The sequence below is a fragment of the Parerythrobacter lacustris genome, assembly GCF_024626475.1.
Lineage (GTDB): Bacteria > Pseudomonadota > Alphaproteobacteria > Sphingomonadales > Sphingomonadaceae > Parerythrobacter_A > Parerythrobacter_A lacustris.
On the sequence record NZ_JANKHH010000008.1, the window covers coordinates 1 to 56288 of the forward strand.

Here is a 56288-nt window from a genome sequence, read left to right on the forward strand (position 1 = left end):
CCCGATACGAAAGCATGTAAGGAACGGGATGCTGTCGCCCGTCGAGTTCGAACGGCAGCAAAACATGAGCACCGAAGGCGTCTAGAAAACTCGGGGCTATTCACTCGAAAGGATTTTCGTGTCAACAGCGAATGGCAACTCGGTCCCGTTGAATGCAATCGCCGATCCACAATTGAAAAGCACACCTCCAGAAATCACGCGGTACGGCTTGAGGCGCACAGTAACTGTCGTAGGCTATAACGAGCCCGGTGTGCTCGCATCGGATCTCAATGCAGAGGTGCAGGAGAAATTGAAGTCGATTGCGTTGCCGAAAGGATATCGCTTTTCCCAAGGCGGCGAAGCGGAAGCTGCGTCCCGCAGCTTCTCGGGTCTGGGCCCAGTTGTGTTGCTCGCCATATTCGGAATCTTCGGCGTTTTGGTGCTCGAATTCGGGCGCTTCAAGGAAACGGCGGTGGTGGCCGGTGTTATCCCGCTAGGAGTACTGGGCGGGCTTATCGCATTGTTCCTGACAGGAAACTCATTGTCCTTCCTTGCCTTGATTGGTTTCGTTGCGCTGGTCGGGATTGAAATAAAGAACTCAATCTTGCTTGTGGATTTCACTACGCAGCTCCGCAAACAAGGGATGGGTTTGCGCGAAGCGATCGAAAAAGCAGGCGAGGTCCGTTTCTTGCCAATCTTGCTTACCAGCTTGACCGCGATCGGTGGCCTGATGCCCTTGGCCCTGAGCGGCTCATCACTCTATTCACCCTTGGCTTGGGTAATTATCGGCGGGTTGGTCAGTTCAACGTTCCTCAGCCGTCTTGTCATTCCGGCCATGTACCTCTTGGTGATCCGAGGTGAGGAAGCAGAAGCAGTTGAAGTCTGACGCGAGAAGATGCGTTCACGCGTATCCATCTTGCGCAGCGATGGAAGCGAAGCGGAGGGATGCGTTCTTGAGCTTACCGCGCCACCGCCAGCGCGCCCCCATCGCGGCGGATGACCGGGATCAGCCAGTGGAACCATGCCAGTGCCAGCAGGTAGGAACTCGAGGCAAAGACAAACAGCGGGACGAAACCGAACCCGGCATCGAGTACGCGGCCAGCAACGAGGCTGATCAGCACCCCGCCCATATTGCCCATGAAAGCCCCGAATGCGGTTACCCGGGCGACCTGACGATTGGGGACGACATCGGTGATGGTGGAGAAGATCGAGAGCGAAAAGCCCTGGTGCCCGGCCATTACCACGCCCATCATCACCGCTACCGGCCAGAACGAATCGAGCTGCAGCACCAGCGGTAGCGGTGCAACCACCAGCGCTGAGACGAGCATCACGGTCTTGCGTACACGGTTGACGCTCCACCCGCGCTCCAGCAGCCAGGTCGAGGCCCAGCCCGCCAGCAGCGCGCCCAGCCCGGAGCCGGCGAAGGCGATAGCAAGCGGGACCGCGAGCTCCAGCGTCGTCAGCCCGAATTCCTTGCGGTAGTAATCGGCCAGCCAGAAATTGATGAACCACCAGGTCATGTCCGACAACGCCTTGGCGACGACGATGCCCCAAGTCTGGCGGTTGGTCAGGATGCTGCCGTAGGCATCATGCTCGATGCCTTCGGAGGTTGCGCTATCGCCGAATACGGCGTCGGCCCGCATTTCATCTTCCGATGGAATCGCAAACCTCACGCCGCGCGCAAGAACCATCCACAGCACCAGCGATATCAGCCCGCCGATCCCGCCCACCACCAGCGCCCCGCGCCAGCCGAAAGCAAGCGCAAGGCCGGGGATGACAAACGGCATGGCGATCGTGCCTGCCCCGGCCAGCAATGTCGCGAATCCGAGGGCGAGCGAGCGCCGGTCCGGCTCGAACAGGGTGGCGACGGTCTTGATGGTCAAGGGCGTCTGCACCGCTTCGGTCACGCCCAGCCCGACCCGCGCGGCGACCACCTGCCAGGTGGTGATGGCCCAGCCGTGCGCCATCGCGGCGAAGCTCCAAGCCGTTGCGCCGAGCTGCATCGAGCGGTGTACGCCCAGCCGGTCGACCAGCCAGCCGGTGAACAGGAAGGCGAAGGCGGCCGAGAACTGGGTGACCGCCGCCAAATCGCCGAAATCGCTGTCGCTCCAGCCGAAATCCGCCATCATGTCGGGCTTGAGAATGGCGATGATCGGGCGGTCCATCGCATTGAACACCCCGGCGATGCACAGCACGGTGAACAGAGACCAGCGCAACCGGCTCGACAGGGGCGGGGAACTTTCGGCCATCGCGGCTTCCTAATCGACGGGGGGTAAACCGGGCAAGCAGCGCCCGAAACACGAAGGGCCGCCGGATCGCTCCGGCGGCCCCAAGTGTCATGCGATCGTCAGGGGATGCCTCAACGCACCCGGGCCCGCAGGCTCACCCCGAAGAAGCGGTCGGCATCGCGCGGGATCTGCAGGCGCTGCCCGTTGCTGACGTTGAGCAGCGCGTAGCTCTCGTCAGTGATGTTCCGCACGTGGAAGGTGAGGCGATAAAGATCGTCCGGATCGGAGAAGCCGAGCGAGGCGTTCCAGATGCCGTAGGGATCGATCGGCCCACTTTCCCCGAGGTCGGAGAATTGCCGGCTGACATGGCGGAAATCGGTGTCGAGATAGAGCTTGAACCCGCCGAGGTCGGTCTCGTAATTCGCCCCCAGAGTGTAGACGAACTTGGGCGCCAGCGGCAGCTGGGTGCCGTTGCGCGCGTCGGGGGCATTGGTCAGCGGATTGGGGTTGAACTCCTTCACCCGGGCATCGGCATAGGCACCGCTCGCCCGCAAGGTCAGCCCGTCGGTCGGCACCGCCGTCAGGTCGATCTCGAAGCCTTCGCTCTTGACCGTCCCGGCGTTGGTGAGGTTGGTGATCAGCGTCTGCGGATTGCCGATCAGGATGAAATTGTTCGCCTGGAAGTTGTCATACTCGACCGAGAAGGCGGAGACGTTGAGCTGGACACGGTTGTCGAGGAATTGTGACTTCAATCCGATTTCGAACGCGTCGGAAGTTTCCTCGTCGATCGGAACAGAGTTGGTCGGCGCGGTGTGGTTGAAGAACACGTTGAACGCCGGTCCCTTGTAACCCCGCGTATAGCTGCCGTAGAGCAGCACGTCGTCCGACGGGGTGAACTGCAGCACCGCCTTGCCTGAAAGGTTGCCGTTGCTGCTGCTGCCGGCCGAAGTGTTGGTTCCGTTCCCGCCGTTCGCGATGAGCCCCCCCGCCGGATTGGCAACGACGCCCGGGCCGGTTGCGGGAAGTCCGGTGGCCGCATTCACGCCGGGCGCGCGGACATGGACGTAGTCGAGATCGTCCCAGGTGTAGCGCAAGCCCCCGGTCAGCGCGAACATATCGCTGAAGCGGTAGGTCGCCTGCCCGAACAGCGCGAGGTTCTTCGAATTGACGTCGCTGTCGGAGGTCGCGGTGGGGAAGAGCGTGTTGACTGTGTCGTTGACATTGCACGGCCGCGCGCCGGTCGCCGGATCGACTGGCAGGGTCGAGGTGGTGCAGGTAATGTCGCGGCGGGTGAACGCCTGCTGGTTGTCCGACCGCCAGTAGAACGCACCGACCTGGTAGAAGAACGGAGCGGCCTGATCCGAGGCGAGCCGCGCTTCGACCGAGAACTGCTGCGTGTCGACGGTACCGTCATCATGCAGCTGGCCTGCGGTGGTGGTTGCGCGGGGCAAGAAGTCGCCTTCGCGGATTTCGCGGTTGGTCCAGTCGCGATAGCCGGCGACCACGCTCAGCGTATGGCTTTCGAACACGTCGAAATCACCCGAAGCGGTCAGGCTCCACTGCTTGTCCCGCGTCTGGGTGACGAGGTTGTGGTTGACCGAACGCTGCTCGAGCCCCTGCGCGACGCCGCCCGGCAGGCCGAGTTCGGCATCGAGGATTGCCCCGCGGCTGACGGTGGTGACATCGGCGCAGCAGTCGTCGTCGGCGCGGAAATAGTCGGCGATGAAGCGCAGGCGGGCCGGGCCGTTGTCGTAGTCGACCAGGCCGCGCGCACCGTAGTGTTCATAGCCATTGACATCGTCGCCGGTCGCGATGTTGCGGATATTGCCGTCATAGCTGCCGTAGAAGCCGGTCACGCGCGCGCTGAGATCGGTCCCCAGCGGGCCGGAGAGCGATCCGCGCAGGCGGTATTCATCGCCTTCGTACCATTCGGCCCGCCCGTCGGCTTCGAAGCTATCGGTTCCGCCCTTGGAGACGATGCTGACGAGGCCGGCACTGGCGTTCTTGCCGAACAGCGTGCCTTGCGGGCCGCGCAGGACTTCGAGCCGCTCGGCATCGACCAGGTCCATGAAGGCCTGTCCCGAGCGGCTGAGGACGACCCCGTCGACCACGGTCGAGACGCTGGGTTCGGCGGCGATCGAGAAGGTGATGGTGCCGACGCCGCGCATCACGATCGCGCTGTTGGCGCTGGTGGTGCCCTTGCGGAAGGTGACCGAGGGAACGATCTGCGTCAGCCCTTCGAGGCTGGTGGTACCGGTCTGCTCGAGCCGGTCGCCGGTGACTGCGGTGATAGAAATCGGAACATCCTGCACATTTTCCGAAACCTTCTGCGCCGTGACGACGATGACATCGACCCCGTTTCCGGTTTCGCCAGCGGCGTCGTCTTGTGCGTGCGCTGTAGTCGCCGCACCCATCCCGATCACGCTGGACGACAAGCACAATGCGCGCAGCGCACGGTTACGCAGTAGTTTCATGATGCTCTCCCTCTTCCCACAGGCGTGACCGGTGCCTCGCATGGGCCCTGAATGCACGATCCTCAGGCTCGAAAATGTCACTCGCGCGTTTTTATGTCAAGCGCTGTCATATGCCTCTTGATCGACATGGGGATGTGATGCAACAATGCCGCACAGGAGAGGGCTTTTGGGCGTAGATCTGCACTTCCGGTGCCGTGAGGACGGGTTCGAACTCGTCATGGGCGCCCGCGTCCTGCTCAATCACACCGATTCCTGTCCTTCGGTAGTCATTGCCCGGGGCGCGCCGCTGGTCGAGATGGTGCGGGGCAACTTCCGTATCGAGGATTCACCCACGGGGCAGATTGCGCCGGGCGCGTTCCGGCGGGCCGGGGACGAGATCGAATTGCTCGATGCCAGACGGCCGGTGGTGCGTCTTTCATGCTCGGGAAACAGCCTGCGGATCACCTGTCTGGAGCCGGGCTACGACCGGATCTGGCTGCACTTGCCCGCGACGCCTGGCGGCGCGGTTTGGGGCGGCGGGGAGCAGATGAGCTATCTCGACCTGACGGGCCGCCGTTACCCGATGTGGACCAGCGAGCCGGGGGTGGGGCGCGACAAGTCGACCGAATTGACCCGGGCGATGGATGCCGAGGGCATGGCCGGGGGCAATTACTGGACGACCAATTACCCCCAGCCGACCTTCCTCACTTCCGACTGGCTGGCGGTGCATTGCGCCGAAAGTGCCTATTCGGTGCTCGATTTCACCGATCCTTCGCGCCACGTGGTCGAGGTGTGGCGGGGCGAGGCCCGCTTCGAATTCCTCGCCGCCGATGGGCCGAAGGAGCTGGTCGGGCGACTCTCAGACCGGTTCGGTCGCCAGCCCGAACTGCCCGAATGGGCGCTCGCCGGGGCGATCGTCGGCCTCAAGTCGGGCGACAGCAGCTTCGACCGGCTTGAGCGGTTTATCGATGCGGGCGCGGCCATCGCGGGGCTGTGGTGCGAGGACTGGGCCGGCATCCGCGAGACGAGCTTCGGACGGCGGCTGTTCTGGGACTGGCATCTCGGAGCGCGCAGCGCCGAGCGCTTCCCCGATCTGGAAACCCGCATCGCCGAGTTTGCCCAACGCGGCATCCGGTTCCTCGCCTATGTGAACCCCTATCTGGCGGTCGACGGCGAACTGTTCGCCGAGGCGGCGGCGGGCGGCCACTTCTGCCTCGCGCCGGGTCGCGACGAACCGCACCTGGTCGATTTCGGCGAGTTCGACTGCGGCGTGCTCGACTTCACCCGCGAGGCAACCCGCGCATGGTTTGCCGAGCGTATCATCGGGCGCGAGATGCTCGACCGCGGTATTGCCGGATGGATGGCCGACTTCGGAGAGTATCTCCCCACCGACCTGCGGCTCGCCGACGGGTCGGACCCGATGGAGGCGCACAACCTCTATCCGGTGCAGTGGGCCGAGGTGAACGCCCGCGCGGTTGCCGGCCGGGGCAAGACCGGAGAGGCGCTGTTTTTAATGCGCGCCGGATTTTCCGGCGTGCAGGCGCATTGCCCCCTGCTTTGGGCGGGCGACCAATGCGTCGATTTCAGCCGCCACGACGGGATCGGCACGGTCATCACCGCGGCGCTTTCTGCGGGGCTGGTGGGCAATGCCTACAGCCATGCCGATTGCGGTGGCTACACCTCGCTCCATGGGCATATCCGGACTGAGGAACTGCTGATGCGCTGGTGCGAGCTTGCAGCCTTCGCTCCGGTGATGCGCAGCCACGAGGGCAACCGGCCCGAGGAGAACCTCCAGTACGACAGCACGCCCGGACTGCTTGCCTGCTTCGCGCGCTGGAGCCGGGTCCACGCGCACCTCGCGCCTTATGTCCGCACGCTATGCCGCGAAGCAGCGCAGACCGGCCTCCCGCTCCAGCGCCCGCTGTTCCTCGAGTATCCCGATCATCCGGAGCTGTTTGCAGTGCAGGACCAGTATCTCTACGGACCGGAGTTGCTGGTTGCGCCCGTGATCGAGGAAGGCGCGGACCGGCGCGAAATTGTGCTTCCCGGCGATGCGCCGTGGCGGCATTGCTGGACAGCTGAGGACTTCGCGCCGGGAACGCACACCATAGCCGCTCCGATCGGCGCGCCGCCGGTGTTCTATCGACCGGGCAGCACCCATGCGGCGCTGTTTGCCGGGCTTGCAGGGGTTTTGGGCAAATGAGCGAGCGATCGAATATCCGCGATGTGGCCGAGCGCGCCGGGGTGGCGGTGAAGACCGTCAGCCGGCTGCTCAACGGGCATCCCTATGTCCGCGCCGAAACCCGCGAAAAGATCGAGCGGGCGATGAAGGAGCTCGATTTCCGCCCCAGCGTCGCCGCGCGCATCCTGTCGGGCGCAAAGTCTAACCAGGTCGCGCTGATCTACGACAATCACAGCCCCTATTACATGTTTCAGATCCAGACCGGCTGCTGGGATGCCTGCAAAGCGCAGGGCATCCGCCTGATCGCCCAGCCGATCGATATCGACGACCCCGATGTCGGCGAACAGGTCCGCGGGCTGGTGATGGAAACCCATGTCGACGGGATCATCCTGTCGAGCCCGGTGACTGATTGCGCACCGGTGCTGAAGATGCTCGATGCGCTCGACACGCCCTTCGTCCGCATTTCTCCCGGCACCAACCATGCGCTGACCAGTTCGGTGTTCATGGATGATGCGCAGGCCGCCGACGACATGACCAGCCTGCTGATCAACAAGGGGCACCGCCGGATCGGGTTCATCAAGGGCCATCCCAACCACATGGCGAGCGACGAGCGCCTGTTCGGCTATCGCCGCGCGCTCGACCGGGCCGGCATCGCCTTCGAACCGGGGCTGGTGCGCGACGGCGAATTCGATGTCGAAAGCGGGATCAGGGCAGGGGGCGAGCTGCTCGACCTGCCCAATCCGCCAACCGCGATCTTCGCCTCCAACGACGATATGGCAGCGGGCGTCCTTGCGGTAGCGCACGAGCGCGACATCGACGTGCCGCACGATTTGTCGGTCGTCGGGTTCGACGACACCCCGCTCGCGCGCACCGTTTATCCGCCGCTGACGACGATCCACCAGCCGATGGCGGAGCTCGCGCGGACCGCGACCGAGATCCTCGTTTCGGGCGGCGATATCAACCACCAGCGCCTGCCGCACCAATTGATCGAACGCGCTTCCGTCGCGCCACCGAAGGGATACGAATGAGCACCTTGCCAGCCCCACCCGAATGGCGCCGCCTCGGCTCCAGCGACATTGCCATCTCGTCGCTCGCCTGGGGAATGTGGCGACTGGCCGAGAACGGCCGGACCGCTGGCGAAGCGGCGCGGCTCGTCCATGCCGCGCTCGATGCCGGGATCACCCTGCTCGATACGGCGGACATCTACGGTTTCGACGGTGAGGGCGGCTTCGGCGATGCCGAGGCGCTGCTCGGCGAAGTGCTGGCGGCGGAACCCGCGTTGCGCGAACGGATGGTGCTGGCGAGCAAGGGCGGGATCATGCCGCCGCTGCCCTACGACCAGTCGGCAGAGTATCTTTCCGGCGTGATCGATGCCTCGCTGCGGCGGATGCGGGTCGAGACGATCGACCTCTACCAGATCCATCGGCCCGATATCCTCGCCCACCCGCAAGAGGTGGCGCGCACGCTCGAAGACGCGGTTGCCGCAGGCAAGATCCGCAGCATCGGCGTATCGAACTTCACCCAGGCGCAGACCGAAGCTCTGGCTCACTTCCTCGCTACCCCGCTGGTGGCGACACAGCCCGAAATCAGTCCGCTGCGGATCGACTGCTTCGAGAATGGCGAACTCGACCAGGCGATGCGGCTGGGCCTTACCCCGCTGGCATGGTCTCCGCTTGGCGGTGGGCGCTTGCTCTCGCCGGAAAGCGCACGGGACAAGGCTGTCGCTGCCGAGCTGGACCGGATCGCCGCAGAGCAAAACGTCAGCCGTTCGGTCGCGGCCTATGGCTGGCTGATGGCGCATCCCGCCGGGATCGTCCCCATCATCGGTTCGCAAAGCGCAGAGCGCATTGCCGAGGGTGCGCAGGCGCTCTCCATGCACTGGACACGGCAGGATTGGTACGCGGTGCTGGTCGCCGCGCGTGGTGAGAGGCTTCCCTGATGACCGACAAACAACAATGCGAAGTCGCGTGGTTTTCCGCGCTGTGCGACGACGACTACGAGTTCCTCGGCGTGCCCGATCCGCAGCTCGCCTCGAGCTGGGAGCATTGCCGCAATATCGTGCTGCGTGCGGAGGAGGGCGGATTCGACAATATCCTGCTCCCCTCGGGTTATCAGCTCGGCGTTGACACCACGATCTTCGCCGCCGCCGTCGCACCTTACCTCAGCCGGATGAAGCTGCTGTGGGCGACCCGCATGGGCGAAGACTGGCCGCCGCAACTCGCGCGCCGCATCGCCACGCTCGACCGCATCCTCGGCTGGAACGCCGACAAGACGGCAGGCCGCCTCAACGTCAACATCATATCTTCCGACATGCCGGGGCAGGCGATGGAGAGTGCCCCGCGCTACCGACGCGGGACCGAGATCATGAAGATCGTCCGTACCCTGCTCAACGGCGAGCATCTCGACTTCGACGGCGAGTTCTACCAGCTGAGGCTCGACCCGGCCCGGATCACAACCCTGAGCGGCAAGTGCCCGCCGTTCTATTTCGGCGGCCTGAGCCACGAAGCGCGCGAATGCGCGGCGGAAGCGGCCGACGTTTACCTGATGTGGCCCGACACCATGGACAAGGTGCGCGAAAACGTCGCCGACCTGAAGGAACGGGCCGCGAAATACGGGCGCACCCTCAAGTTCGGCTACCGCGCCCATGTGATCGTGCGCGAGACCGAGGAAGAGGCCCGCGCCTATGCTGACCGGCTGCTGTCCAAGCTCGACGACGAGGCCGGCAAGGCGATCCGCGAAAAGTCGCTCGATGCCAAGAACTACGGCGTCCAGCGGCAGGCCGAATTGCGCGGCGCGGCGGGCGGTGACGGCTTCGTGGAAGACAATCTGTGGACCGGTATCGGCCGCGCCCGTTCGGGCTGCGGCGCGGCGATCGTCGGCAACCCGGACCAGGTGCTGGCCAAGCTGCGCGCCTACCAGGCCGAAGGGATCGAGGCCTTCATCCTTTCGGGCTATCCGCACACCACCGAGGCGGACCTGTTCGCCCGCCATGTTTTGCCGCATATAGAGCACGGCCCGCTGCAGTTCTGAGACGTCCGGAATGACCACCTCCCCCTTCTACGACGTCGCCGTGATCGGCGGCGGCATCAACGGCTGCGGTATTGCCCGCGATGCCGCCGGGCGCGGGGCGAAGGTGCTGCTGCTGGAGGCAGGCGATCTGGCGCAGGGGACCTCCTCCGCCTCGTCCAAGCTGATCCATGGCGGGCTGCGGTATCTGGAGCATTACGAGTTCGGACTCGTGCGGGAATCGCTATCCGAGCGCGAGCGGCTATGGGCCATCGCTCCGCACATCATCTGGCCGATGCGTTTCGTCTTGCCCTATGTCCATGGGCTGCGGCCGCGCTGGCTGCTGCGCGCGGGGCTGTTCCTCTACGACCATATTGGCGGGCGCAAGGAACTGCGCGCAACCGAAACGGTGGTGCTCGACCGCCATGCCGCCGGTGCGCCGCTGCAGAGCGAATTCACCAAGGGGTTCGTCTATTCCGATTGCTGGGCCGACGACGCGCGGCTGGTGGTGCTCAACGCGCGCGACGCGGCCAATCGCGGGGCGGATATCCGGACCCGCTGCGCAGTTACAGGCTTTCGGCGCGAAGGCGGCGAGTGGCACATCGAAGCGGGAGGCGAGACATTTCGCGCCCGGGCAGTGGTCAACGCAGCAGGGCCGGGCGTACTCGAGGTGCTGGAGGCCGGGCATATCCCCGACGGCCGAAAGATGCGGCTGGTGCGTGGATCGCATATCGTGACCGCAAGGCTGTTCGACCACGATTTCGCTTACTTCTTCCAGCTGCCCGACGGCCGAATCTTCTTCGCGATTCCCTATGAGGAAGACTTCACCCTGATCGGCACCACCGATGCCGACCACCACGGCCCGCTCGACCACGTCGCAGCGAGCGCGGAGGAAATCGCCTATCTGTGCGACGGCGCGAACCGCTTTTTCCAGCAGCAGATAACGCCCGAGGACATCGTCTGGAGCTATGCCGGGGTGCGCCCGCTGATCGACGACGGCTCGGGCAAGCCCGAGGCGGCAACGCGTGGCTACCGGATCGAGCTATCGGACGAAAGCGAGGGCGCACCGCTGCTCAATGTGTTCGGCGGCAAGCTGACGGTCTACCGCCACCTCGCGCAGGAGGCGGTCGATAGGCTGGCCACCCGTTTGCCGCTGACGCCGAACAGCGGCTGGACCGCCGACACGGCCTTGCCCGGCGGCGAGTTCCATTTCGCCGGATTCCCGGCGGTGGCCGAAATGGTTGCCGAACGCTATCCGTTCTTCGATGCGCGAACGGCCCGGCGGCTGGCCCACGCCTATGGCTCGGACGTCTTTGCCATCTTCGGGGATGCATCTTCGCTCGGCGATTGCGGTGAGGATTTCGGACACGGCTTGACCGCGCGTGAGGCCGATCACCTTGTCGCCAACGAGTGGGCCCGAACCGCCGATGACATCCTGTGGCGACGGACCAAGCTGGGCCTTCGCTTCTCTCCCGCCGAGGCGCAGGCGCTCGAAAATTATCTCAACGAAAGGATTGCGGCATGACGCTCCGCATCGTCGCCATCGGCGGCACGGTCTATCCCGGCAGCACGACCGAAATGGCGCTGCGCTATGCCACCAGACCATCGGTCGAGGCGGGCGCGGACGTCGCGGTGTTCGGGGCCGACTATATCGGCGCGCTGCCGCATTATCGCGGACTGGGCCATTCGATCGAGTCCGGCGGGGAACTGGTCGAAGCGGTGCGGCGGGCCGACGGGCTGATCATTGCCGCCCCCGGCTATCACGGGACTATCTCGGGCCTGGTCAAGAACGCGCTCGATTATCTCGAGGATCTGGCCAAGGACGAGCGGCCCTATCTGCACGAGCGCCCGGTGGGCCTGATCGCCACAGCCTATGGCGACCAGGCGGCGATGGGCACGCTGCTGACGATGCGCGGGATCGTCCACGCGCTTCGCGGCTGGCCAACCCCGATGGGGGCGACGGTGCGGACCTATAGCGGTCTGTTCTCGCCCGAGGGCGAATGCCTGGATGACCGCGCGCGGCTGCAATTGCAGCTGGTCGGTGAGCAGGTCATTTCGGCGGCGGACAAGTTCGCCGCGCAGGCGGGCAAGGCCTGATGTCTTCGCTCGACCCAACATTGGACGCGCTGAAACGCGGCGAGATCGTCGTCCTCACCGGCGACCGGCTGCGCGGCGGCGATATCGATTTCTGCACCCCGGCCAGCATGGTCACGCCGGATAAGATCAATTTCATGGCGACGCATGGACGCGGGCTCATCTGCCTCACGCTGACCAGCGAGGCGGCGATGCGGCTGGGCATCTCGCTGATGAACCCGACCTCCGAACGCCAGACCGAGCGGCCGTTCGGGAATTCAATCGAGGCCGCCGAAGGGGTTACCACCGGCATTTCCGCCGCCGACCGGGCGCACACCATCCTCGTCGCGGTGGCTGAAGGTGCGCGGGCCGATCACCTCGTCTCGCCAGGCCACGTCTTCCCGCTCATTGCCCGCAGCGGCGGGGTGGAAGAACGGATGTCGGCGGTCGAAGGCTCGATCGACCTGTGCCGCCGCGCGGGTGTGGGCGAGGCGGCGGTGATCTGCTCGATCATGCGCGACGACGGCGAGATGGCGCGGATCGACGATATCGCCGACCTCATAGACGGGCACGGCCTCGCGGTGTGCGACATCTCCCTCCTGTCTTCGATGGCAGGTTAGGCGGCAACTGGCGGGCTGGTCCCTTGCCCTCGCCCATGCTTTCGGCGATTGAACGCGGTCGAAGCTCATGTTCGACAACCTAACCCTTGCCCGCATCCCTGACGGGGATGATGACCTGCGACAGCTGGCACGTAAGCTGGCGGCGGAAGCGGTCGCCGAGATGCCGCTCGACCGGCGTGCGCGCAGCTGGTCGGGCTTCGATGCCGATTTCTCGCGCAAGCTGGGCGCAGCGGGCCTGCTCGGCCTGACCCTACCGAAGCAATACGGCGGCGGGGAGCGCGGACCCTTTGCACGCTTCGTGGTGGTCGAGGAATTGCTCGCCGCCGGCGCGCCGGTCGCCGCGCACTGGATCGCCGACCGCCAGAGCGCGCCGCTGATCCTCAATTATGGCACCGAGGCGCAGCGCGAATTCTACCTGCCGCGCATCTGCCGGGGCGAGGCGCTGTTCTGCATCGGCATGAGCGAACCCGGGTCGGGTTCGGACCTCGCTTCGGTGCGCACCCGCGCAGAGCGGACCGCAAGCGGCTGGCGGGTCAACGGGCAGAAGATCTGGACCTCCAACTCGCTCGCATCGGACTACATGATCGCGCTCGTGCGCACTTCCGGCACCAGCGAGGACCGGCACAAGGGGCTGTCGCAGCTGATTGTCGATCTCAAGACCCCGGGCGTGACGATCCGGCCGATCGAGGACCTGGCGGGCGATGCGCATTTCTCCGAAGTCTTCTTCGAGGATGTCGAACTGCCGCTCGACGCGCTGATCGGCGAAGAAGGGCAGGGGTGGCAGCAGGTCACCGCCGAGCTCGCCTTCGAACGCAGCGGGCCGGAGCGCATCTATTCGAGCGTGGTGCTGCTCGACGGCTGGCTGGCGCACCTGCGAGCGGTCGGACGGAGCGACGATGCGACCGCCGCGCTGGTCGGCTCGATGATCGCGCGAATGGCCGCCTTGCGCGCGATGTCGATCGCCTGCACCGCGCGGCTTGCCGCGGGCGAGAGCCCGGTGGTCGAGGCCTCGCTGGTCAAGGATCTCGGCACCGCTTTCGAGCAGGACCTGCCGCTGGCCATCGCGGACGATCTCGCCTCGCATCCCGAGGAGCCGGTGTCGGACGAATTGCGGCGAACGCTCGAATATATCACGCTGGTGGCGCCAAGCTTCTCGCTGCGCGGGGGCACGCGCGAGATCCTGCGCGGCATTATCGCTCGCGGGATGGGGCTGCGGTGATGGAAACGAACGAGCTCCTCGAGCCTTTCGAACGCATGCTGGCAAAGCTGTTCCCTCCATCTCGGGTGCGCGAGATCGACAGCAGTGCCGAATGGCAGGACGAGCTGGCCGAAGTCGAAGCCTCGGGCTTTCTCGACATCCTGGCTCCGGAAGCGAACGGAGGGGCTGGTCTGCCGTTTTCGGCCGCCATCGCGCTGTTCGCTGCGCTGGGGCGGCATGCCGCGCCGCTCGGGATCGGCCGTGCGATGTTAGAACGGGCGGGTTACGGCGAAGCCCACTCCGCCAATTCCGAGCTGGTCATGCTGAGCGCAATGATGGCTGGCGCAGGCGACCGCTTGCTGGCGATGACTACCGCCTATGCCAATGAACGAGTCCAGTTCGGCAAGCCGATCGGGCGCCAGCAGGCCGTGCAGCAGAACCTCGCGGTGATGGCGGAACATTGCGTCGCGGTGCGGTTGACGGTCGAACTCGCCGGGGACGGGTCGGGTCCGCCCGACGGTCTGCGCGCGGCATTGGCCAAGTCGGTTGCCTCAACGGCGGTACCCCTGATCGCCAACATCGCCCATTCGGTGCATGGGGCCATCGGGATCAGCGCGGAATACGATCTCCAGCTCTTTACGAGGAGGCTGCACGCTTGGCGGGCCGAGCAGGGTTCCGAGAGCCGACATCACCGGTCGCTGGGCAAATCCCTGCTCGCCGGCGATGCCAAATCGGTCGACTGGTTGCGGGCGGAGATATTCGACGAAATAGCCTGAAGGGCGGCGCTTGGATCGCAGACATTACCTTCCTGTTGCGCACTAAGTCCAACGGTGGACATACCGCATTGCGTTGGGCTAGGATCGGACGCTACAACCGGGCGATCAGTGCCGTATCGCTAACAGTTGGGGAGAGATGGGGCTGAATCCGTTCGAGACCGTGAGGGAAGAGGTCGGCCTGTCGCCCGAGGTTTCGGACGAGGTCAAGACCAGCACCTGCTACATGTGCGCCTGCCGCTGCGGTATCAAGGTTCACCTCAAGAACGGCAAGATCCGCTACATCGAGGGCAATCCCGAGCACCCGGTCAACAAGGGCGTGCTGTGCGCAAAGGGCAGCGCCGGGATCATGCACCAGTATTCTCCCGCCAAGCTGACCAAACCGCTGCTGCGCGTCGGCGAGCGCGGTTCCGGAGAGTTCAAGGAGATCGAGTGGGACGAGGCGCTCGAACTGGCGACCGAATGGCTGGGCGAGGTGCGCCGGAAGGACCCGGCCAAACTCGCCTTCTTCACCGGGCGCGACCAGTCGCAATCGCTCACCGGCTGGTGGGCGACCCAGTTCGGCACCCACAATTTTGCCGCACATGGCGGCTTCTGCTCGGTCAACATGGCGGCCGGCGGGCTTTATACGCTCGGCGGCGCGTTCTGGGAGTTCGGCGAGCCCGATTGGGAGCGCACGCTGTATCACGTCATGTTCGGGGTGGCGGACGATCACGATTCCAACCCGATCAAGCTCGGCCTCGGCAACCTCAAAACACGCCCCGGTACCAAGTTCGTCTCGGTCAACCCGGTGCGCACCGGGTACAGCGCGATCGCCGACGAATGGATCGGTATTCGCCCGGGAACCGACGGGCTGTTCGTCTTCGCGCTGATCCACGAACTGCTGCGTGCCGAGAAAATCGACTGGGCCAGTCTCGCGCGCTATTCGAACGCGCCTTGGCTGGTCATCCGCGAGCCCGGCGCGGCGGACGACGGGATGTTCCTGCGCGCCGGGGATGGCCAGCCGCTCGCCTGGTGCCTCGAACAGGGCGCGGCGATCCGAGCCAATGCCGTGCATATCAAGCCCGCCTTCGCCGGGGAGCGCGTGGTCGGCGGGCGCAAGGTCTTGCCCTCGTTCCAGCTGCTCGCCGAACGCTACCTCGCCGACGAATTCTCACCCGATGCGGTGGCTGAAACGACCGGTGTTCCGGCCGAGGTGACCCGCCGGATCGCCGCCGAACTGGCTGAGGTCGCGTTCGAAAGGGAACTGGTGATCGACGAGCCCTGGGTTGATGCCTGGGGCCGCCATCACGATAGTTTCATCGGCCGCCCAGTCAGCTTCCATGCGATGCGGGGGATTTCGGCGCATTCGAACGGGTTCCACACGTGCCGCGCTATCCACATCCTGCAGGCGCTGCTCGGCTCGGTCGATTGCCCGGGGGGCTGGCGCTACAAGGCACCATTTCCCAAGCCCGCGCCGCCCAACGTCAAACCTGCCTGGCCCAAGGCCGAAGCGGGCGTTCCGCTCAGTGGCCCGCCGCTCGGCTTCCCGCGCTCGCCCGAAGACCTGCTGGTCGATCAGCACGGCGAACCGCTGCGGATCGACAAGGCCTACAGCTGGGAGCATCCGCTCGCGCTCCACGGGCTGATGCACATGGTGCTGCACAATGCGGCGACGCAGGACCCTTATGGCATCGACGTGCTGTTCATGTTCATGGCCAACATGGCGTGGAACAGCGCGATGAATATCCCCGACACGCTCGGCTATTTCACCCGGAAGGACGAGCGCGGCGAGTATGTGATCCCGAAGATCATCTATTCCGACGCGTTCTACAGCGAGACGGTGCCCTATTGCGACCTGATCCTGCCCGACACGACCTACCTCGAGCGGTGGGACTGCATCTCGATGCTCGACCGGCCGATTTCCTCGGCGCATGGCGCGGGGGATTCGATCCGCCAGCCGGTGATCCCGCTCGACCGCGATGTGCGGCCGTTCCAGACCGTGCTGCTCGATCTCGGAGCACGGCTCGGCCTGCCGGGGATGACCAACGCCGACGGCTCGCCCAAATTCCCGGGCGGCTATGCGGACTATATCGTCAACCACGAGCGGTCGCCGGGGATCGGCCCGCTGAGCGGCTGGCGCGGCGAGCAGGGCGAGAAGTCCGGTGTGGGCGCGGTCAATCCGGACCAGCTTGCGCGTTATATCGAGAATGGCTGCTTCTGGCACGAGGAGCTGCCGCTCACCGCGCAGTTCATGAAGCACGGCAATCGGCGCTATCTCGACCACGCGGTGAAGATGGGCTGGCTCGGCCATGCCGATCCGATCATCCACCAGCTGTATAACGAGGAATTGCAGAAATTCCGCAATGCCGCGCGCGGACACGGCAGGGTGCAGCCGCCCGCAGCACATCGCGAACGGATCGAGACCTATTTCGACCCGCTGCCGATCTGGTACCAGCCCTTCCTAGAGGCGAGCGAGGGCGGCGAGGAGTTTCCGGTCCACGCGCTGTCGCAGCGCCCGATGCACATGTATCACAGCTGGGGCAGCCAGAACGCCTGGCTGCGCCAGATCACCAGCGTCAACAAGCTGCATGTGCACCGCGATCTCGCCGCCAAGCACGAGCTTGCGGACGACGACTGGGTGTGGATCGAGAACCCGCGCGGCCGGGTCAAGGCGCAGGTCAAGTTGGTCACCGGGGTCAACCCCAATGTCGTGTGGACCTGGAATGCGATCGGCAAGCGCAAGGGCGCGTGGGGCCTGGACAAGGAGAGCCCTGAGGTCACCAAAGGCTTCCTGCTCAACCACATCATCACCGAGAAGCTGCTGCCCGAGAAGGGCGGCCCGGCCTACTCCAACTCCGATCCGGTGACCGGGCAGGCAGCGTGGTACGATCTGCGGGTACGGCTGCGGAAATGCACCGCCGAGGAAGCGGGCGAGACCTCGCCCATGTTCCAACCGCTTGCGCAGCGGTTCGGAGGGCAGCAGGGCCCGATGGAGTATGGCACAGATCTGCAAGGCGCGGACAGCGGCGGCAAGGCACCCATGCGCGGCTTCATCGGACAGCGCGCCGCCAACCATTCATGGATTGACGGCATCCGCGACGGACGCGGCAACCGGGCGGAGGATGACGCATGACCAGCCTGCCCGAAACCACCGCGAAAAAGCTCGGCCTGGTGGTCGATCTCGATATCTGCGTTGGCTGCCACGCCTGCGCGGTCAATTGCAAGGAATGGAATGCCGCGGGCAAGTCCGCACCGCTGACCGACTACGACCCCTACGGCAAGAAGCCCGACGGGGTATGGTTCAACCGCATCCACACCTTCGAGACGACCGACGATGCGGGGCAGGGCCAGACGGTCCATTTCCCGCGCTCCTGCCTGCACTGCGAGGACGCGCCCTGCGTGACGGTGTGCCCGACCGGCGCCAGCTACAAACGGACCGAAGACGGAATCGTGCTGGTCAACGAAGACATCTGCATCGGCTGCAAGCTGTGTTCTTGGGCCTGCCCTTACGGCGCGCGCGAGTATGACGAGCATGCGGGGGTGATGAAGAAATGCACCCTGTGCGTCGACAAGATCTACAACACCAATCTGCCCGAAGAAAGCCGCGTCCCGGCCTGCGTTTCGACCTGCCCCGCAGGCGCGCGCAGCTTCGGCGATCTGGGCGATCCGCAGAGCGAGGTGTCGAAACTCGTCGCGGCGCGCGGCGGTTATGACCTGATGCCGGAGCAGGGCACCAAGCCGGTCAACAAATACCTGCCGCCGCGCCCCAAAGAACATCACAAGGGCCAGCGCGGCGAGGACGGAAAGGCCCCGCGCATGCTTGCCCATGCCGACGCCAGCACCGACGGTGCCGGGCTGATCGCCCGCTGGGTCGACAAGATCCTCTCGTAAGGCCGAAGCGATGCATCCGGCCCGATCCGTCATCTTCTTCACCACCGCGAGCGGCGCGGGTTACGGCATGATGGTATGGCTGGCTGTGCTCGCCACGCTGGGCCTGCTGCCGACCGATCTGCCTTTCGGACTGGTCGCCTTCGGGCTGGCCTTCGCACTCATCGTGGCGGGTCTGCTTTCCTCCACCTTCCACCTTGGGCATCCCGAGCGCGCGTGGCGGGCCTTGTCGCAATGGCGGTCGAGCTGGCTGTCGCGCGAAGGGGTTGCAGCGATCCTCGCTTTCGTGCCGCTCGGCTTGTTCGCGCTGTGCTGGATGTCGCTGGATCGGCAAGGCGATGTCGCCCTACTGTTCGGCATCGTCGGCGCGGCGATGAGCCTGCTGACGATTTTCACCACCTCGATGATCTATGCCTCGCTGCGCACCATCCCTGCCTGGCGCAATGGCTGGACGGTTGCGGGATACCTTGTGCTGGGGCCGATGAACGGGGCGGTGATCCTGGCGCTGCTTTTCGCGGTGTTCGGCTACGACGGGGTGATGGTCACAATGCAGGCGATTGCCCTGGCGCTCCTGGTCCTCGGCGTGGTGGTCAAGGCTCTCTACTGGCGCCACCTGCGTGTCTCTGCCCCGGTGAGCACCGCCGGAACCGCGACCGGGCTGGGCCATCTCGGCAAGGTCGAACTGACCGCCAGCCCGCACGACAGCGACAATTATCTCCTGCGCGAAATGGGTTTCCGCATCGCGCGCAAGCACGCGCAGAAGCTCCGCCGGATCACGATCCTGCTGGGCTTCGTCGTCCCGATCCTCACTCTCGGTGGAGCTATGCTGATGGCTGGCGGGGCGATGGCCACGATCCTCTCGCTGTTGGCATGGCTCGCGTGCCAGACCGGGATTGCCACCGAACGCTGGCTGTTCTTCGCCGAAGCGAAGCATGTGGTGACGCTCTATTACGGCGAACAGGCGGTCTGACTTGTCCGATGCGGTGACCGATCTTCCGCCCGATCCTCTGGTTGCAATCCTGGCGGGTGGAGCCGGCAAAAGGATAGGCGGAGCGAAGTTCATCCGTGAACTGGCAGGCCGGAGATTGCTCGATCATGCGCTCGTTATTGCAAGCCGCTGGTCCAGCGATCCGCTGGTGGTGGCTGCGGCGGCAGAGGGTCAGGCGGTTTCCGGTCTGCGCGCGGTCGTCGATCGGCAGGGTATCGCCGGGCCGCTCGGCGGCATCGCCGCTGCACTCGACGAAGCCCTGGGCACCGCAGCCGACCGCCTCATGATCCTGCCGGTCGATATGCCCTTTCTGCCCGAAGACCTGATGCCGCAACTCGCCGCAGCGCTCGACCGCGAGCCCGCTGCCGGTTGCGCCATTGCCAGCGTGGGCGGCGACCGTTACCCGGTCTGCTCGCTGTGGCGGGTCGAGCGCTTGGCGGAGGCCTTGCCCGGATATGCCGGTTCGGGCGGAAGGTCGCTGCGCGGTTTGGTGGAACGGCTCGGCGGTGTCGCCGTCGAATGGTCCGGCACGGCAGCGCGCAGCGCCTTTTTCAACATCAACACTGCGGCGGATCTGGCTGCCGCCGAAAGATGGCTTGAACGGGGCATCGACTTGGCCGGGACGCCGGGTTAACCGGAGATTCTGCGATGGGGGCGGGTGCTGCTCTTGGCGAGGGCTTTCCTTGCGCTTCAGCACCGCGTTGCAAGCCGGGAGGGTAAGCTATGAATTTGGAAAGAGTCCTCGGTCTGATTGCGATCATGTCCATGGTCGCAAGCTGCGGCGACGGTGCTGAGGACAGGCTCACGCCACCGGTGAACCCGGATGCCGCCCTTGCGTCAAGCAACGACGACACGGGGATGCGATCGACGCCCGATGGCACAACGGCCGAAAACGCCGGCGGCCCATCCGACGGGGCGGCGCTCGCCGCTCTGAAACCCGATGCCACCCGAGGGGCTTCGGTCTTCGCGCGGTGCCGTGCATGCCATGTGCTCGAACCGGGCACGCACGGCATCGGACCATCGCTTGCCGGAGTTGTTGGCCGTCCTGCCGGCACGCTTGGCGGATATGCCTATTCGACTGCCTTGCAGAACAGCGGCATCAACTGGTCGAAAGAGCAACTGTCCCGTTTCCTCGAGAATCCGCGTCAGATCGCTCCGGGCAACAAGATGATGTTCGTGGGATTGCCCGACGCGCAGGACCGGGCGGATGTCATCGCCTATATCGAATCGGGCGGATAGATATAATCCGATCCTTGCGGGGCACCTTTCGAAGATCCGTCGATCGCTGCGAATCAGTGCCGGATCGCCAGTTGTTCGAACGCGATATCCGGGGTGAGATACCCCGGCTTGACCGGCTCATCGCGCATCAGATCGGTCGAGAGATACTTCATGTGGCTGTCCGCCAGCACGGTTGCGACCCTTGCTCCGTTGCCCAGCAGGGCGGCGGCCTTGACTGCAGCAAGCACATTCCCGCCGCTCGATATCCCGACCCCCAGGCCGAGCTCGCGCCCGAGCCGCTGGGCCATCAGGATCGCATCGCCATCGTCGACCGCGATGATCTCCGACAATTCCTCCAGCCTGACGATCTCGGGAATGAATTCGTCCGAAATGCCCTGCATCCGGTGGTGCCCGACCTTGTGGCCGGTCGACAGGGTGGGGGAGGATGCCGGTTCGACCGGATGCACCGGGATGCGCGGGTCCATCGCGCGCAGGAAGTGCGCGGCGCCCATCACCGTGCCGCCGGTCCCGACCCCGGCCACGAAGGCATCGGGCCGTGCGCCGAGCCGCTCCATCTGCGCCCACAACTCGGGAAGCGTGCCATCCGCGTGCGCCCGGCAATTGTCCTCGTTGCAAAACTGGCGCGGGAGGAAATGGCCTGTCTCCGCCCCGAGCCGCTCGGCGGCGGCGATCGACCCTAGGAAACCGCCCTGCTCGCGCGAGACCAGCCGCACTTCCGCGCCGTAGCTGGCGATCAGCTGGCGGCGTTCCATGCTCATCCAGTCGGGCATATAGATCACCACCGGATGGCCCAGCGCCCCGCCGATGGCCGCGAGCGCGATCCCGGCATTGCCGCTGGTCGCCTCGGCGATCGGCTGGCCCGGGCGGAGCGCGCCGCTGGCATAGGCGCTGCGCAGGATGCCGAGCGCCATGCGGTCCTTGATGCTGCCGGAGAGGTTGTACATCTCGGCCTTGGCGAAGATTTCGACCGGCAGCCCGAGCCATGTGAGGCTGATATGTGCAAGCGGCGTGTTGCCGACTGCCGCCTCGATCCGAGCGAAAGCGCAGCTCGGCGCTGGCGGCGGCGAAGGACGGAGGGGCGGGGACATGAGCATCCGGCGATGATGATCGCAATTGCATAGGAAATCATCGCCATTTTCTATGGCAAACCGCCAAATAAGGTGATATTTTCTCACTAATGAGGCAGAATGGCGAAAATATCGATGAAGCGGACCGCCGGATCCTGCGGGTGTTGCAACGCGATGCGACCCGGTCGCTGGAGGCTTTGGCGGATATGCTGAGCATGTCGACCAACGCCGTGTGGCGGCGGGTCAAGCGGCTCGAGTCGGCCGGGATCATCGCCCGGCGGGTCGCGCTGGTCGATCCCGACAAGGTGGGCCTCGGCATGACGGTGTTTGTCGGTGTGAAAACCAACGATCACAGCGAAGCCTGGCTCGCCAAATTTGCCGAAGCATCGACTGCGCTGCCCGAAGTGGTCGAGATCTATCGCCTGGCGGGCGAGACCGACTATCTGCTCAAGCTGCTGGTGCGCGATGTCGCCGATTACGACCGCGTCTACAAGAAGCTGATCGATGCGGTGAAAATGTCCGATGTGTCGGCCAGCTTCGCGATGGAGAAGCTCAAGTTCGAGACCGCACTCCCGATCTAGCCTATTGGCAGACCGCGATATCGATATCGCGCTGGATCAGATCGGCCTCGTAACCGACCTTCAGGGCAATGGGCTGGTCGGCGCACAGGTTGAGCCGCTGTGACTGTTCCGGGTCGAGCTCGACCGTGTAGCTGCCCGGCAGCACCCGCTCGAAGAAATAATAGCCCTCGATCTCGGTCCGCGCGTAGGCGACGATCTTGCCTTGCGCATTGCGCAGTTGCAGCCGGACACCCGACACACCGCGCGGCTTCCCGTCCTGCCGGAAAGTGACCGTGCCATCGACCTCGCTCAGCGCCACGATCGGGAAATCGGCAGCATGGATGCGACCGGGGCGGGGGACGATCTCGATCCCCTGGGTTACCGGGGCGAGATCGATATCGGGCAGGGTCGAGGTGTCGACCTGCACCGCGACCGGGCGACCTTCGCCCAGCCGGTCGAGCCGGGCGATACCGTCCTCGCCGGTGGTCGCGGTCTGGTTGAACGCAGCGAAATCGACCTCGGGCAGCACGCTGTCGCCGGGCCCGAACGCGCCGTCGCCATCCATATCGCGGAACGCGCGCACCGATGCGCCGCCGGAACCCGCGAGCCCGGGCCGTGCCATGAACAGGTTGCCGCGCAGCGGATCGCGCCCGAAGCTGAAGCCCAGCCGCAGTCCGACAGAGTATGCGTTGTCGCGAAGGCCGTAATTGCCGTCGAGCGCGACGGTGAAGCGATCGAAATCGCGGATTGCCGACAGGCCGACCAGTGGCGACTTGGTGCGGAAGGCGTAGCTGAGCGAACCCCGTATGGCGGTATCCTGGTCGATCGCGTGGTCGACCTCCAGCCCGGCGGTGACGAGGTCGGGGTTGGGCAGCAGCTGGTAACCGAGCGACAGGCGACCGCGGGTCTTCGACCGGCCGGCGGTCGCAAGATCGAAATTGCCGAACAGTTGCGACAGGCGCGCTGCCCCGGTCGAAGAGCTGTGGCTGTATTCGAAGGTGTTCGACAGCAGCAGGCCGGAGGTGCGGGTCGATGCGCGGAGCGCGGCGTTGGTCTGGGTCCTGCCGCTGGCGTTCTCGATCCGCCGCACCCGCGCGGTCAGCGGGATCGATAGCCCGCCGGCCGGGCTGCCCAGATCGAGCGAGGTGTTGAAGTCCAGCTCGGTCGACCGGCGCAATATCTCGCCGCCGATAGTACGCGTCTCGTCGATGAAATCGCCCGAATATTCGGTGTGGGCCAGCGTCACCGCCGAATTGCCGAACCGTCCCGCCACACCCCCGCTGAATGCGAAGGCACCGCCGTCCTGCATCGCGGCATCGGCCTTGATCGCGAAGCGCCCGATGCCTGTCCGAATTCCGGCGGCGGCGAGCCAGCGGGTTTCGAGCGGGGTTTCGAACCACGCGCCGCTGGCCAGCGCGGTGAGGCCGGGACTTATCCCGTAAGCGAGTTCGGCGGTTGCCCGCCAATCGCCAAAGTCGGGCGGCGGGTTGTAGTCCGGATCGCGCACGCCGAGGACGTTCTCATCCTTCTGCACCGCCCCCAGACGATAGACCAGCTTGCCCGCCGGCAGCCGACCATCGCCGACCGTGATCCGCCGCACTTCCTCGTTGCGCTGCCCTTGCGGTCCGAAGAAGACCAGACGGAAGACGTTGAGTCCGAAATCGACCGGGACCTGGAGGAATTCGTACTGACCATTGACCGCATCGCGGGTCGAGCCGACGAGGATGTCGTTGCGATAGAGTTCGACCTCGTAACCGTCCTGCAGGATGCCGCGCAGGTCGATCTTCTCGAACACCGAGAAGCTTTCCGGCGGCATGTTGGTGATGGTCGCGCCGCGCCCGGTCACGCTGCGCAGCCCGATCGGCATCGACAGCGTCGAGACATCGCCGACCGCAAAATCGGTCGCCTGTAGCGGACCGAACAGCTGTGCATCGGGGTCCGTACGTCCGACTTCGATCAGCGAGGTCGTCAGGCCTTTCCTGCTGTCTCCCCCGAGATAGGCCTGCGCGGTCAGGAAGCCGAGATCGCCGGCGAGTTGCGCATTCCCCTCGAGCCTCGGGCCGACAGTGCTGTCCGACGTTGCCCGCAGCTCGACGCCGACGACCGGAACCGAGGCGAGCAGATAGGGAGTTTCCTGCCGGGGCCAGTCGACCTTGCCTGCCGGGTTGGCGCGATTGGCGAGTCGGCGGCGCTCCGCCTCCCTGCGCATGCGCTCTTCGAACGGGAACGGCTCCAGCGTTTCGATCAGGATCGCTTGCGAGCGCAGGTCGGTTTCGATGCGCAGCGGCAACAACCGCTCGAACTGGTCGGCGCGGACGTAGAGCTCACCATCGAAGGCGACGGCGGCATCGGCTGGAAGGGCGCTCTCCTTGCCCTCGAGTGAGAGCAGCCGCTTGTGCAGATCGATGGTGAGCGTCCGCTGTTCGCTCAGCACCCAGCCGCTGGCGTAGTTCCCGTTGTCGCCGACCGCGATTGCGATGTCGAGAATGCGCGCCAGCGTGCCCAGCGGCAGGTACACGCCGGTGCGCGAACCATAGGCAATCACCGTATCGGTCGCGTCGATCCCCTTGACCTTGACCTCGAGGATCAGCTCGTCCTGATAGCTCAGCTCGGGCGGCTGGGCCGAAGCTGTAAAGGCCGATTGGGGGTTGGCGACGAAGCCTGCGGCTGCGGGGGTGGCCGGGGGCGCGGCATTGCCCAGCCCCAGCGTCGGGGTCGTCCGTGCTGCGGGGATCATCGCCGCAGTGGGCGTCGCGGCAGGCGAGGGCGCGGCATCGTCGTTTGCCGCAGCAGGGGCTGCCTGCGGTTGCGGTGGTGCGACCGTGGCCATCGGAATGGGCGATCGGCGGGGTGGAACCACCGATGCCAGATCAGGAACCTTCGCAGCAGGTCCGGAGGCCGCATCCGCTGCGCTGTCATCGGTCGGCGCGGTACTCCCGCGGGCTGCGATACTTCGCCGCCTGACGACCTCGGAATAGTCGCCTCCGAGCGCAAGCTGCGTATCCGCGCGGTCGAGCGGCGGGTCGGTCCGTGCATCGACCCCCGATGCGGGCGAAGTCGCCGGTCGAGTTGCGGCCGGGGTGGGTTCCGCCACGGCTATTACGACCGGCGCAGGCTTGGCCGGTTCGGCAAGCGATGGTGGAGCGGCGGTCGCCGGCGGATCCTCGGCGCTTTCCGCCCGCTCCGGTGGCAGGGCAGGGTTCGCCTTTACCGCCGGTTCGATCGGACTCGCTTGCGATAGCGCGGTGGGGACTACGCTTTCGGCCATCGTTGCAGCCGCCGCTAGCTCCTCCGGCGCCGGGTCGGGCGTGAAATCGATCTCGGGCCAATCGACCGGTTCGGTAGCGGCCACCAGCGGCGCAGGAATGTCCTCCGGTTCCGCATCGGAGCCGCCCCGCGCGACTTCGAGTATCCCGGCAAGCTTGCCCAGACCCGGGGACAGCTGCGGCTCCGCAGTGTGAGCCGGATCGATGCGGTCTGCGGGGATTCCGTCGTTGGCAGGCTTCGCTGCGGACGAGATGGCGGCGGGCGGCCTGGAGACCCGGGGTTCGCCGACCGTTGCGATTGTCCCTTCGCTTGCTGATGCGAGCAGCGTGGACTTGCGATCCTCGACGGCTGGCAGCGGATCGACCGGGCTGCGGAACTGCCCGAGCGCGGGTGTCGTGGCATCGGAGCCCGCGATGGCCTTGCGCCCGAGCGGGCCAAACTCGGGCTCGGGATAGCCTTGCTTGCGCGGGCTCGCACCGGGATCGGATTTTTCCGCCTCGGGGAAGGCGAGCTCCGTACTCCGGTCGGCCTCGTTGCGCTGGGTGCAGCCCAAGCCAAGCAGGACGGTGCCAAGGGCGACCGTTCCTACATTCCGGGCCTTGTTCCTGTTCACCTGATGACGAATGTATTCTCTGCGAGCTGCGCCCCGGGTTCGTAATCGTCATCGGTGTAGGTGATGGTCAGTTCGGCACCCGGCGCGAGGAAGCGCGCTTCGGTTTCCGGTTCGATCGGCAGCAGCACTTTTCGCTGGCCGATCTCGGGGTAGACACCGATGCCGCGCGAAATCGAGACCGGCTGGGGCGCGCCCTTGGCCGTCACCACGAAATCGCCGAACGCGGAGCGCGTGCCCGACCGGTTGATCGTGATGCCGATAGCGCGCGACCCGTCGGGCAGGGTCAGCACCTGCGGATCGGAGAGCGAAACGTCGAGCGTCGTCTCGCCGATGCGGACGATCACCGGAATGGAAATGCCGAAGCGCGGCCGGATGGTGATGCCGATGGCGTTGCCTTCGGCCCCGCCGACCGCATTGTCGATCGACAGGCCCCCGCTGCCTTCGCGCGGAACCGACAAGGCAAGGAAGTGCGAGCGATACTCGCCATCGGGCAGTTCGTTGGTGGCCCGCGCCATCATGCGGATGGTCTGGGATTCGTTGGCGCGCAACGTGACGCGTCGCGGCGAATAGCGCAGGATGTCGCTGGCCTTGAGAACCTTCGCCTTGTCCTCTTCGCTCAGCCCGTCGTTGAAATTGATCAGCCGCCCGTCGGGCGTCATCATCATGTCCTGCAACTCGATCTCGTAATCGCCTTCGTTGCTGGTCTTGTTGTAGAGGCCGATGGTCGCAATCTCGCGCCGGCCGTTGATGACCACACGCTTGGGATAGAGATTGATGTCGCCCATCCCGCCGACCGCACCTTCGGGCGCGGGCGCGACTTGGGGTGCGCTGGCGTCTTGCGACAGAGCGGTGGTCGAAAGACCGGCGAAGGTAGCGAAAAGGGCAATGGCCGCGGTGCGGTATCGCCGGGAAGGGTAAGGCCGTTCCATGTAAAACCCCGTGATGCGAACCCGGATCGTGCGATCGGGTCGGGCCTTACACCATCATGGAATCACAGGTAAAGCACCGAGACCGTGTAAGTCCCCGTATATGTGCCGACCTGCTGGTTCGCGTTCACTCGCAGCCGGGCACCGACCAGCAGCGGGGCATAGCCGTTGGCGTCGAACCGACGCAGCCCCAACAAGGCCGGGTTCACCTGGAACTGGTCGACCCGCATCGTGCTGGTCCCGTTCGAGATGTTGATGAAATTCGGCATGAACAGGATGAACCGGCGGTTGGCGTCGCCGAACACCGCAAATGCCCCCGGACCTCTGCCATTGAACGCCTGCGGTGTGCTGGTTTGGCCCACGACGCCGCCAGTCTCGCTGATCGCGCCGGTGTAGGCGAGGGTCATGGTGCCGTTTGTGGTGGGCTGCATAATGCGGCCGAAGCGCAGATCTGCCACGCGCTGGACGCCGATCGGCTCCACCACGGTCACCTGAGCGGCGCCGGTAGTGGTAAACTCATCCCCCGGCCCGGCCATGGCCTGGCCGCCGGTCGCGAGCGCAAGCGCTCCCGCAGCCATCCGCCAAGCGGGGCCGAAGACAGTTCGGAGAGTCATCTGGGCAGAAGACACAACACGGGCGGGCCCTGAGCGAGCCCGCCCGCGCGGTGCAGGTCTTAGTCGTACGACGCGGTAACGGTGTACGAACCGGTGTAGCTGCCGGGGGTCTGGGTATCGCCCACGGTCAGCGTGCCGCCGACCGAGAAGCTGCCCGTGCCCGAGCCGTTGATCGAGGTCGGGGCGTTGTCGGTGGTGACGAACGCCATGTCGGTGCCCGGACCGGTCAGCACGCCATCGCCCACATCGACGGTGATCGCACGGTTGGCATCGCCGGTCAGGGTGAAGGCGTCGGCCGAAGTGACCGAGCCGGTGAGGACGACGGCATCGTCGCCGTTGTCGGTCACAGTGCCGGCCAGATCGACAGTCACGGTGCCGCCATTGCCGGCAGTGATCGTGCCGAAAGCGAGTTCGGCGCCGGACACGTGGTCGACGGTGATCGGGGCAACGATGGTGGCGCTGGCGCTACCGGTTGCGGAGTCGGTGTCGCCCGGCGCAGCAAGGGCCGGGGTAGCGATCGCAGCGACGAATGCTGCAAGAACGATTTTCTTCATTTGGTCATCCCCAAAAGGCTTGGTCCTGTTCGCTGCGCTTGCGCACAACACGGCACGAACGGTTGGTCCTCTCGTGCAGGACTAAGGGATAGTGCGTAGTTCTTAAGGAATTCCTATCAGGGGAAACCGTCTGTTCCTAAAGACATAGATATGAAATCAACCCGGTATTAACCATAGTTCACTACTATCGGTACCTCGGCAACGTAGCTTCCTATGGCGGTTCCGGCCGGAATAGTGAGCGTGCCGCCCACGCGCACTTCGTCCGATCCGGCCTGATCGAGGCGGCCGAACGGCCCGAGCGTGCCGAGATTCCGGCTCCATGCAGTGAGGCCGGAAACCGGCAAACCGGGCCCGCCTCCTCCCCGATGTTCAGCCATCACCACCGACGGAAGTCCAATCGCGTAGTCGCGGCCGCTTTCACCGGTCACGGCGAAGCGTGCCGCGCCAATCGCGCATTGCGACGTGCCCGCGCAGGCAGGGCGCGCTCCACCCGAATATTGCGCTGCGCCCGATGCCGGCGCGATGGCGACCTCGCCGCCTTCGGAGGCGGAGACCGCAATGGCACCGAACTCCAGATCGGACACCGCGACAACGCCGATCGGCTCGACGATCTGCGCGCCTGCTGCCCCCTGCGAACTGCTTGCGCCCGGCTGGGCGATCGCTGCGGTGGCGGCGGCGTGCCATGCCGCGCAAAAAAGCGCGCCCCTTATTGCCAAAGCAAGATGCAACTGCATGCCTCCGACCCTATCGATCGCGAGGGGTCTGACCAGCGGATGCTCGCTACCTGACCGAAATCAGGACGGCATCCACCGGAATCGGCAGCACCACCGTCCCGCCGCCATAATTTCGCTCGACATCCAGCCGCCCGCCGAGATTGAAGGTCGTCTCGCACACCCGAGCGCGGCAATTGGGGATTCTTATGGTCACCGGCTGGCCCGCCGCGACATTCACATACCCCGGCAAGTCGCTCTGGTACTGGGTCAGCTCGGCAACGATCCCGCCCTGGGTGATGACCGGCGCGGCGGCGAAGCGAAGCTCGATCTCGAGATCGAGCCGGCGATTGCCGTTGTTCCCGCGATCGTAGCTGACGCGAAAACGGGCCGGCCCGGTGCCCGACGTGCCCGCCGAGAAGATGCCCGAGCTCTGCACGCTGCCATCGGGTCGCACCACCCGGTAACCATCGCTCATCACGGCGAAACTGCCGAAACGCAGATCGTTCACCGGGGTCACGCGCAGTTGCGGCGTGTCGGCCCGCGCAGGCTGCGACCCGACGAGCAACGCCAGCGCTGCCATCGCAAGGGACAGCTGCATGGCCTTTCGGGCAATCGCAGGAGCGGGCAAGTGCATAGGAACCGGCGCATATCGCATTGCCCCGCCTGCTGACCAGCCCTCGATCGCCTTTTGCCTCGAACGGATCGCCCCGCATGCGGCCCGACTTCGACGAGTCTGCTTTACGAATACGTCAACTTTGGGCTAGGCGATTCGCCGTGTTTGGCGAGCAGCGCCGGGAGAGCAGCATGAACCTCGATTTCACCCCCGAAGACGAAGCCTTCCGCGAGGAAGTGCGCACATTCCTCAAGGAAAAGCTGCCCAAGCGGCTGAGCGACAAGGTCCGCACCGGACAGCATCTGACCAAGGCCGATATGGAGGAATGGCACGCCATCCTCAACGAGCGCGGCTGGCTCGCCAACCACTGGCCGGTCGAATGGGGCGGGACGGGATGGAGCGTGATGCAGCGCTTCATCTTCGAGACCGAGACGGCGATTTTCCACGCGCCCCGGATCGTGCCTTTCGGCCTCTCGATGCTCGCGCCGGTGCTGATCAAATACGGCACCGAGGAGCAGTGCCGCCATTACCTGCCGCGCATCCTCGACGGCACCGACTGGTGGTGCCAGGGCTATTCGGAGCCGGGTGCAGGCTCGGACCTCGCCAGCCTCAAGACGCAGGCGGTGCGCGAGGGCGATCACTACATCGTCAACGGCCAGAAGACCTGGACCACGCTCGGCCAGCACGCCGACTGGATCTTCTGCCTCGTGCGCACCAGCAGCGAAGGCAAGCGGCAGGAAGGCATCAGCTTTCTGCTGATCGACATGAAGAGCCCGGGCATCGAAGTGCGCCCGATCAAGCTGCTCGACGGCGATTACGAGGTCAACGAGGTGTTCTTCACCGATGTGAAGGTGCCGGTGACCAACCTCGTCGGCGAGGAGAACCAGGGCTGGACCTACGCCAAGTACCTGTTGACCTACGAGCGGACCAATATCGCCGGAGTCGGCGCGTCGATGGAATTGCTCGACCGGCTGAAGGACGTCGCGCGCACCACCATGCGGGGCGGCAAGCCGCTGGCCGAAGATCCGTTCTACGCCGCGCGCCTCGCCAAGCTCGAGATCGATCTCGAGAACATGAAGACCACCAACCTCCGCGTGCTCGACGCGGCGGGCGCGGGCCATGCGCCGGTGGCCGAAAGCTCGATGCTCAAGATCCGCGGCACCGAGATCCGGCAGGAGATCAACGATTTGATGCGCCGCGCGGCGGGCCGCTATGCGCAGCCTTTCGTCGCCGAGGCGCTGGAGGAAGGCTTCAACGGCGAGCCGGTCGGCCCCGAATGGGCCAATCCGGTCGCCTCGCAATATTTCAACAATCGCAAGCTCTCGATCTTCGGCGGATCGAACGAAGTGCAGCGCGAGATCATCACCAAGGCCGTGCTCGGCCTCTAACCAGCGAGACAACAGACAGATGGATTTTTCGATTGGTGAAGACCGGCAGATGCTGGTCGATACGCTGTCCCGCTACCTCGCGGACAAGGCCGACTGGAAGGCGCGCGAGGCGGCGCTGGAAAGCGAAGCCGGGTTCGACAAGGATATGTGGGCCGGCATGGCCGAACTCGGCATCCTCGGCGCGCTGTTCGGCGAAGAGGCGGGCGGCTTCGGCGGTTCGCCGTTCGACATTGGCGTGGTGTTCGGCGAAGTCGGGCGAGGCTTGCCTACGGGTCCGTTTCTCGCGACCTTGCTGGCGGGCAAGCTGCTCGAAGCGGCGGGCGACAGCGAGACGCTGGGCAATGTCATCGCCGGCGCCAGCATCGCCACCTTCGCGCACCACCCGGCGGTGGGCGCCGACGGTTCGGTCGCCCCGCAGGCAACCGCCAGCGGTGCGGGCGACAGCTGGACGCTGAGCGGCGCGAAGGGCGTGGTCGACTATCTCGGCAGCGCGGATATCGTCGTCGTCACGGCGGAAACGGGCAACGGACTGGGGGCCTTTCTGGTCGAGACCGGCGCGGCGGGCGTTTCGGTGCGCGACTATCCGCTGGTCGATGGCGGCGCGGCGGGCGAGCTCACGCTCGACAACGCGCCGGCACGGCTGTTGACCGGCGATAGCGCGGCGATCGATGCCGCGCTTGCTTCCGGGGTCGTCGCGACCGCATGGGAAGCGGCGGCGGTGATGGAAGTGCTGCGCGACCAGACGCTCGAATATCTGCGCACCCGCAAGCAGTTCGGCATCCCGATCGGCAAGTTCCAGGCGCTCCAGCACCGCATGGCGACCGTCGCGCTCGAGATCGAGCAGGCACGCTCGGCGGCGATCAACGCGGCGGCGAATTTCGACAAGGGCGCCGCCCAGCGCGACCGCTTCGGCGCGGCGGCGATGTATACCGTCGGCAAGGTCGGGCGGCTGGTGGCCGAGGAAGCGATCCAGATGCACGGCGGCATCGGCATGACGTGGGAACTGCCGCTGTCGCACTATGCCAAGCGGCTGACGATGCTCGGCCACGTGATGGGCGACGAGGACGAACACCTCGCGCGCTTCATTGAGCTGGGCGCGCAAGAGACCAACAGGGCGGCCTGAGCCTCGGGTAAAGCGGGAAGGGCGGGAGCGGGCGGTGCTTCCTGCTACTCGGCGCGCCGGTGGTGGCGGCGTCGATCAGCGGTTTATGGCAGCAGGGCTCGGTGCCGCCAGCTCCTCTGGCTACAAAGGAGGCCGACGATCCTCGTGGCGACCTGCCGCCAGCAGGCGATCCTTATGCGGGCGCGTCGCTGCGGCGGGATTGAGCGGCCCTGCCGCATTGCTCTACACCTTGTCGGGCGCGGTCGCGGCGCGGTCGATCTGCGCCAGCTCGCCGCGCGGGTTGTAGTTGTAATCGGCAAGGACGGTGTTCGCCGCATCTTTGATCTGGTTGAAACTAAGTGTGGCTCCCCGAAAATCCCTGAGCGACAAAAAATGAGTGAGCCTCAACACCTCTAACTTAAGCGAATCACGAAAATCTCAGAAACTTCTTCCTCGGTAAGCACACCATCACTTATCATCTCTCTAAAAAGGTCTTCAAGTATCTTCCATAAATCATCTATATAGCTCTGAACTGAAAATAGCACATCACTACCTTGACATACATTTATATGTATAGCTCTGCTTCTATCCTTAGAATTGAATATTTTTAAATAGGTTGTTTCTGCAAAAAATAAAAGATATACTATTTCTAATCTGAGTTCCAAAAGTAGAGCTGCCCTAATTCCATTTTCTAGGAAATCTATGGCAGGTTCAAGAATCGTAACTTCACCGTCATCCATCCCTCTCCCTAATTTGAACTGAACAGTTCTATCTGAAATTTCCATCTTGGGCGAGGGATCATCAGCATAGTAGAATGATGCAGACATTAGTGCGCTGCTTTCTAACATTAGACTACTCCAATAGAACATTTGATATAACAAGAATTGGAGATTCCCGAAATGAGCCCACGATACCTCGTACGACAATAGTATTGGCTTCAGATCCATGCTGGGTAACACCAAGAGACATCCCGCCCGGTATGTTGGATCTGAGTTCAATATGCCTTCCCACAAAGGAAATCTGCACAAACGGATTTGCGAGGACTGGCACAACAATACTGGAAAAAAATGAGTTTCTATTTTCAAGGTGATTGGAATAGAAACAAGATTTTTTTATTCCGCACTCTGAACTTCTAAGGAAATTATGTACTCTAGCAATCTTGTCAAAATTCTGCTCGCTAAGAGCCCCAGGTATTCCCCCTAAGAAGGGGATTAGACTTTCGGGTTTCGCAGGAACAATGGGACCCGCAATGCCTTGGTTCCCCTCCTGCGGCGCGCCTCCGCTGCTGTCGGAGTCATCCTCACCAGCACGTCGCGCGCCCCCATTCTCTCCCCGATGATCATCAAATTGCGACCCGTCAGCCTTCCAAGTCTTCGCGAAGAGACTAAAGCCTCGGTCAAGCGTTCGCTTGTCATCTTGCGCCAACCCCGTCGGGTCCACCCCATTTACCGGATCATTCCCAACATAGCCATAGAGGTTGCTGTCGTCCTCATAGCCGATCGGGTCGGTCTGCATGAACCGCCCGAGCAGCGGGGAGTACATCCGGGCCTTGTAGTAGTTCATCCCCAGCTCGGGGAGCCAGATCTGCCCGGTGTACTGGAACCGCCCGGTGTTGGCCTGTCCGGGGACCCCGTATTCGTCGTAGCTGTTGATCTGCGCCGCGCCGCCCGCGCTGTCGGTGCTCAGCACGATCGAGCCGCGTGCATCGGTGTAGAGGTTGCGGCGGTTCGAGGCGGCGGTGCCTGCGCCTGCATATTCGACCAGCGGATCGTCCGCCCCTGCCGCAGGGCCATGGAGGTAGCGCTTAAGCATGGCACCCGCTGCACTGTACTCCGCCACCATCAGTCCTGAGCTTGTCGAAGGGCGGTCGTAGAGGAACCGGTGGGTGTCGAGCAGGATGCCGCGGACACAATACCAAATTGCGTGTCTCCTCCAACCACACCTTCTCCTGCATCGCGCAGGCGACAAGCCATTTTCCTACACGCCGCGAGCCTGCTAGCTTCCACCGGCTCTTTGAAAATCGAATCCCCCACTCCCTCGCCCGGCCGCCGCACAACTTTATTTGTAATGCGCGCTATGTGTGAAGTTGGCCATTCTGTTCAGGCTAGCCAAGTAAAATTTGAACATCTTGCCACCTCGGCCCGGAACCCCCGCCATTCCCTCCGCATGCGCGCTTTGCGGTTTTGGTGTCGCCTTAGTGTCGCCATTCAGCCTTGCGCGGCAACTTCCTCGGCTATCCCAGAACCGGTGCAACCACACAGCTGACTGGCCAATGCCCGTCCGCTCGCCAGCTATGTCAGGAAAATTGGTGCGGTCGAGAAGACTCGAACTTCCACGGCCTTTCGGCCACAACGACCTCAACGTTGCGCGTCTACCAGTTCCGCCACGACCGCACACAGTCAGCACGGGCCGTGCGGCCCCGCTTGGTAGGAGCGCGCCACTAGCAAAGCGGTTTTGACTCCGCAAGCGAATGATTGCCGGCCTGTGAAACGAATTTGCACGCGGCGGCGGAGCGCGCGCGGCGGCATCCGCTCAGCGCGTCGCCTTCCACCCGATCTCGGCGTATTTGGCCGATTTGGGCACGTCGCGCGCGACTTCGTTGATGGTCATGCTCTCGCCCGGGGCGAGGGTGCTTTCGGGCGGCACGACTTCCCAGCTGTAGACCAGCTTGTCGCGCTGGTCGCGCATCACGATCAGGATCGAGGGCACCTTGAGTGTGGCGCGCCCGACATTGGTGATCGTCCCGCTCGCGCCGAAGAACTCGGTGCCGTTGGGCAGGGTGCGGCGGTCCTGCTTGTCGGCGGGGAAATCGAGTACCAGGTCGGGCTGTTCCGGTCCGAAGGTCGCACGGCTGAACGGCACCCAGTCAGGCATGCCGTAATAGCTGACGGCATAGATCAGGCCGGAGGCGACCAGCGCGAACAGCACCGCGGCGGCGGTCCAGATCTTGAGCGGATTGCGGCGTCCGCGGAACGGCGGCTGGCGATCGAACTGCGAGACCTCGTCGAACTCGGGCTCGGGGTAGGGCGCGCGGGAGGTCTCGACCACGCTCGGCGGGAGATCGTCCGGCTCGCTCTCGCGATAGGCGGGGGTGGCGATGGGCTCATGCTCGACCTCCGGCTCGCGGCGGATCGGGGGAGGCGGGACGGGCTCGGTCTCGACGCGCTCCTTCGGCTGCGGAGCGCGGGCCGGCGGCGGGGAAGCCACCGGGGCGGGAGCGGGACTCGGGGCGGTGGTGGTGCGCTGGATGCCGTCGAAGCCCGGCGCGGGGGCAGGACCTGCTTCGGCCTGTTTGAAATCCTGGAGGTCGAGTTCCGGCCCGTCCTGGAACCAGCTGTGGCGGCATTTGGCGCAGCGCACCGTCCGCCCGTCCACGCCGATCGCGCTGTCGGGGACGACATAGCGCGTCGAGCAGGCGGGGCACGCGATAATCATGGTGACTGAAGTCCTTACGTGCGTGTGACAGGGGCAACAAGGCTTCGCGGCTGTGGGCAGGACAGACTGCGGCTTTTTTCCACATGGAAGGGCGGCTATAGGCCCGACACGATGCGTCTCTCCCGCCAATTCCCGCGCCCCCGGTGCCGCCGCCGATGAACGCGCCCGACAACGAAGTGGTGACCTTCGACAATGTCGGGCTGCGCTATGGCCCCGACCGCGAAGTGCTGAGCGATGTCTCTTTCACCCTGTTTCCCGGCAGCTTCTACTTCCTCACCGGGGCGAGCGGGGCGGGCAAGACCTCGCTGCTCAGGCTGCTCTACCTCGCGCAGCGCCCGTCGCGCGGAGCGATCCGCATGTTCGGGACCGACCTGATCACCATGGCGCGCAAGAAGCTGCCGGCCTACCGCCGCAGGATCGGTGTGGTGTTCCAGGATTTCCGGCTGGTGCCGCACCTCTCGGCGTTCGACAATGTCGCGCTGCCGCTGCGCGTCTCGGGCGTGCGCGAAGAAGATCTGCGCAAACCGGTTGCCGACATGCTCGACTGGGTCGGGCTGTCGCACCGGAGCGAAGACCGTCCGGCGACGCTTTCGGGCGGTGAGCAGCAGCGCGTCGCGATCGCCCGCGCGGTGATCGGGCGGCCCGATGTTCTGGTGGCGGACGAGCCGACCGGCAACGTCGATCCCGAAATGGCGCTGAAGCTGTTGCGGCTGTTCGAGGCGCTCAACCGGCTCGGGACGACGGTGGTGGTCGCGACCCACGACGTCCACCTGCTGCGCAAGGTGCCCGAATCGCTGATCATGCGGCTCGACAAGGGGCGGTTGTCTGATCCCACCGGCGCGTTGCGCTATCCCCCGCGCCCGGACGCGCCGCGCGAGACGCGGACATGAGCATGAAGAAGCCGCCGACCCTCGGGCGCAAGATCGCGCGCGGCTTCACCCGCTTCGGCGGCGAGCGGGCGGCGCAGCTGTTGCCCGAAGCCCGGCTTGCCGGGCCGATGCCGTGGGTGATCGCGATCATGGTCACGCTGGTCGTTGTCGCCACTGCGGGCGGGCTGGCGATGCGCAACATCGCCGAGACCGCGCGCGCCGAACTGGCCGGCGGGGCGACGGTGCAGGTGCTCGAGGCCCTGCCGCAGGAACGCGAGCGGCAGGCGCAGGTGGTCGAAGCGATGCTGGGCAGCGACCCGATGGTCGCCTCGATCCGCCGGGTGCCGGACGAAGAACTCGACGCCCTGCTCGAGCCTTGGCTCGGTGCCGACAGCGAAAGCCAGGCGGTGCCGGTCCCGGCGCTGATCGACGTCCGGCTGCGCGGCGAAGTGACGCAGGCAGCGCTCGACGATCTGCAGGCACGGATCGCGACGCGTGCCCCCGATGCGCGGATCGATGCGCAGGCGAGCTGGCTCGCGCCAGTGTTCGGCGCGCTGACCTCGATGCAATATCTCGCGCTGGGGCTGGTGATGTTGCTGTCGCTGACCAGCGCGGCGGCGGTCTGGCTCGCGGCGCGCAGCGCGCTCGGCACCAATCGCGGGACGATCGAGGTGGTGCATATGCTGGGCGGGACGGACAGCCAGATCGCGCGCATCTTCGAACGCTCGATCGGCTTCGACGCGACAATGGGCGGGGCGGTCGGACTTACGCTGGGGCTTGGCGCGATCCTGTTGCTCGGGCGGCAGTTCGCCGCGCTCGGCTCGGGCATGGTCGCGGGCGGAGCGCTGGGCTGGCTCGACTGGGTGATTATCGCGGCGGTGCCGCTGGCTGCCGTGGCGCTGGCGATGCTGACCGCCCGGCTGACAGTGCTTTCGGCGCTTAGGCGGATGCTGTGATCCGGCGAGTGCTCGCCTTGCTCGCCGTGGCGTGGTTCCTCGGCTTCCTGTGGTTCGCGGTCGCGCTGCCGGTGCCGCTTGAGCGCGCGACGGGGGACGCTGCGGTGGTCCCGACCGGGGCGGCAGGGCGGATCGAGAGGGGGATCGAGCTGCTCGAAGTTGGCAAGGTCGAGGCGATGCTCGTCACCGGGGTCGATCCCGAAGTCAGGCCGGGGGAGTTCGCGGCCGAGTTCGAAGTACCCCCCGGGCTGATGGAATGCTGCATCACGCTTGGCTCCAGCGCGGTCGATACCCGCGGCAATGCGACCGAGACGGCCGAATGGCTCGAACAGCGCCGGTTCGGTTCGATCCGGCTGGTGACGAGTGACTGGCATATGCGCCGCGCGCGGATCGAGCTCGCTCGCACGCTCCCGACGGATGTCACCATCCGCGAGGATGCGGTGCCCACCGAGCCTTCGCTGCGCATCCTGTTCCTCGAATATCACAAGCTGCTGGCGAGCTGGGTCTCCGGCCTGTGGCGGAGCTGACCGGTGATGCTGCTGCTGCGCAATATTGCATTCTACCTGGCGTTCTATCTGCTCAGCCCGCTCTATGTCATCGCGGCGCTGGTAGTGATGCCGTTCGACCGGGCAGCTTTCCGAGTGGCGGTGCGGCGTTGGGGCAAGTTCCACCGCTGGTGCGTCAACCATTTGCTCGGCATCCGCGTGGTGCTCGAAGGTGCGCAGGGCGAGGGCGCGCTACTCTACGCGGTCAGGCACGAGAGCTTCTTCGAAGCGATCGATTGCCCCGCACTGTTCGATTACCCTGCCGTCTTCGCCAAGGCGGAGCTGTTCCGGATCCCCGGCTGGGGCCTCGTCGCGCGGCGCTATGGTCTCGTCCCTGTCGCGCGGGATCAGGGCGCGAGCATGCTGCGGGTTATGGTCAGATCGGCCCGCCAGCTGTCGAACGAGGGGCGCGAACTTGTACTGTTCCCTGAGGGGACCCGTATCCGCCACGGCACGGTTGCACCGCTGGGGGCAGGCTTTGCGGGTATCTACAAGCTGATCGGCCTGCCGGTTGTGCCGGTCGCGGTGAACAGCGGGCCGCTCTACCACCGCATCCTCAAGCGCTCCGGGACGATAACCTACCGCTTCGGCGAGGTGATCCCGCCCGGGTTGTCGCGCGAAGAGGTCGAACGGAGGGTGACCGACGCGATCAATGCGCTGAATGGTGACTGACTGGGCAGGCTGGTGCCGCACCGTCCGGCAGGACGACAAATCAATGATCCCCGCGGCCGAAGTCGGGGCGGGCATCGTCTTGACCTTCGTCGATGATCGCGCGGCGGATGGCGCGGGTGCGGGTGAACAGGTCGAACAGCGCTTCGCCATCGCCGTTGCGGATCGCGCGCTGGAGTGCCGAGAGGTCTTCGGTGAAACGACCGAGCACCTCAAGCACCGCCTCGCGGTTGGAGAGGAACACGTCGCGCCACATCACCGGGTCCGAAGCGGCGATGCGAGTGAAGTCGCGAAAGCCGCCGGCGGAATATTTGATCACCTCGCCCTGCGTCACGTCTTCCAGATCGCTGGCAGTGCCGACGATGGTGTAGGCGATCAGGTGCGGGATATGGCTGGTGACCGCGAGCACGACGTCGTGATGCGCCGGGTCCATGATCTCGACCTTCGCGCCGAGCGCTTCCCAGAACCCGGTTAGCGTGGCGACGGCAGTGGCATCCGCCCCATCGGGCGGCGTCAGGATGCACCAGCGGTGGCTGAACAGCGTGGCGAAACCGGCATCGGGTCCGCTGCGCTCGGTCCCCGCGACCGGATGCGCGGGGATCACCGCTTGGTCGGGTAGCGCCGCGCCGAGTGCCCTGGCGATCGACTGCTTGGACGAGCCGACATCGCTGACGATCGCCGCTGCAGGCAGGGCCGAGGCGATTTCGCGTGCGGCCGCTTCCATCGCGCCGACAGGGACGCACAGGATGACGAGATCGGCGCTGGCGACCGCCTCGGCAGGGGTGTCGCACACGCGGTCGACCAGCCCGCGCTCGGTAGCGCGTTGGCGCACCTGCGGATCGGCATCGAAGCCGGTGGTGGCAATCTTCGGCAGCCGCTCGGCGATCGCCAGCCCGAGCGAGCCGCCGAGCAGGCCGAGCCCGATGATCGCGACCCGCTCCACGCTCATCCCGCCTGCTCCGCCGATTTGCGGATGATGCGCGCGATATCGTCCATCTGCTCCGCCGTGCCGATGGTGATACGCAGCGCGTGCGGCAGGCCTTGCCCCGGCAGGTGGCGCACGGCGTAACCGCCTTCGGCCAGAGCGCCCAGTGCGGCCACGGCGGTCAGTGCGCCTTCGAACAGCACCAGGCTGAAATTGGCTTTGCCCGGCACCGGGCGGACGCCGTGGTTGCCCAGCGCCGTCATCGCCGCCTCAAACCGGGCCAGCTCCACCGCATTGTGCTCGCGCGAGCGGCGGACGAAATCCTGGTCGGCGAGCGCTGCGGTGGCGGCAGCCTGCCCGTGGTTGGTGACGTTGAACGGCCCGCGAATGCGGTTGAGCGAAGCGATCAGTTCGGGCGCGCCGGTGGCCCAGCCGATCCGCTCGCCGGCGAGTCCGTAGATCTTGGAGAAGGTCCGCGTGACCAGCACATTGGCGTGCGCGGCGGCGAGGTCCAGCCCGCCGTCGTCTTCGCCCTCGGTCAGATACTCGGCATAGGCCTGGTCGAGCACGAACAGCACATCGCCCGGCAATCCGGCGTGGAGCCGCGCGATTTCGGCTTTGGGCAGGCAGGTGCCGGTGGGGTTGTTGGGATTGGCGACGAACACCACCCGCGTGCGCCCGGTAACCGCCGCCAGCAGCGCGTCGACATCGGTCGCATAGTCGCGGTCGGGGGCCTCGACCGGGGTCGCGCCGCAGCGCCGCGCGGCGATATCGTAGACCGAGAAGCTGAAGCGGCTGAACAGCACTTCGTCATCGGGCCCGGCATAGGCCTGCGCGGCCAGGTTGAGCAGCTCGTCCGAACCCGTCCCGCAGACGATCCGGCCTGCGTCGATGCCGTGCACTGCGCCGATCGCCTCGCGCAGGGCGGCGGCGTCGGGATCGGGGTAGCGCGCTGCACCGGTGGCCTCGGCGAAAGCGGCGATAGCTGCGGGGCTGGTGCCGAGCGGGTTCTCGTTCGCCGACAGCTTGATCAGCGCGCGCCCGTCCGCGCCCCTGGCCTTGCCGGGGACATAGGCATGGATCGCTTCGATCCACGGTTTGGGAGTTGGTCGGCCCTGCATATTGCGCGCCTCCTAGAGCAACGCGTTGACACGGCAAAAAAGAAAATACAGCCCTTCGACAAGCTCAGGGCGAACGGGTAGAGGCAACTTCAAAATTCCGTTCGGGCTGAGCCTGTCGAAGCCCCGTCCTTCCTTTTGGCGTATCCTCGAGTGTCCAACCCGCACCAAGCCTTCGTATTGCCCGAACCGCTGCCGCTCGACAGCGGACAGGCGCTGTCGGGCGTCGAGATCGCCTACGAGACCTATGGCGAGCTCGCGGCGGACCGATCGAACGCGATCCTTGTCTGTCATGCGCTGACCGGCGACCAGTATGTCGCGAGCACCCATCCGGTGACCGGCAAGCCAGGCTGGTGGGAACGGATGGTCGGGCCGGACAAGCCGATCGATACCGACCGCTATCACGTCATCTGCGCCAATGTGATCGGCAGCTGCATGGGCTCGACCGGCCCCGCCAGCATCGCGCCGGACGGGCAGCCCTATGGCATGCGCTTCCCCGTTATCACCGTGCGCGATATGGTGCGCGGGCTCGTCGCGTTGCTCGACGGGCTGGGGATTGCACGGCTGCACGCCGTGGTCGGCGGCTCGATGGGCGGGATGCAGGCGCTGAGCCTCGCCGCCAACTGGCCCGACCGCGCCGCGCGGGTGCTCGCCATCGCCACCACCGCGCGCCATTCGGCGCAGAACATCGCCTTCCATGAAGTCGGGCGGCAGGCGATCATGGCCGATCCGAACTGGCAGGGCGGGGACTATTACGGCGGCAATGCCGCACCCGATGCCGGCCTCTCGGTGGCGCGGATGGCGGCGCATATCACCTATCTGTCCGAAGAAGGCCTGACCGAGAAGTTCGGGCGGCGGCTGCAAGCCAGGAAAGACGGCACACCCGGGGCCAAGACCTTCGGTTTCGACGCCGATTTCCAGGTCGAAAGCTATCTGCGCTATCAGGGCAGCGGCTTCGTCCAGCGGTTCGATGCCAACAGCTATCTCTATATCACCCGCGCGATGGACTATTTCGACATCGCGGAGGAGCATGGGGGCAAACTGGCCGATGCCTTCGCGGGCACCACGGCGCGCTTCTGCCTGGTCAGCTTCGACAGCGACTGGCTCTATCCCACCGCGGAAAGCCGCCATGTCGTCCACGCGCTCAACGCCGCGGGCGCGCCGGTCAGCTTCGTCGAGCTTTCCGCGCCGTTCGGGCACGACAGTTTCCTGCTCGACGTTCCCGCGCTCGACCGGGTGGTGAAGGGCTTCCTCGATGGCTGACACTCTGCGCCCCGACCTCGCGGTGATCGCGGCGCAGGTACCGCAGGGCGCGCGGGTGCTTGATGTCGGCTGCGGCGACGGGGCGCTGATGGCGGCCTTGCGCGACGGCAAGGGAGTCGACGCGCGCGGGATCGAGATCGACCCCGAACTGGTCGAACGCTGTGTCGCGCGCGGCCTCAGCGTGGTGCAGGGCGATGCCGACCGCGACCTCACCTTCTATCCCGACGGCGCGTTCGATGTGGCGATCCTCAGCCAGACGCTGCAAACCGCCGCGCGGCCCGACCACATGATGCGCGAACTGCTGCGCGTCGGCCGCCGCGCTTTCGTCAGCTTCCCCAATTTCGCCTATTGGCGGATGCGCTGGGCGCTGGTGAGCAAGGGCCGGATGCCGGTAACGCGGCATCTGCCGGTCAGCTGGTACGAAACCGAGAACATCCACCACGTGACGGTGAAGGACTTCGAACTGCTCAGCCGCGACCTCGGCGTACGGATCGAGAACCGCTGGTTCTTCACCGATGAACGCGAGATCGGCGGCAGCGGCGCGAACTGGCGGGCGGAATACGCGCTGTTCGAGGTGAGCGGGGGATAGCTTTTTAACCCGTCATTGCGAGCGGCGAAGCCGCGCGGCAATCCAGAGCTGCTCCGTGCCGCTCTGGATTGCGTCGCTGCGCTCGCAATGACGGAACGGGTAGGATTTGTTGGAATAAAGTGACACGTGTCACCCTGTAGGACTTTGTAAGGCGTTGGTTGCAAAGGATTTTGCAAAGTCCAACAGGGCGACACATTCTTGCGGAAGAGCGGAATAGGGGCCTCTGGACAGACTACAACCGCTGGCGTTTTCAACCGACGATGAAAATGAGCGCGCAATTTATAGCGGCATTCGAGCGTGTAGGAAAATGTCGGTTATGGGGTGAGAAGGGGACGGACCGCTATTCTTGGTCAACCCGGCACCCGTATTGCTCTGCACTTAAACCCAAACGATCAATTTGCATGATTTCGTCACGCATCTCCATGAGCATTTTAGCCTCGATGCGCCCTGAAGTAGCCTCTCTCACTTCCTCGATTTGCGTAATGTATCTGCGAATGGAGGCATCGCTCAGGCTGAAGGGACATTTTTCGTAGGGCCATTCGTTTTCAATGGTCCCGAGCGTCGTCTGGTCCGAGAATGAGAGGCGGCTCATGGTTAGCTCCCCCTCATCGCAGTTCTTACCGCCCTCGAAAACATCAATGCCGCGGACTGGTTCATCAAAGAACTCTGAGGCGAACCAACGGGCACATCCGCCTGATACGCGATCTTCCCAGTACCAGACCAAACCAAATCCCTTCCAATGATACTCCGCATTGGCCCGGGAAGGCACGCCATCGGGCTTCGGGATAACAGGACTGATGAGTGGAACCAACCAGCCATAAACGAGTATTGGGCCAATTGGTGTAAGTATGATGGTAGCGATAGATAACGCCGCAGCCAATATGGCGCAGCCCAGTGCCGACTTCTTGCTTGTCCTGTATACCATGAACAATAGCTACAGAGCCGCTTTGATGTCTGCAATGCTACAGTCAGCGGACATCCATCGCCTCAACCCAACCACCCCGCATGCCACTTCACATGCTCGGCCAGAAAGGTCGAGATGAAGTAGTACGAGTGGTCGTACCCCTCCCGCATGCGGATGCGCGCGTCGATGCCGGCGGCGTCGCAGGCGCCGGCGAAGCGGTGGGTCTGGAGTTGCTCGTCGAGGAAGGGGTCGGCGGTGCCCTGGTCGATCAGGATGTGGGGGTGGGCCGCGCCATCTTCGACCAGCGCGACGGCGTCGTATTCGCGCCATGCCTTCGGGTCGCTCCCTAGATAGCGGCCGAGCGCCTTTTCGCCCCACGGCACCTTGCTCGGCGCGACGATCGGGCTGAAGGCGCTGATCGAGCGGAAGCGGTCGGGATTGCGCAAGCCCAAAGTCAGCGCGCCGTGGCCGCCCATGCTGTGCCCGGTGATCGACTGGCGCGCCAGGTCGACCGGGAAATTCGCTGCGAGCACCTCGGGCAGTTCGCGCTCGATATAGCTGCGCATGCGGTAGTGCCCGGCCCACGGCGCTTGCGTGGCATCGACATAGAAGCCCGCGCCCTTGCCGAAGTCGTATTCGCCCTCCGCGTCGGGCACATCGTCGCCATTCTTATCTGGGCCGCGCGGGCTGGTGTCGGGGGCGACGAAGACGATGCCGTGCTGCGCGCAGGCGGCGCGGTAGTCGCCCTTCTCGGTCACATTGGCGTGGGTGCAGGTGAGGCCGGAGAGGTACCACAGCACGGGCAGCTTCGCGCCTGATTCGTGCGGCGGGACGTAGACCGAGAAGGTCATGGCGGTGCCGGTCTCGGCGGAGGCGTGGGAGTAGACGCCCTGCGTGCCGCCGTGGGACTTGTTTTCGCTGAGGATTTCGAGGGTCATGGGCCGACACTAGCCGTGCGTGCCGGGCTTGTCGAAGGCAAGACTTGCCAATTTCCGTCGCCCCGGACTTGATCCGGGGTCCCGCTTGTTTGTGGCAACGCGCCGGGCCGCGAGGGAAANGCGGCGCGTGGCCCCAGTGCCTGAGCAAGCGCAGGATGTCCGCGCCCGCGAGGCCGACCGTCGCGGTGTTGCGCAGCGGGTGGACGTTGACCTGCGCCGCCTTCGCCAGCCCGGCCTCCAGCACCACCGTCACACTGCCCGGCGCGGCGTTGATCATCGCCAGCGGGGTAACCGATCCCGGCGCGATGCCGAGCAGGCGCTGCATGTCTTCAGTCTTGGCAAAGCTCACCCGCTTGCAGCCGATGGCATCGGGCAACGCCTTCAGGTCCACGCGACCCTCTGCCGGGACGGTCACCAGCCAGAAAGCGCCACCCGCGTCCTTGAGGAACAGGTTCTTGGTATGCGCGCCGCGGATATGCGCCTTGAGGTCGCGGCTTTCCTCGACCGTGAACACCGCGCGGTGCTCATGCACTTCATGCGCAATGGACAGCGCGGCGAGGTCCGCCATCAGGCCTTGCTCGCCTCTCATTGCGAAAGCCCCTCCCCGTGGGGGGAGGGGTGAGTGTCAGCTCTGCTTCCGATTGGCTCAACCCATGCGGTGGAGCGCGCAGAGCTTGTTGCCGTCGGGATCGCGCAGATAGGCGAGATACATCGCATTCGGCGTGCCTTCGCCGCGCACGCCGGGAGGATCCTCGACCGCGGTGCCGCCATTGGCGACGCCCGCCGCGTGCCACGCGTCGGCCTGTTCGGGGGTCATGGCAAAGCCGATGGTGCAGCCGTTGCCCGCTGTGGCCGGCGCGCCGTCGATCGGCTGGGTCACGAGGTATGCGCCGCCGTTGTAGAGATACATCAGGCGGCCCTTGTCATCGACGATGGCTTCCTTGCCGCCAATGGCCTTGAAGGTCGCGTCGTAGAATTTCTTCGACCGGTCGATGTCGTTCGAGCCGACCATCATGTGACTGTACATTGCTTTGCTCTCCCTTTGAGTTGCGAATTGCTACCTGTGCGTGCCCATTGCCCGCGTCAAGCTGTCAAATCTCGACCGCGATCGTCGCGGTGGCCGGATCGCCCGTGTTGGGCATGTCTTTCGGATCGATCAGCAGCAGGTGCACCTCGCCCTGGCGCGCGCAGGGGCGATGCTCGGTACCGCGCGGCACCACTATCAGCTCGCCCGGATGCAGCACTTCGGTGCGATCGCGAAACTCCATTTCGAGCTCGCCTGCGAGGATCAGGAACAACTCGTCGGTCTCCTCGTGGCAGTGCCAGATGAACTCGCCCTCGACCTTGACCAGCCGCACCTCATGATCGTTGTATCGCGCGACGATGCGCGGCGCCCAATGATCCGAAAATTGCGCCAGCTTGTCTGCGAGATTGACCTTGGTAGCCATCAATAGACAACCACGCTGCGGATGCTTTCGCCGGCGTGCATCAGGTCGAAGCCCTTGTTGATCTCCTCGAGGGTGAGCACGTGGGTGATCATCGGGTCGATCTGGATCAGCCCGTCCATGTACATGTCGACGATCTGCGGCACGTCGGTGCGGCCCTTGGCCCCGCCAAAGGCCGTGCCGCGCCAGTTGCGCCCGGTGACGAGCTGGAACGGGCGGGTGGCGATCTCCTTGCCCGCTTCGGCCACCCCGATGATGATCGAGGTGCCCCAGCCGCGGTGGCAGCATTCCAATGCGGTGCGCATCACCTCGGTGTTGCCGGTGGCATCGAAGCTGTAGTCTGCCCCGCCATCGGTCAGCTCCACGATTCTGGCCACCGTATCCTCGCGGCTCATGCCCTTGGTATTGAGGAAATGGGTCATGCCGAAGCGCCTGCCCCAGTCCTCGCGTTCGGGGTTGATGTCGATGCCGAGGATCACATTGGCCCCTGCCAGCTTCGCGCCCTGGATCACGTTGAGGCCGATCCCGCCGAGGCCGAACACCACCACATTGTCGCCAGGCTGGACTTTCGCCGTCTTGGTCACCGCGCCAACCCCGGTGGTGACCCCGCAGCCGATATAGCAGCTGGTTTGGAACGGCGCGTCCTCGCGGATCTTCGCCACCGCGATTTCGGGCAGCACGGTGAAATTCGAGAAGGTCGAGCAGCCCATGTAGTGGTAGATCGGCTGGCCCTTGTAGCTGAACCGCGTGGTCCCGTCGGGCATCAGCCCCTTGCCCTGCGTCGCACGGATGGCGGTGCACAGGTTGGACTTGCCCGAAAGGCAGGTTTTGCACTGGCCGCATTCGGGGGTGTAGAGCGGGATGACGTGATCGCCCGGCTTCACGCTGGTCACCCCGGCACCGACCTCGCGCACGATGCCTGCGCCTTCATGTCCGAGCACGCTGGGGAAGATGCCCTCGCTGTCGAACCCGTCGAGCGTGTAGGCGTCGGTGTGGCAGATGCCAGTCGCCATGATTTCGACCAGCACTTCGCCTGCCTTCGGCCCTTCGAGGTCGAGCTCGACGATCTCGAGCGGCTGCTTGGCTTCGAAGGCGACGGCGGCGCGGGTTTTCATTGGGGCATTCTCCTTTGCCGGGGTGATTGGCGTTTCGACCGGATGAAGGCAAGGGCACAGCGGATCGAATTCGATTGGCTTTGCGCGAACGGTCGGTAAATTTGCGCGCATGGCTCGCAAATCCTTCTGCGCGGCACTCGCCGCTCTGCTCACTCTCACTGGTACGACAGCTTGCGCGCAGGCGACCGAGGCCGATCCGGCGGTGGAGAAATTCGTCGCGTGGCAGGAAGCCAACCAGCTGCCCGCGCTGATGCTCGAGACGGCAGGCCCGGCGGCGCAGACGAGCGGCGGCAATCGCATCGGCGGCGCGGTGTGGCTGCCGGACGGGGCCGAATGGCCGCTCGATCGCAGCGGCAAGCGGATGACCTTCCTCGCGCAGATCGACTTCGCCGAGCTGCCGCCGCTGCCCGACTATCCTACCAGCGGCGTGTTGCAGTTCTTCATTGCGCGCGACGATCTTTACGGGGCGAATTTCGAACAGCCCGAACAAGGCGATTTCAAGGTCGTGTGGCACGAGACGACCGAGGGCGAAGGCCGCTTCGAAACCGGGCCGCAATCGTCGCAGGGCAAATACGACGATTATTCGCCGCTGTATGAAGAGGCCGCGCTGCGCGGCGTGGCATTGCGCGCGGCGCGGGCCGCACCGCACCGGCCCTCGGTCGATTCGTGGCTCATCCAGCGCGACGCGGCCATGCTCCCGGCTGGCGAAGACACTGGGGCATGGGATGCGATCTACGAATATCTTGAGTCGCCGGCCGGACAAGGCGGCTACGGAACCTCGCACATTGGTGGCCATCCCGAGTTCGTCCAGTGGGACTGGCGGGCGTACGAACCCTACCAGAATGTCGATCGCGTCCTGCTCAACCTGTGGAGCAACGACGATGTCATGATGTGGGGCGACGTGGGGCAGGGGCAGTTCACCATCCGCCGCGAAGACCTGCTGAAGCGCGACTTCAGCAAGGTCTTCTACCAGTGGGACTGCTCCTGACCGGTCAGAACTGCGTCAGGCTGAGATTGTTGCCGTCGGGATCGAGGAACCACGCGATCTGCGGCCCGCCGCCGGGCGGCTGCCACACGCCGTCCTCGCGCTGGCCGAAGCCTTCGTAGATCTGGAACTCGACGCCCCGCGCGTGCAATTCTGCCATGGTTGCGGCGATATCGTCGACCACCCAGCCGAGAATGGTGTGCGGGCTGGGCGTGTGGCCCGCGATATCGGTCAGTCGCATCATCGTGCCATCAAGGTCGTAGACTACGGCAAAATCGTCCTCCGAAAGCTGGGTCAAGCCGAGCGTCTCGCTATAGAACGCCTTGGCTGGGGTGCGGTCGGCGGTGCCGACGAAGGTTACAGGTTTGCTGGTGGCCAGGGTCATGGTGCAGTCCTCCCTCGGGAGAGGGAGATACTGCGAATCCCGCCCAGACGCTATCCTTCGTGCACCGTCTTGGTGACCATGCAGGCCATCACCCCTTCACGCCCGTCCTCGCTGCCGTAGCCGGACCATTTGACCCCGCCGAAGGGTGCATCGACCGCGCTGACGGTTCCACCGTTGATCGCCAGCATCCCTGCCTCGATCTCGGCGGCGAGGCGCTGTTTGCGCGCGCCGTCCTGCGTCCAGGCATAGGCGGCAAGACCGTAGGGCAGGCGGTTGGCTTCTGCGATCATTGCATCTTCTCCGCGCATCGGGTTGAGGATCGCGACCGGGCCGAACGGCTCCTCGTTCATGATCTCGGCATCGGTCGGCACTTCGGAGAGCACGGTCGGCTGGTGGAAGAAGCCCTGGTTGCCGATCCGCTCGCCGCCGGTGAGCAGCTTCGCACCCTTTTCCTTCGCATTGCCGGTCAGGCCTTCCATCCGCTCGAGCCCGCGCGCGCTCGCCATCGGGCCCATCTGCATGCCGTCTTCCAGCCCGTTGCCGACCTTCACCTTCTCCGCCCGCGCCACAAAGCCGTCGCGGAATTTCTCGAACACGTCCTCCTCGATCAGGAAGCGCGTCGGGCTGACGCAGACCTGGCCGGCGTTGCGGTATTTGTTGGCCGCCATGGTATCGAGCGCCTTGTCGATATCGGCATCCTTGAACACCAGCACCGGCCCGTGCCCGCCCAGTTCCATGGTAGCGATCTTGAGATCGTCCGCCGCGAGCTTCGCCAGGTGCTTGCCGACCGCGGTCGATCCGGTGAAGGTCACCTTGCGGATTACCGAGGAGCCGAGCAGGTGGCGGCTGACATGGTCGGGCACGCCGAACACGCACTGGACGACATCGCCCGGTACGCCCGCATCGAGGCATGCCTGAACCATGGCGATCCCGGCCGAGGGGGTTTCCTCGCTCGGCTTGACGATCACCGAACAACCGGCGGCGAGCGCGCCGCCGATCTTGCGCATCACGTTAAGCGAAGGGAAGTTCCACGCCGCGAAGCCCGCCACCGGGCCGACCGGGTGGTATTGCACCTCGGCGCGCTGCCCTTGGGGGCGGACCAGCGTGCGGCCATAGAGGCGCTTGCATTCGCCGGCGTAGAATTCGAGCAGCATGGCCGAATAGATCGTCTCGCCTTTGGCTTCGGCCAGCGGCTTGCCCTGTTCGCGGGTCAGGCCGTAGGCGATATCTCCGGCGCGCTCCTTGATCAGCGCAGCGGCTTTCATCAGCGTCGACGCGCGCTTGTCCGCCGGGGTCTTGCGCCATTGCCGGAAGCCCCGCTCGGCATTTTCGAGCGCGGCATCGAGATCGGCCTCGGTCGCCCGCGGCAGGGTGCCGATGGTCTCGCCGGTTGCCGGGTCGATCACATCCTCGTGCTCGCGCGCCTCGAGCCCCAGTTTCTCGCCGCCGATAAGAAGATGGAGGTCGGGATAGCTGGCCATGGAGTGTCCTTTCGCGCGCGAAGGCGTCGTTGCGGGTGATTGTTCAGGTGAACCCAGCTAGGGAGCGGGTCATGCGAATGCTACCCTTTCTACTGATCGCGGCACTGGCCGTTCCCGCTGCGGCGCAGGATTCCGCCGTTTCGCCGCAGCTCACACTCGAGCAGTCGACCGCGCTGCGGTGCTCGGCGGCTTTTGCCATCGTCGCGGCGGATCAGGCGGCGGGAGATGCGAAGGCGCTGGAATTCCCGCCGATGGCGCAGCGCGGGCGCGAGTTTTTCGTCCGCGCTTCGGCGCAGCTGATGGACGAGGCGGGGGTGACCCGCGCCGATGTCGCAGCGCTGTTGCAGGTCGAGGCGCAGCGCCAGCGCGATACCGGCAACACGGCGGAAATCATGCCCGCCTGCCTGCTGCTGCTCGATGCGTCCGGAATTTAGGCCAACCGCCTGATTTCGTCGGGTATCGCGCCGCGTGCGCTATGGACCCGACTCGGCGCATGCGGCATGAGCTTTTGCCATGTGGCGCCTCTACCAATTCCCGCTCTGCCCGTTTTCGCGCAAGGTGCGCCTGCTGATGAGCGAGAAGGGCATCGGCTACGAGCTGTGGCGCGAGAACCCGTGGGACAATCGCGACGAATTCTGGGCGCTCAATCCGGCCGGGCGCACCCCCGTCCTGCACGATGCCGAAAAGAAGATCACCCTGTGCGACAGCCGGGCGATCTGCGAATATTTCGAGGAAACCGTCGATCAGGCGCCGATGATCGCGGGCACGTCGCGCGAACGGGCGGAGATCCGCCGCCTCGTCGCATTGTTCGACGAAAACTTCTTCAACGACGTCACCGCACCGATGCTGAGCGAGAAGATGAAGAAGCGCATCGTGCTGCGCCAGCCGCCGGATTCGCGTCGTATCCGCGATGCGATGAAGCTGGCGCATGGCCATCTCGACTATATCGACTGGCTGATCGACAACCGCACCTGGCTCGCCGGTCCTCGCATGAGCCTCGCCGACCTCGCCGCCGCGGCACAGATTTCGGTCGCCGACTATCTCGGCGGGATCGACTGGGCCGGACACGAACAGGCCAAGGGCTGGTACGCGGTGTTCAAGAGCCGCCCGAGCTTTCGACCATTGCTGTCGGAACGGATGGAAGTGATCCAGCCGCCGAGCCACTACGCCCTCGTCGACGGGTAACCTTTTCCGCGTGCCTGCGAACACTATATCTCCCCCGAAAGAAGGAGATTCCCGATGGTCGATTTCAAGGACCTGACAGCCGCCGAATGGCGCGAGCGGCTGAGCCCCGAGCGGTTCCACATCCTGCGCGAGAAGGGCACCGAGCGTGCCTTCACCGGGCAGTATGACAAGCATTACGATGCCGGCGAGTATTTCTGCGCCGGGTGCGGGCAGAAGCTGTTCGAAAGCGATTCCAAGTACAACAGCGGCTGCGGGTGGCCCGCTTTCACTGCACCGGCAGAAGGCGGCGCGATCGACGAACATCGCGATACCTCTTTCGGTATGGTGCGCACCGAAGTAACCTGCTCCAACTGCGGCGGCCACCTCGGGCATGTGTTTCCCGACGGGCCGCGCGAAGCGGGTGGATTGCGCTATTGCATCAACAGCGCCTCGATCGATTTCGAACCGGAGGACAAATAGTCCTCCCCCGTTCACGCGAAGTTAGAACTCGCCTATGCACTGCGGCAGCTGACAGATGCGCCACAAGCTCAGGCGCCAGATGACTGCAGGGTGGATGGCGAAGAGAGGTAGCCGGCGCAGCGCCGCCGCGAACAGCAAGAAGCCCGAAAAGGCACCGCTGCGCGGCTGGCGCTTGTGGCTGCGCCGCGCGGTGATCACCGGCACAGTGGTGTCGCTGTTAGGGCTGCTGTTTCTCGGTCTCGCGGTTGCCTTTGCGGCGCGCTCGTTGCCCAGTTTTGCCGAGCTTCAGGCCACCCAGACCGCCCAGACGATCGTGGTGCGCGCGCGCGACGGCACAGAAATCCTCGAACTCGGGCCGAGTTTCGGCAAATGGGTCGATGCCGAGGAAATCCCCGACGATATGAAGAATGCGATGGTCGCGGTGGAGGACCGCCGTTTCTATTCGCACCCGGGTGTCGACCCTTACGGCCTCGCCCGCGCGCTGTGGGTTGCGGCAACGGGGGACAGGCGGGTTGCGGCGACTTCGACCATCAGCCAGCAGCTGGCGCGCAACCTGTTCCTCAACAACAATCGCACGCTCGATCGCAAGCTGCGCGAAGCGGTTCTGGCGATGGCGCTCGAATGGAAATTCTCCAAGGAAGAGATTCTCGAGCTTTATCTCAACAAGGTCTATTTCGGCGGCGGTGCCTACGGGATCGACAGCGCCAGCCGCAAGTTCTTCAGCCACCCGGCGACCGAGCTGACCACCGGCGAGGCGGCGATCATCGCCGGTCTCGTCAAGGCCCCGAGCCGCTATTCGCCGACCGCCGATGTGACCAAGGCGGTCGAACGCGCGCAAACGGTGTTGCGGCTGATGAAGGAGCAGGAACTGATCGATCCATCGGTGACGGTCGACCCATCGGCGGTAAAACTCAAACAGGATGCCGCGCAGAATTCGGTGCGCTACTTCACCGACTGGGCACTGCCGCAGCTCGACCTGCTGCTGCCCGAAACGACCGAGCCGATCGAAGTCTGGACCACGCTGGATGTCGGAATGCAGCGTGCGGCGGAAACAGCGATTTCGGCGAACACCCCGGGCGGCGCACAGGGCGCGCTGGTCAGCCTCGACCGCGATGGCGCTGTGCTCGCGATGATCGGCGGGACCGACTATGTCGAGACCAACTACAACCGCGCGACCGATGCGGTGCGCCAGCCCGGCTCGAGCTGGAAACTGTTCGTCTACATGGCGGCGCTGGAGGCAGGCTATAATCCCGAATCCAGGGTCAAGGACGTGCCGGTCACCATCGACGGGTGGAGCCCGCGCAACTCGGGCGGGGGCTACGCCGGGGAAATCGATGTCCGCACCGCCTTCGCCTATTCGAAAAACACCGTGGCGGCACAACTGGGCAACGAGGTCGGCTTTGGCACCGTCGCCAGCATGGCCCGCCGGTTCGGCATAACCACCCCGATCAAGACTTTTCCCTCGATGGTGCTCGGCACTTCGGAAACCCGGCTGATTGACATGACCCGCGCTTTTGCGGCGGTCTCGGCAGGCGGCAAGTCGGTCGAGCCCTATGGCATCCTCAAGGTCACCACCGCCGGCGGCGAGGTGCTGTACGAGCACGAGAAGGCAGCCAGCACCCAGCTGGTTCCGGAGTATGTGGCGGCCGGGATCACCGATCTGCTGCAGACGGCGGTGAGCACCGGCACCGGGCGCGCGGCGCAGATCGGGCGGCCGGTAGCGGGCAAGACCGGCACCACCACCTCGAACAAGGACGGCTATTTCGTCGGTTTCTCCAGCGGGATTACGACCGGGGTCTGGATGGGGCGGGACGACAACAAGGCGGTGTCCGGCCTGCAGGGCGGACGTGCGCCCGCGCAGGCGTTTTCCGCCTTCATGCGCTTTGCGGTCAAGAACCGTCCGGTCGAACAGTTCAATACCGAGCTCAAGCTGCCCGAATGGCAATTGGAGCCCGACGACGAGTTCTACTACGGCGACCCTGAAGACTATTACTATATCGACGAGCAGGGCAATCTGATCGAACCGGGCGGCGAGCGCGATCCGGCGGATGGCCCGGGCGGCACGGGCGGCGAGGAAGGTGTTCTCGATCGCCCGCGCCCGCGCCCGCAACCGGGCGAGCAGGGGCAGGCGGCGAGCGACGATTTCCTCGACCGGGCGACGGGGGGCGGCACCCCGCCGCGCCCGACACCTCGCCCCATCCCGACGCGAATCCCGACCCAGGCCCCGGGCCAGTAGGCCGCGAGTAAAAGGGAGGCGGTTTGGCAGGCGCGGTGTTCATCATTCCGCTGGTGACCTCCACGGTTTGTCATCCCCGCGAAGGCGGGGATCCACGGCGGACCCCGTCCCATGGATTCCCGCCTTCGCGGGAATGACAAGGCCAATGGAAAAGGGCCGCTCCCTCGCGGGAACGGCCCTCTTGCCAGTCGCTCGGGTTTTCCGCCTTAGCGGATGCGCACCGGGCGATAGATCGGGTTGCTGCTGCGCGACGGCTTGATCCGCAGCAGGATCGCTTCGCGGCCGGCGGCCTCGGCCGCGCGGATCGCCGCTTCGAGTTGTTCGACCGTGGTCACTTCCTGGTAGTTCGCCGAGAGGATGATGTCGCGGCGGGCGAGACCCTTGGCGGCGGCATCCGAGCTCGGATCGACCCCGGAAATGGCGAGGCCCTTGCTGTCGGCGGGCGCGCCGAGCTGGCGGGCGATGTCGGGCGTTACCGGAACCACCTGCAGGCCCAGCTTCTCGCCGATCAGATTGTCCGACGGCATGGTCTGCGGCAGATCCTGATCGTCGCCGTCCTGGCTGAACATCTGGCTGCGCGCGAGCTCTTCCTCGGTCGGCCGCTTGCCCACCGTCGCAGTGACCGTGCGCCGCTGACCGTCGCGCAGAAGCTCGATCGGGATGCGCGTGCCGGGCTTCACATTGGCGACGAGGAACGACAGCGTCTGCTGGTCGGTCACTTCCTTGTTATTGACCCGGGTCACGATGTCGCCGGCACGAATGCCGGCCTTGTCGGCGGCTTCGTCGGGCACGACGACCTGCACCAGCTCGCCGCGATTCTTCTGCAGGCCGAGCGAATCGGCAAGATCCTCGTCGACCGGCTGGATGCTCACGCCGAGATAGCCGCGCTCAATCGCGGTGCCTGCCTTGAGCTGCTCGACGATCGGTGCGGCGACTTCGGCGGGTATCGCGAAGCCGATGCCGACGCTGCCGCCGGTCGGCGAGTAGATCGCATTGTTGATGCCGATGACGTTGCCCTGCATGTCGAACAGCGGGCCGCCTGAATTGCCGCGATTGATGCTGGCATCGGTCTGGATGTAGCGGTCATAGGCGCCGCCGCCGGTGTTGCGCAGCACCGAGGATACGATGCCCGAGGTCACCGTTCCGCCGAGGCCGAAGGGGTTGCCGATCGCCACCACCCAGTCGCCCACGCGGGCCTTGGTGCTGTCGCCGAATTCGACGAACGGGAAAGGGCGGCTGCCGCTGATCTTGAGCACCGCGAGGTCCGAGGCCGCATCGTTGCCGACCAGCTCGGCGGCATATTCGGTGCCGTCGGGCAGGGTGACGGTGATTTCCTCGATCGTGCCGTTCTGCGCCGGGCTGACGACGTGATTGTTGGTCACGATATAGCCGTCCGACGAGATGATGAAGCCCGAACCGAGCGAGGTGCCCTCGCGCGTTTGCGGCTGTTGCGGCTGCTGGCGGAAGAACTGGCCGAGCGGCGAACCGGCAAAGGGGTTTGCCGCAACCTCGACCCGCTGGCGGGTAGAGATATTGACCACCGCCGGGGCGAGCTGTTCGGTAAGGTCGGCGAAACTCTCCGGCGCGCCGGCGCGCGGGACCACTCCGGCCATCCGGCTATCGTCGTTCTGTGCCACCTGGGCTCCGGCCGGGTGGCCGGTCACCAATGACAGGGCTGCGCCGCCCACCAGCAGCGCGGAGGTCAGTCCATAAGCGTATCGCACTGGCTTCTCGTCCTTTGTCTTGCTTGGCATTACGATCCTCTAGTCAATGCGCGTCAAAGCGCTGAAAGTTCCCGCCCGGATATCGCACTTCCGGGGCTTAATCGCGATTGAACGGTCGATGCCGTTCGTCGAGCTGCATCGACCGTCCGGCTCACCGCTGTCCGCGGAACTGCCGCAGATATTCGTTGTCGGGCGACAGGATCAGGTTGTTCTGCGGCCCGCCCTCGCGGGTTGCGAAGGTTGCGTCGTAGCTCTGCATCGCGCGGTAGAAGTCGTAAAAGCCCGGATCCTTGCCGAACGCGGCAGCATAGATCTTCGACGCCTGGGCATCGGCTTCGGCGCGGATGATCCGCGCGTCGCGATCGCCCTGCGCGCGGATGGTGCGCGCTTCGCGCTGGCGGTCGGTCTCCATCCGCTGGAATGCGGAGTCGAGTGGCGCGCCCGACGGCAGGTCGGTGCGCTTGATCTGGACGTCGATGATCTCCGCGCCATATTGCTTCGCCTGCCGGTCGAGCTTGGTGCGCACATTGGCCAGCGCGGTCCCGCGTTCGGCGGTCAGCATCGCCTCGAAGGTCCGCCGTCCCAATTCCTGCCGCAGCACCGAGTTGAGGATCGGCTCGAGCGCGGTGCGCACGCCGTCCGTATTGCCCGCGCGTTCGACCATGCGCACCGGATCGACGATACGGAACCGGGCATAGGCATCGACCAGCAGGCGCTGCTGGTCGTTCGACAGCACTTCTTCCTCGTTCATTTCGAGGTCGAGCAGGCGCTTTTCGATCGTCTGTACGCTGTCGACGAAGGGAATCCGCAGGTACAGGCCCGCCCCGGTCTTGCCTCCGGGGGTGTTGACCGTGCCGACAGGCTGGCCGGTACGGATGATTACAGCCTGTTCCTCCTCGCTGACGACATAGGCGCTGGAGAAGAAGGCGATGATCGCCGCAGCGACCGCGATGATCGAGCCACGATGGTTGTCCCAGATATCCTGCATCGATCTACTCCTGCGCCGGCTTGGGCGGGGTCACGGTCGCGATCGGCG

General features: G+C 65.1%; 54 protein-coding genes, 1 tRNA gene and 1 pseudogene (1 of these 56 running past the window's edge). 29 read left to right on the plus strand and 27 right to left on the minus strand.

Annotation, left to right across the window (positions count from 1 at the left end):
* Positions 1–112: 112 nt before the first annotated feature.
* On the plus strand, positions 113–865 hold the full coding sequence (locus NSO95_RS14550; protein WP_257597189.1) for an efflux RND transporter permease subunit: 753 nt from the start codon (positions 113–115) through the stop codon (positions 863–865).
* Between the two features lie 73 nt (positions 866–938).
* On the opposite strand, the gene NSO95_RS14555 is transcribed toward NSO95_RS14550, so the two are convergent.
* Both NSO95_RS14555 and NSO95_RS14560 read right to left on the minus strand, forming a co-directional pair.
* Positions 939–2228 (minus strand): MFS transporter, encoded by a 1290-nt coding sequence (locus NSO95_RS14555; protein WP_257597061.1) that lies wholly within the window; start codon positions 2226–2228, stop codon positions 939–941.
* Positions 2229–2338: 110 nt separating this feature from the next.
* Positions 2339–4681 carry a TonB-dependent receptor gene (locus NSO95_RS14560; protein ID WP_436278046.1) on the minus strand — a complete coding sequence of 781 codons (2343 nt, stop codon included), beginning with the start codon at positions 4679–4681 and terminating at the stop codon, positions 2339–2341.
* Between the two features lie 145 nt (positions 4682–4826).
* On the opposite strand from NSO95_RS14560, the gene NSO95_RS14565 reads away from it, so the two are divergent.
* From NSO95_RS14565 to NSO95_RS14630, 14 genes are all read left to right on the plus strand, one after another.
* Complete coding sequence (locus NSO95_RS14565; protein WP_436278047.1) at positions 4827–6863, plus strand: alpha-glucosidase; 2037 nt, start codon at positions 4827–4829, stop codon at positions 6861–6863.
* A complete protein-coding gene (locus NSO95_RS14570) occupies positions 6860–7870 on the plus strand; it encodes a LacI family DNA-binding transcriptional regulator (RefSeq protein WP_257597063.1) in 1011 nt (336 codons plus the stop codon). Before NSO95_RS14565 ends, NSO95_RS14570 begins: the two co-directional genes overlap by 4 nt.
* Positions 7867–8781: an aldo/keto reductase gene (locus tag NSO95_RS14575; RefSeq protein ID WP_257597064.1), complete on the plus strand. Its 915-nt coding sequence runs from the start codon at positions 7867–7869 to the stop codon at positions 8779–8781. The genes NSO95_RS14570 and NSO95_RS14575 overlap by 4 nt, the downstream gene beginning before the upstream one ends.
* Positions 8781–9872, plus strand: coding sequence for an LLM class flavin-dependent oxidoreductase (locus NSO95_RS14580; protein ID WP_257597065.1), 1092 nt, complete (start codon positions 8781–8783; stop codon positions 9870–9872). The genes NSO95_RS14575 and NSO95_RS14580 overlap by 1 nt, the downstream gene beginning before the upstream one ends.
* 10 nt (positions 9873–9882) lie before the next feature.
* Positions 9883–11373 (plus strand): glycerol-3-phosphate dehydrogenase, encoded by a 1491-nt coding sequence (gene glpD / locus NSO95_RS14585; protein WP_257597066.1) that lies wholly within the window; start codon positions 9883–9885, stop codon positions 11371–11373.
* The gene (locus NSO95_RS14590; RefSeq protein WP_257597067.1) at positions 11370–11945 is read left to right on the plus strand and encodes an NADPH-dependent FMN reductase; all 576 of its coding nucleotides are present in this window, start codon (positions 11370–11372) and stop codon (positions 11943–11945) included. The genes glpD and NSO95_RS14590 overlap by 4 nt, the downstream gene beginning before the upstream one ends.
* A complete protein-coding gene (locus tag NSO95_RS14595) occupies positions 11945–12541 on the plus strand; it encodes a 3,4-dihydroxy-2-butanone-4-phosphate synthase (RefSeq protein ID WP_257597068.1) in 597 nt (198 codons plus the stop codon). The genes NSO95_RS14590 and NSO95_RS14595 overlap by 1 nt, the downstream gene beginning before the upstream one ends.
* Positions 12542–12608: 67 nt before the next feature.
* Positions 12609–13760, plus strand: a complete 1152-nt coding sequence (locus tag NSO95_RS14600; protein ID WP_257597069.1) for an acyl-CoA dehydrogenase family protein — start codon at positions 12609–12611, stop codon at positions 13758–13760.
* Positions 13760–14515 carry an acyl-CoA dehydrogenase family protein gene (locus NSO95_RS14605; protein ID WP_257597070.1) on the plus strand — a complete coding sequence of 252 codons (756 nt, stop codon included), beginning with the start codon at positions 13760–13762 and terminating at the stop codon, positions 14513–14515. Before NSO95_RS14600 ends, NSO95_RS14605 begins: the two co-directional genes overlap by 1 nt.
* Positions 14516–14651: 136 nt before the next feature.
* Entirely contained in the window at positions 14652–17627 is a 2976-nt protein-coding gene (locus NSO95_RS14610; protein WP_257597071.1) for a molybdopterin oxidoreductase family protein, read from the plus strand.
* Positions 17624–18385: a 4Fe-4S dicluster domain-containing protein gene (locus NSO95_RS14615; RefSeq protein ID WP_301332676.1), complete on the plus strand. Its 762-nt coding sequence runs from the start codon at positions 17624–17626 to the stop codon at positions 18383–18385. The genes NSO95_RS14610 and NSO95_RS14615 overlap by 4 nt, the downstream gene beginning before the upstream one ends.
* Positions 18386–18395: 10 nt before the next feature.
* Complete coding sequence (locus NSO95_RS14620) at positions 18396–19352, plus strand: dimethyl sulfoxide reductase anchor subunit family protein (protein ID WP_257597072.1); 957 nt, start codon at positions 18396–18398, stop codon at positions 19350–19352.
* Between the two features lies 1 nt (position 19353).
* Positions 19354–20004: a molybdenum cofactor guanylyltransferase gene (gene mobA, locus NSO95_RS14625; RefSeq protein WP_257597073.1), complete on the plus strand. Its 651-nt coding sequence runs from the start codon at positions 19354–19356 to the stop codon at positions 20002–20004.
* A gap of 89 nt (positions 20005–20093) precedes the next feature.
* Positions 20094–20609, plus strand: coding sequence for a c-type cytochrome (locus NSO95_RS14630; protein ID WP_257597074.1), 516 nt, complete (start codon positions 20094–20096; stop codon positions 20607–20609).
* Positions 20610–20662: 53 nt separating this feature from the next.
* Here the strand turns inward: NSO95_RS14630 and NSO95_RS14635 are convergent, their stop codons facing one another.
* Positions 20663–21697 carry a PLP-dependent cysteine synthase family protein gene (locus NSO95_RS14635; RefSeq protein WP_257597075.1) on the minus strand — a complete coding sequence of 345 codons (1035 nt, stop codon included), beginning with the start codon at positions 21695–21697 and terminating at the stop codon, positions 20663–20665.
* 89 nt (positions 21698–21786) lie between these two features.
* On the opposite strand from NSO95_RS14635, the gene NSO95_RS14640 reads away from it, so the two are divergent.
* On the plus strand, positions 21787–22257 hold the full coding sequence (locus NSO95_RS14640) for an Lrp/AsnC family transcriptional regulator (RefSeq protein WP_257597076.1): 471 nt from the start codon (positions 21787–21789) through the stop codon (positions 22255–22257).
* A 1-nt stretch (position 22258) separates the two neighbouring features.
* On the opposite strand, the gene NSO95_RS15370 is transcribed toward NSO95_RS14640, so the two are convergent.
* The 6 genes from NSO95_RS15370 to NSO95_RS14670 form a co-directional block, all read right to left on the minus strand.
* Positions 22259–26116: an SdrD B-like domain-containing protein gene (locus NSO95_RS15370; protein WP_257597077.1), complete on the minus strand. Its 3858-nt coding sequence runs from the start codon at positions 26114–26116 to the stop codon at positions 22259–22261.
* A complete protein-coding gene (locus tag NSO95_RS14650) occupies positions 26113–27045 on the minus strand; it encodes a fimbrial biogenesis chaperone (protein WP_257597078.1) in 933 nt (310 codons plus the stop codon). The genes NSO95_RS15370 and NSO95_RS14650 overlap by 4 nt, the downstream gene beginning before the upstream one ends.
* Positions 27046–27107: 62 nt before the next feature.
* Positions 27108–27656: a DUF4402 domain-containing protein gene (locus NSO95_RS14655; RefSeq protein ID WP_257597079.1), complete on the minus strand. Its 549-nt coding sequence runs from the start codon at positions 27654–27656 to the stop codon at positions 27108–27110.
* A 59-nt stretch (positions 27657–27715) separates the two neighbouring features.
* Positions 27716–28210 (minus strand): DUF4402 domain-containing protein, encoded by a 495-nt coding sequence (locus NSO95_RS14660; protein WP_257597080.1) that lies wholly within the window; start codon positions 28208–28210, stop codon positions 27716–27718.
* A gap of 167 nt (positions 28211–28377) precedes the next feature.
* Positions 28378–28944 carry a DUF4402 domain-containing protein gene (locus tag NSO95_RS14665; protein ID WP_257597081.1) on the minus strand — a complete coding sequence of 189 codons (567 nt, stop codon included), beginning with the start codon at positions 28942–28944 and terminating at the stop codon, positions 28378–28380.
* A 46-nt stretch (positions 28945–28990) separates the two neighbouring features.
* On the minus strand, positions 28991–29521 hold the full coding sequence (locus NSO95_RS14670) for a DUF4402 domain-containing protein (protein WP_257597082.1): 531 nt from the start codon (positions 29519–29521) through the stop codon (positions 28991–28993).
* A 206-nt stretch (positions 29522–29727) separates the two neighbouring features.
* Here NSO95_RS14670 and NSO95_RS14675 point away from each other — a divergent pair, with 206 nt between their 5' ends.
* Both NSO95_RS14675 and NSO95_RS14680 read left to right on the plus strand, forming a co-directional pair.
* Positions 29728–30924: an acyl-CoA dehydrogenase family protein gene (locus NSO95_RS14675; RefSeq protein WP_257597083.1), complete on the plus strand. Its 1197-nt coding sequence runs from the start codon at positions 29728–29730 to the stop codon at positions 30922–30924.
* A gap of 19 nt (positions 30925–30943) precedes the next feature.
* Complete coding sequence (locus NSO95_RS14680) at positions 30944–32047, plus strand: acyl-CoA dehydrogenase family protein (RefSeq protein WP_257597084.1); 1104 nt, start codon at positions 30944–30946, stop codon at positions 32045–32047.
* Between the two features lie 222 nt (positions 32048–32269).
* Here NSO95_RS14680 and NSO95_RS14685 read toward each other — a convergent pair whose 3' ends face one another.
* The 5 genes from NSO95_RS14685 to NSO95_RS14705 form a co-directional block, all read right to left on the minus strand.
* Positions 32270–32416 carry a hypothetical protein gene (locus NSO95_RS14685; protein WP_257597085.1) on the minus strand — a complete coding sequence of 49 codons (147 nt, stop codon included), beginning with the start codon at positions 32414–32416 and terminating at the stop codon, positions 32270–32272.
* Between the two features lie 23 nt (positions 32417–32439).
* Positions 32440–32853: a hypothetical protein gene (locus NSO95_RS14690; protein ID WP_257597086.1), complete on the minus strand. Its 414-nt coding sequence runs from the start codon at positions 32851–32853 to the stop codon at positions 32440–32442.
* A gap of 25 nt (positions 32854–32878) precedes the next feature.
* Complete coding sequence (locus tag NSO95_RS14695) at positions 32879–33865, minus strand: RHS repeat domain-containing protein (protein ID WP_257597087.1); 987 nt, start codon at positions 33863–33865, stop codon at positions 32879–32881.
* 467 nt (positions 33866–34332) lie between these two features.
* Positions 34333–34419: transfer RNA gene (locus NSO95_RS14700), tRNA-Leu, on the minus strand.
* A 139-nt stretch (positions 34420–34558) separates the two neighbouring features.
* Positions 34559–35461 carry a zinc-ribbon domain-containing protein gene (locus NSO95_RS14705; protein WP_257597088.1) on the minus strand — a complete coding sequence of 301 codons (903 nt, stop codon included), beginning with the start codon at positions 35459–35461 and terminating at the stop codon, positions 34559–34561.
* Between the two features lie 155 nt (positions 35462–35616).
* Here NSO95_RS14705 and ftsE point away from each other — a divergent pair, with 155 nt between their 5' ends.
* Genes ftsE through NSO95_RS14725 form a run of 4 tightly spaced genes read left to right on the plus strand, consistent with a single transcriptional unit; the run spans position 35617 to position 38503 of the window.
* Positions 35617–36351: a cell division ATP-binding protein FtsE gene (gene ftsE, locus NSO95_RS14710; RefSeq protein WP_257597089.1), complete on the plus strand. Its 735-nt coding sequence runs from the start codon at positions 35617–35619 to the stop codon at positions 36349–36351.
* Between the two features lie 2 nt (positions 36352–36353).
* Positions 36354–37286, plus strand: coding sequence for a cell division protein FtsX (locus tag NSO95_RS14715; RefSeq protein ID WP_257597191.1), 933 nt, complete (start codon positions 36354–36356; stop codon positions 37284–37286).
* Entirely contained in the window at positions 37283–37813 is a 531-nt protein-coding gene (locus NSO95_RS14720; protein WP_257597090.1) for a YdcF family protein, read from the plus strand. The genes NSO95_RS14715 and NSO95_RS14720 overlap by 4 nt, the downstream gene beginning before the upstream one ends.
* A 6-nt stretch (positions 37814–37819) precedes the next feature.
* On the plus strand, positions 37820–38503 hold the full coding sequence (locus NSO95_RS14725) for a lysophospholipid acyltransferase family protein (protein WP_257597192.1): 684 nt from the start codon (positions 37820–37822) through the stop codon (positions 38501–38503).
* A 40-nt stretch (positions 38504–38543) separates the two neighbouring features.
* Here NSO95_RS14725 and NSO95_RS14730 read toward each other — a convergent pair whose 3' ends face one another.
* Together NSO95_RS14730 and hisC are read right to left on the minus strand one after the other, a co-directional pair.
* Positions 38544–39449: a prephenate/arogenate dehydrogenase family protein gene (locus NSO95_RS14730; protein WP_257597091.1), complete on the minus strand. Its 906-nt coding sequence runs from the start codon at positions 39447–39449 to the stop codon at positions 38544–38546.
* Positions 39446–40546 carry a histidinol-phosphate transaminase gene (gene hisC, locus NSO95_RS14735; protein ID WP_257597092.1) on the minus strand — a complete coding sequence of 367 codons (1101 nt, stop codon included), beginning with the start codon at positions 40544–40546 and terminating at the stop codon, positions 39446–39448. The genes NSO95_RS14730 and hisC overlap by 4 nt, the downstream gene beginning before the upstream one ends.
* A gap of 150 nt (positions 40547–40696) precedes the next feature.
* On the opposite strand from hisC, the gene metX reads away from it, so the two are divergent.
* Positions 40697–41806 carry a homoserine O-acetyltransferase MetX gene (gene metX, locus NSO95_RS14740; protein ID WP_257597093.1) on the plus strand — a complete coding sequence of 370 codons (1110 nt, stop codon included), beginning with the start codon at positions 40697–40699 and terminating at the stop codon, positions 41804–41806.
* Positions 41799–42395: a methionine biosynthesis protein MetW gene (gene metW / locus NSO95_RS14745; protein WP_257597094.1), complete on the plus strand. Its 597-nt coding sequence runs from the start codon at positions 41799–41801 to the stop codon at positions 42393–42395. Before metX ends, metW begins: the two co-directional genes overlap by 8 nt.
* Before the next feature lie 340 nt (positions 42396–42735).
* On the opposite strand, the gene NSO95_RS14750 is transcribed toward metW, so the two are convergent.
* The 6 genes and pseudogenes from NSO95_RS14750 to NSO95_RS14775 form a co-directional block, all read right to left on the minus strand.
* Positions 42736–43320, minus strand: a complete 585-nt coding sequence (locus NSO95_RS14750) for a hypothetical protein (protein ID WP_257597095.1) — start codon at positions 43318–43320, stop codon at positions 42736–42738.
* A gap of 62 nt (positions 43321–43382) precedes the next feature.
* Entirely contained in the window at positions 43383–44237 is an 855-nt protein-coding gene (gene fghA, locus NSO95_RS14755; RefSeq protein ID WP_257597096.1) for an S-formylglutathione hydrolase, read from the minus strand.
* A gap of 205 nt (positions 44238–44442) precedes the next feature.
* A pseudogene (locus tag NSO95_RS14760) lies at positions 44443–44826 on the minus strand (prolyl-tRNA synthetase associated domain-containing protein); the annotation flags it as partial.
* 57 nt (positions 44827–44883) lie between these two features.
* Positions 44884–45264 (minus strand): VOC family protein, encoded by a 381-nt coding sequence (locus NSO95_RS14765; RefSeq protein ID WP_257597097.1) that lies wholly within the window; start codon positions 45262–45264, stop codon positions 44884–44886.
* Positions 45265–45328: 64 nt separating this feature from the next.
* Entirely contained in the window at positions 45329–45685 is a 357-nt protein-coding gene (locus NSO95_RS14770; protein WP_257597098.1) for a cupin domain-containing protein, read from the minus strand.
* Positions 45685–46797, minus strand: coding sequence for an S-(hydroxymethyl)glutathione dehydrogenase/class III alcohol dehydrogenase (locus NSO95_RS14775; RefSeq protein WP_257597099.1), 1113 nt, complete (start codon positions 46795–46797; stop codon positions 45685–45687). The genes NSO95_RS14770 and NSO95_RS14775 overlap by 1 nt, the downstream gene beginning before the upstream one ends.
* Before the next feature lie 109 nt (positions 46798–46906).
* Between NSO95_RS14775 and NSO95_RS14780 the strand changes: the two genes are divergently transcribed.
* Positions 46907–47785: a YwqG family protein gene (locus NSO95_RS14780; protein ID WP_257597100.1), complete on the plus strand. Its 879-nt coding sequence runs from the start codon at positions 46907–46909 to the stop codon at positions 47783–47785.
* 4 nt (positions 47786–47789) lie between these two features.
* Here the strand turns inward: NSO95_RS14780 and NSO95_RS14785 are convergent, their stop codons facing one another.
* On the minus strand, positions 47790–48167 hold the full coding sequence (locus NSO95_RS14785; RefSeq protein WP_257597101.1) for a VOC family protein: 378 nt from the start codon (positions 48165–48167) through the stop codon (positions 47790–47792).
* Between the two features lie 50 nt (positions 48168–48217).
* The gene (locus NSO95_RS14790; RefSeq protein WP_257597102.1) at positions 48218–49648 is read right to left on the minus strand and encodes an NAD-dependent succinate-semialdehyde dehydrogenase; all 1431 of its coding nucleotides are present in this window, start codon (positions 49646–49648) and stop codon (positions 48218–48220) included.
* Positions 49649–49725: 77 nt separating this feature from the next.
* Here NSO95_RS14790 and NSO95_RS14795 point away from each other — a divergent pair, with 77 nt between their 5' ends.
* The 4 genes from NSO95_RS14795 to NSO95_RS14810 all read left to right on the plus strand — a co-directional run bounded on the left by NSO95_RS14795 (position 49726) and on the right by NSO95_RS14810 (position 53528).
* Complete coding sequence (locus NSO95_RS14795; RefSeq protein WP_257597103.1) at positions 49726–50082, plus strand: hypothetical protein; 357 nt, start codon at positions 49726–49728, stop codon at positions 50080–50082.
* Positions 50083–50161: 79 nt separating this feature from the next.
* Complete coding sequence (locus NSO95_RS14800) at positions 50162–50833, plus strand: glutathione S-transferase family protein (protein WP_257597104.1); 672 nt, start codon at positions 50162–50164, stop codon at positions 50831–50833.
* A 54-nt stretch (positions 50834–50887) separates the two neighbouring features.
* Positions 50888–51292 carry a peptide-methionine (R)-S-oxide reductase MsrB gene (gene msrB / locus NSO95_RS14805; protein ID WP_257597105.1) on the plus strand — a complete coding sequence of 135 codons (405 nt, stop codon included), beginning with the start codon at positions 50888–50890 and terminating at the stop codon, positions 51290–51292.
* A gap of 94 nt (positions 51293–51386) precedes the next feature.
* Positions 51387–53528, plus strand: coding sequence for a transglycosylase domain-containing protein (locus NSO95_RS14810; RefSeq protein WP_257597107.1), 2142 nt, complete (start codon positions 51387–51389; stop codon positions 53526–53528).
* Positions 53529–53734: 206 nt separating this feature from the next.
* Here the strand turns inward: NSO95_RS14810 and NSO95_RS14815 are convergent, their stop codons facing one another.
* From NSO95_RS14815 to hflK, 3 genes are all read right to left on the minus strand, one after another.
* Complete coding sequence (locus NSO95_RS14815) at positions 53735–55282, minus strand: Do family serine endopeptidase (RefSeq protein WP_257597108.1); 1548 nt, start codon at positions 55280–55282, stop codon at positions 53735–53737.
* Between the two features lie 121 nt (positions 55283–55403).
* Positions 55404–56240: a protease modulator HflC gene (hflC, locus tag NSO95_RS14820; RefSeq protein ID WP_257597109.1), complete on the minus strand. Its 837-nt coding sequence runs from the start codon at positions 56238–56240 to the stop codon at positions 55404–55406.
* Positions 56241–56244: 4 nt separating this feature from the next.
* Positions 56245–56288 carry the final stretch of a protease modulator HflK gene (gene hflK / locus NSO95_RS14825; RefSeq protein ID WP_257597110.1) on the minus strand. 1078 nt of this gene lie beyond the right edge of the window, so the window shows 44 of its 1122 coding nt (coding positions 1079–1122); the start codon falls outside the window, past its right edge — the gene reads right to left on this strand; its stop codon occupies positions 56245–56247.

Excerpts from the sequence above, each read along its gene's own strand:
- NSO95_RS14690 (WP_257597086.1), bottom strand. The coding sequence starts at position 32,853 with ATGTCTGCATCATTCTACTATGCTGATGATCCCTCGCCCAAGATGGAA.
- msrB (WP_257597105.1), top strand. The coding sequence starts at position 50,888 with ATGGTCGATTTCAAGGACCTGACAGCCGCCGAATGGCGCGAGCGGCTG.
- ftsE (WP_257597089.1), top strand. The coding sequence starts at position 35,617 with ATGAACGCGCCCGACAACGAAGTGGTGACCTTCGACAATGTCGGGCTG.
- NSO95_RS14580 (WP_257597065.1), top strand. The coding sequence starts at position 8,781 with ATGACCGACAAACAACAATGCGAAGTCGCGTGGTTTTCCGCGCTGTGC.
- NSO95_RS14640 (WP_257597076.1), top strand. The coding sequence starts at position 21,787 with ATGAGGCAGAATGGCGAAAATATCGATGAAGCGGACCGCCGGATCCTG.
- NSO95_RS14665 (WP_257597081.1), bottom strand. The coding sequence starts at position 28,944 with ATGCAGTTGCATCTTGCTTTGGCAATAAGGGGCGCGCTTTTTTGCGCG.
- metW (WP_257597094.1), top strand. The coding sequence starts at position 41,799 with ATGGCTGACACTCTGCGCCCCGACCTCGCGGTGATCGCGGCGCAGGTA.
- NSO95_RS14610 (WP_257597071.1), top strand. The coding sequence starts at position 14,652 with ATGGGGCTGAATCCGTTCGAGACCGTGAGGGAAGAGGTCGGCCTGTCG.
- NSO95_RS14775 (WP_257597099.1), bottom strand. The coding sequence starts at position 46,797 with ATGAAAACCCGCGCCGCCGTCGCCTTCGAAGCCAAGCAGCCGCTCGAG.
- NSO95_RS14725 (WP_257597192.1), top strand. The coding sequence starts at position 37,820 with ATGCTGCTGCTGCGCAATATTGCATTCTACCTGGCGTTCTATCTGCTC.
- NSO95_RS14605 (WP_257597070.1), top strand. The coding sequence starts at position 13,760 with ATGGAAACGAACGAGCTCCTCGAGCCTTTCGAACGCATGCTGGCAAAG.
- NSO95_RS14630 (WP_257597074.1), top strand. The coding sequence starts at position 20,094 with ATGAATTTGGAAAGAGTCCTCGGTCTGATTGCGATCATGTCCATGGTC.
- NSO95_RS14675 (WP_257597083.1), top strand. The coding sequence starts at position 29,728 with ATGAACCTCGATTTCACCCCCGAAGACGAAGCCTTCCGCGAGGAAGTG.
- NSO95_RS14705 (WP_257597088.1), bottom strand. The coding sequence starts at position 35,461 with ATGATTATCGCGTGCCCCGCCTGCTCGACGCGCTATGTCGTCCCCGAC.
- NSO95_RS14555 (WP_257597061.1), bottom strand. The coding sequence starts at position 2,228 with ATGGCCGAAAGTTCCCCGCCCCTGTCGAGCCGGTTGCGCTGGTCTCTG.
- glpD (WP_257597066.1), top strand. The coding sequence starts at position 9,883 with ATGACCACCTCCCCCTTCTACGACGTCGCCGTGATCGGCGGCGGCATC.
- NSO95_RS14635 (WP_257597075.1), bottom strand. The coding sequence starts at position 21,697 with ATGTCCCCGCCCCTCCGTCCTTCGCCGCCGCCAGCGCCGAGCTGCGCT.
- fghA (WP_257597096.1), bottom strand. The coding sequence starts at position 44,237 with ATGACCCTCGAAATCCTCAGCGAAAACAAGTCCCACGGCGGCACGCAG.
- NSO95_RS14715 (WP_257597191.1), top strand. The coding sequence starts at position 36,354 with ATGAAGAAGCCGCCGACCCTCGGGCGCAAGATCGCGCGCGGCTTCACC.
- NSO95_RS14790 (WP_257597102.1), bottom strand. The coding sequence starts at position 49,648 with ATGGCCAGCTATCCCGACCTCCATCTTCTTATCGGCGGCGAGAAACTG.
- NSO95_RS14590 (WP_257597067.1), top strand. The coding sequence starts at position 11,370 with ATGACGCTCCGCATCGTCGCCATCGGCGGCACGGTCTATCCCGGCAGC.
- NSO95_RS14800 (WP_257597104.1), top strand. The coding sequence starts at position 50,162 with ATGTGGCGCCTCTACCAATTCCCGCTCTGCCCGTTTTCGCGCAAGGTG.
- NSO95_RS14780 (WP_257597100.1), top strand. The coding sequence starts at position 46,907 with ATGGCTCGCAAATCCTTCTGCGCGGCACTCGCCGCTCTGCTCACTCTC.
- hflC (WP_257597109.1), bottom strand. The coding sequence starts at position 56,240 with ATGCAGGATATCTGGGACAACCATCGTGGCTCGATCATCGCGGTCGCT.
- NSO95_RS14565 (WP_436278047.1), top strand. The coding sequence starts at position 4,827 with ATGCCGCACAGGAGAGGGCTTTTGGGCGTAGATCTGCACTTCCGGTGC.
- NSO95_RS14815 (WP_257597108.1), bottom strand. The coding sequence starts at position 55,282 with ATGCCAAGCAAGACAAAGGACGAGAAGCCAGTGCGATACGCTTATGGA.
- NSO95_RS14620 (WP_257597072.1), top strand. The coding sequence starts at position 18,396 with ATGCATCCGGCCCGATCCGTCATCTTCTTCACCACCGCGAGCGGCGCG.
- NSO95_RS14570 (WP_257597063.1), top strand. The coding sequence starts at position 6,860 with ATGAGCGAGCGATCGAATATCCGCGATGTGGCCGAGCGCGCCGGGGTG.
- NSO95_RS14655 (WP_257597079.1), bottom strand. The coding sequence starts at position 27,656 with ATGACTCTCCGAACTGTCTTCGGCCCCGCTTGGCGGATGGCTGCGGGA.
- NSO95_RS14795 (WP_257597103.1), top strand. The coding sequence starts at position 49,726 with ATGCTACCCTTTCTACTGATCGCGGCACTGGCCGTTCCCGCTGCGGCG.
- hisC (WP_257597092.1), bottom strand. The coding sequence starts at position 40,546 with ATGCAGGGCCGACCAACTCCCAAACCGTGGATCGAAGCGATCCATGCC.
- NSO95_RS14575 (WP_257597064.1), top strand. The coding sequence starts at position 7,867 with ATGAGCACCTTGCCAGCCCCACCCGAATGGCGCCGCCTCGGCTCCAGC.
- NSO95_RS14750 (WP_257597095.1), bottom strand. The coding sequence starts at position 43,320 with ATGGTATACAGGACAAGCAAGAAGTCGGCACTGGGCTGCGCCATATTG.
- NSO95_RS14650 (WP_257597078.1), bottom strand. The coding sequence starts at position 27,045 with ATGGAACGGCCTTACCCTTCCCGGCGATACCGCACCGCGGCCATTGCC.
- NSO95_RS14670 (WP_257597082.1), bottom strand. The coding sequence starts at position 29,521 with ATGCAGCTGTCCCTTGCGATGGCAGCGCTGGCGTTGCTCGTCGGGTCG.
- NSO95_RS14765 (WP_257597097.1), bottom strand. The coding sequence starts at position 45,264 with ATGTACAGTCACATGATGGTCGGCTCGAACGACATCGACCGGTCGAAG.
- NSO95_RS14785 (WP_257597101.1), bottom strand. The coding sequence starts at position 48,167 with ATGACCCTGGCCACCAGCAAACCTGTAACCTTCGTCGGCACCGCCGAC.
- NSO95_RS14595 (WP_257597068.1), top strand. The coding sequence starts at position 11,945 with ATGTCTTCGCTCGACCCAACATTGGACGCGCTGAAACGCGGCGAGATC.
- NSO95_RS14660 (WP_257597080.1), bottom strand. The coding sequence starts at position 28,210 with ATGAAGAAAATCGTTCTTGCAGCATTCGTCGCTGCGATCGCTACCCCG.
- NSO95_RS14600 (WP_257597069.1), top strand. The coding sequence starts at position 12,609 with ATGTTCGACAACCTAACCCTTGCCCGCATCCCTGACGGGGATGATGAC.
- NSO95_RS14770 (WP_257597098.1), bottom strand. The coding sequence starts at position 45,685 with ATGGCTACCAAGGTCAATCTCGCAGACAAGCTGGCGCAATTTTCGGAT.
- NSO95_RS14680 (WP_257597084.1), top strand. The coding sequence starts at position 30,944 with ATGGATTTTTCGATTGGTGAAGACCGGCAGATGCTGGTCGATACGCTG.
- NSO95_RS14810 (WP_257597107.1), top strand. The coding sequence starts at position 51,387 with ATGGCGAAGAGAGGTAGCCGGCGCAGCGCCGCCGCGAACAGCAAGAAG.
- NSO95_RS14560 (WP_436278046.1), bottom strand. The coding sequence starts at position 4,681 with ATGAAACTACTGCGTAACCGTGCGCTGCGCGCATTGTGCTTGTCGTCC.
- NSO95_RS14730 (WP_257597091.1), bottom strand. The coding sequence starts at position 39,449 with ATGAGCGTGGAGCGGGTCGCGATCATCGGGCTCGGCCTGCTCGGCGGC.
- NSO95_RS14615 (WP_301332676.1), top strand. The coding sequence starts at position 17,624 with ATGACCAGCCTGCCCGAAACCACCGCGAAAAAGCTCGGCCTGGTGGTC.